Origin of the sequence: Rhodoferax sp. (assembly GCF_037143375.1) — a bacterium.
Lineage (GTDB): Bacteria > Pseudomonadota > Gammaproteobacteria > Burkholderiales > Burkholderiaceae_C > Rhodoferax.
This window is the reverse complement of sequence record NZ_JBAWYV010000011.1, coordinates 1-51,580: the sequence shown is the minus strand read 5'-3', so window position 1 is coordinate 51,580 and position 51,580 is coordinate 1. Positions and strand designations below refer to the sequence as shown.

General features: G+C 50.0%; 39 protein-coding genes. 19 read left to right on the top strand and 20 right to left on the bottom strand.

What is annotated here, in order from left to right:
- Positions 1-17: 17 nt before the first annotated feature.
- Positions 18-1,676, bottom strand: coding sequence for a hypothetical protein (locus tag WCG50_RS03485; protein WP_336898180.1), 1,659 nt, complete (start codon positions 1,674-1,676; stop codon positions 18-20).
- A gap of 347 nt (positions 1,677-2,023) precedes the next feature.
- Here WCG50_RS03485 and WCG50_RS03480 point away from each other — a divergent pair, with 347 nt between their 5' ends.
- The 6 genes from WCG50_RS03480 to WCG50_RS03455 all read left to right on the top strand — a co-directional run bounded on the left by WCG50_RS03480 (position 2,024) and on the right by WCG50_RS03455 (position 9,838).
- Entirely contained in the window at positions 2,024-3,508 is a 1,485-nt protein-coding gene (locus WCG50_RS03480) for an O-antigen ligase family protein (protein ID WP_336898179.1), read from the top strand.
- Positions 3,505-4,605: a glycosyltransferase family 4 protein gene (locus tag WCG50_RS03475; protein WP_336898178.1), complete on the top strand. Its 1,101-nt coding sequence runs from the start codon at positions 3,505-3,507 to the stop codon at positions 4,603-4,605. The genes WCG50_RS03480 and WCG50_RS03475 overlap by 4 nt, the downstream gene beginning before the upstream one ends.
- On the top strand, positions 4,606-5,751 hold the full coding sequence (locus tag WCG50_RS03470) for a glycosyltransferase (RefSeq protein ID WP_336898177.1): 1,146 nt from the start codon (positions 4,606-4,608) through the stop codon (positions 5,749-5,751).
- Positions 5,744-7,243 (top strand): oligosaccharide flippase family protein, encoded by a 1,500-nt coding sequence (locus WCG50_RS03465; protein ID WP_336898176.1) that lies wholly within the window; start codon positions 5,744-5,746, stop codon positions 7,241-7,243. The genes WCG50_RS03470 and WCG50_RS03465 overlap by 8 nt, the downstream gene beginning before the upstream one ends.
- Positions 7,244-7,266: 23 nt before the next feature.
- Complete coding sequence (locus WCG50_RS03460; RefSeq protein WP_336898175.1) at positions 7,267-8,430, top strand: acyltransferase; 1,164 nt, start codon at positions 7,267-7,269, stop codon at positions 8,428-8,430.
- Between the two features lie 178 nt (positions 8,431-8,608).
- Positions 8,609-9,838, top strand: a complete 1,230-nt coding sequence (locus WCG50_RS03455) for a glycosyltransferase family 4 protein (RefSeq protein ID WP_336898174.1) — start codon at positions 8,609-8,611, stop codon at positions 9,836-9,838.
- Between the two features lie 99 nt (positions 9,839-9,937).
- Here WCG50_RS03455 and WCG50_RS03450 read toward each other — a convergent pair whose 3' ends face one another.
- Positions 9,938-12,124 carry a discoidin domain-containing protein gene (locus tag WCG50_RS03450; RefSeq protein ID WP_336898173.1) on the bottom strand — a complete coding sequence of 729 codons (2,187 nt, stop codon included), beginning with the start codon at positions 12,122-12,124 and terminating at the stop codon, positions 9,938-9,940.
- Between the two features lie 549 nt (positions 12,125-12,673).
- Between WCG50_RS03450 and WCG50_RS03445 the strand changes: the two genes are divergently transcribed.
- The 3 genes from WCG50_RS03445 to WCG50_RS03435 are packed head-to-tail and all read left to right on the top strand — an operon-like array spanning position 12,674 to position 15,915.
- Positions 12,674-13,747: a hypothetical protein gene (locus WCG50_RS03445; RefSeq protein WP_336898172.1), complete on the top strand. Its 1,074-nt coding sequence runs from the start codon at positions 12,674-12,676 to the stop codon at positions 13,745-13,747.
- On the top strand, positions 13,707-15,554 hold the full coding sequence (locus WCG50_RS03440; RefSeq protein ID WP_336898171.1) for a carbamoyltransferase: 1,848 nt from the start codon (positions 13,707-13,709) through the stop codon (positions 15,552-15,554). Before WCG50_RS03445 ends, WCG50_RS03440 begins: the two co-directional genes overlap by 41 nt.
- Positions 15,541-15,915: a hypothetical protein gene (locus WCG50_RS03435; protein ID WP_336898170.1), complete on the top strand. Its 375-nt coding sequence runs from the start codon at positions 15,541-15,543 to the stop codon at positions 15,913-15,915. The genes WCG50_RS03440 and WCG50_RS03435 overlap by 14 nt, the downstream gene beginning before the upstream one ends.
- A 142-nt stretch (positions 15,916-16,057) precedes the next feature.
- On the opposite strand, the gene WCG50_RS03430 is transcribed toward WCG50_RS03435, so the two are convergent.
- Positions 16,058-17,479: an undecaprenyl-phosphate glucose phosphotransferase gene (locus tag WCG50_RS03430; protein WP_336898169.1), complete on the bottom strand. Its 1,422-nt coding sequence runs from the start codon at positions 17,477-17,479 to the stop codon at positions 16,058-16,060.
- A 689-nt stretch (positions 17,480-18,168) separates the two neighbouring features.
- Positions 18,169-19,143: a hypothetical protein gene (locus WCG50_RS03425; RefSeq protein ID WP_336898168.1), complete on the bottom strand. Its 975-nt coding sequence runs from the start codon at positions 19,141-19,143 to the stop codon at positions 18,169-18,171.
- A 271-nt stretch (positions 19,144-19,414) separates the two neighbouring features.
- On the opposite strand from WCG50_RS03425, the gene WCG50_RS03420 reads away from it, so the two are divergent.
- Positions 19,415-20,530 carry a glycosyltransferase family 4 protein gene (locus WCG50_RS03420; protein ID WP_336898167.1) on the top strand — a complete coding sequence of 372 codons (1,116 nt, stop codon included), beginning with the start codon at positions 19,415-19,417 and terminating at the stop codon, positions 20,528-20,530.
- Between the two features lie 9 nt (positions 20,531-20,539).
- A complete protein-coding gene (locus WCG50_RS03415) occupies positions 20,540-21,307 on the top strand; it encodes a WecB/TagA/CpsF family glycosyltransferase (protein WP_336898166.1) in 768 nt (255 codons plus the stop codon).
- A 55-nt stretch (positions 21,308-21,362) separates the two neighbouring features.
- On the opposite strand, the gene WCG50_RS03410 is transcribed toward WCG50_RS03415, so the two are convergent.
- From WCG50_RS03410 to WCG50_RS03390, 5 genes are all read right to left on the bottom strand, one after another.
- Positions 21,363-22,469, bottom strand: a complete 1,107-nt coding sequence (locus WCG50_RS03410) for a GNAT family N-acetyltransferase (RefSeq protein ID WP_336898165.1) — start codon at positions 22,467-22,469, stop codon at positions 21,363-21,365.
- A 36-nt stretch (positions 22,470-22,505) separates the two neighbouring features.
- Positions 22,506-23,687 carry a GNAT family N-acetyltransferase gene (locus WCG50_RS03405; RefSeq protein ID WP_336898164.1) on the bottom strand — a complete coding sequence of 394 codons (1,182 nt, stop codon included), beginning with the start codon at positions 23,685-23,687 and terminating at the stop codon, positions 22,506-22,508.
- 61 nt (positions 23,688-23,748) lie between these two features.
- Positions 23,749-26,040, bottom strand: a complete 2,292-nt coding sequence (locus WCG50_RS03400; RefSeq protein WP_336898163.1) for a polysaccharide biosynthesis tyrosine autokinase — start codon at positions 26,038-26,040, stop codon at positions 23,749-23,751.
- Positions 26,037-26,513, bottom strand: coding sequence for a low molecular weight protein-tyrosine-phosphatase (locus tag WCG50_RS03395; protein ID WP_336898162.1), 477 nt, complete (start codon positions 26,511-26,513; stop codon positions 26,037-26,039). Before WCG50_RS03395 ends, WCG50_RS03400 begins: the two co-directional genes overlap by 4 nt.
- Positions 26,510-27,628, bottom strand: a complete 1,119-nt coding sequence (locus tag WCG50_RS03390; protein ID WP_336898161.1) for a polysaccharide biosynthesis/export family protein — start codon at positions 27,626-27,628, stop codon at positions 26,510-26,512. Before WCG50_RS03390 ends, WCG50_RS03395 begins: the two co-directional genes overlap by 4 nt.
- A 270-nt stretch (positions 27,629-27,898) precedes the next feature.
- On the opposite strand from WCG50_RS03390, the gene WCG50_RS03385 reads away from it, so the two are divergent.
- A complete protein-coding gene (locus WCG50_RS03385; RefSeq protein WP_336898160.1) occupies positions 27,899-28,108 on the top strand; it encodes a hypothetical protein in 210 nt (69 codons plus the stop codon).
- Here WCG50_RS03385 and WCG50_RS03380 read toward each other — a convergent pair.
- The 7 genes from WCG50_RS03380 to WCG50_RS03350 all read right to left on the bottom strand — a co-directional run bounded on the left by WCG50_RS03380 (position 28,085) and on the right by WCG50_RS03350 (position 36,641).
- Positions 28,085-28,327, bottom strand: a complete 243-nt coding sequence (locus tag WCG50_RS03380; RefSeq protein ID WP_336898159.1) for a BON domain-containing protein — start codon at positions 28,325-28,327, stop codon at positions 28,085-28,087. The genes WCG50_RS03385 and WCG50_RS03380 overlap by 24 nt on opposite strands.
- A 98-nt stretch (positions 28,328-28,425) precedes the next feature.
- Complete coding sequence (locus WCG50_RS03375) at positions 28,426-30,276, bottom strand: diguanylate cyclase (protein WP_336898158.1); 1,851 nt, start codon at positions 30,274-30,276, stop codon at positions 28,426-28,428.
- The gene (locus WCG50_RS03370; RefSeq protein WP_336898181.1) at positions 30,263-32,881 is read right to left on the bottom strand and encodes a chemotaxis protein CheB; all 2,619 of its coding nucleotides are present in this window, start codon (positions 32,879-32,881) and stop codon (positions 30,263-30,265) included. Before WCG50_RS03370 ends, WCG50_RS03375 begins: the two co-directional genes overlap by 14 nt.
- A gap of 113 nt (positions 32,882-32,994) precedes the next feature.
- Positions 32,995-33,540, bottom strand: a complete 546-nt coding sequence (locus WCG50_RS03365; protein WP_336898157.1) for a universal stress protein — start codon at positions 33,538-33,540, stop codon at positions 32,995-32,997.
- 5 nt (positions 33,541-33,545) lie between these two features.
- Positions 33,546-34,301 (bottom strand): helix-turn-helix domain-containing protein, encoded by a 756-nt coding sequence (locus WCG50_RS03360; RefSeq protein ID WP_336898156.1) that lies wholly within the window; start codon positions 34,299-34,301, stop codon positions 33,546-33,548.
- 124 nt (positions 34,302-34,425) lie between these two features.
- Positions 34,426-35,115: a response regulator transcription factor gene (locus WCG50_RS03355; protein ID WP_336898155.1), complete on the bottom strand. Its 690-nt coding sequence runs from the start codon at positions 35,113-35,115 to the stop codon at positions 34,426-34,428.
- A gap of 23 nt (positions 35,116-35,138) precedes the next feature.
- On the bottom strand, positions 35,139-36,641 hold the full coding sequence (locus WCG50_RS03350; RefSeq protein ID WP_336898154.1) for a PAS domain-containing sensor histidine kinase: 1,503 nt from the start codon (positions 36,639-36,641) through the stop codon (positions 35,139-35,141).
- A gap of 216 nt (positions 36,642-36,857) precedes the next feature.
- On the opposite strand from WCG50_RS03350, the gene WCG50_RS03345 reads away from it, so the two are divergent.
- From WCG50_RS03345 to WCG50_RS03325, 5 genes are read left to right on the top strand one after another with little or no spacing between them, the layout of a single operon-like run.
- Positions 36,858-37,286, top strand: coding sequence for an Hsp20/alpha crystallin family protein (locus tag WCG50_RS03345; RefSeq protein ID WP_336898153.1), 429 nt, complete (start codon positions 36,858-36,860; stop codon positions 37,284-37,286).
- 36 nt (positions 37,287-37,322) lie between these two features.
- On the top strand, positions 37,323-38,558 hold the full coding sequence (locus tag WCG50_RS03340) for a multidrug effflux MFS transporter (protein ID WP_336898152.1): 1,236 nt from the start codon (positions 37,323-37,325) through the stop codon (positions 38,556-38,558).
- Positions 38,555-39,547, top strand: coding sequence for a tRNA (adenosine(37)-N6)-dimethylallyltransferase MiaA (gene miaA / locus WCG50_RS03335; RefSeq protein WP_336898151.1), 993 nt, complete (start codon positions 38,555-38,557; stop codon positions 39,545-39,547). The genes WCG50_RS03340 and miaA overlap by 4 nt, the downstream gene beginning before the upstream one ends.
- Positions 39,544-40,206, top strand: a complete 663-nt coding sequence (locus WCG50_RS03330) for an ABC transporter ATP-binding protein (RefSeq protein WP_336898150.1) — start codon at positions 39,544-39,546, stop codon at positions 40,204-40,206. The genes miaA and WCG50_RS03330 overlap by 4 nt, the downstream gene beginning before the upstream one ends.
- Positions 40,203-42,761: an FtsX-like permease family protein gene (locus WCG50_RS03325; RefSeq protein ID WP_336898149.1), complete on the top strand. Its 2,559-nt coding sequence runs from the start codon at positions 40,203-40,205 to the stop codon at positions 42,759-42,761. Before WCG50_RS03330 ends, WCG50_RS03325 begins: the two co-directional genes overlap by 4 nt.
- Here the strand turns inward: WCG50_RS03325 and WCG50_RS03320 are convergent.
- Positions 42,745-44,157 carry a PAS domain S-box protein gene (locus WCG50_RS03320; RefSeq protein ID WP_336898148.1) on the bottom strand — a complete coding sequence of 471 codons (1,413 nt, stop codon included), beginning with the start codon at positions 44,155-44,157 and terminating at the stop codon, positions 42,745-42,747. The genes WCG50_RS03325 and WCG50_RS03320 overlap by 17 nt on opposite strands.
- Before the next feature lie 165 nt (positions 44,158-44,322).
- Between WCG50_RS03320 and WCG50_RS03315 the strand changes: the two genes are divergently transcribed.
- Complete coding sequence (locus WCG50_RS03315; RefSeq protein ID WP_336898147.1) at positions 44,323-44,844, top strand: phasin family protein; 522 nt, start codon at positions 44,323-44,325, stop codon at positions 44,842-44,844.
- A gap of 51 nt (positions 44,845-44,895) precedes the next feature.
- On the opposite strand, the gene WCG50_RS03310 is transcribed toward WCG50_RS03315, so the two are convergent.
- The 3 genes from WCG50_RS03310 to WCG50_RS03300 all read right to left on the bottom strand — a co-directional run bounded on the left by WCG50_RS03310 (position 44,896) and on the right by WCG50_RS03300 (position 50,760).
- Positions 44,896-48,045: an EAL domain-containing protein gene (locus tag WCG50_RS03310; RefSeq protein WP_336898146.1), complete on the bottom strand. Its 3,150-nt coding sequence runs from the start codon at positions 48,043-48,045 to the stop codon at positions 44,896-44,898.
- Positions 48,046-48,047: 2 nt separating this feature from the next.
- A complete protein-coding gene (locus WCG50_RS03305) occupies positions 48,048-49,028 on the bottom strand; it encodes an ABC transporter substrate-binding protein (RefSeq protein ID WP_336898145.1) in 981 nt (326 codons plus the stop codon).
- Positions 49,029-49,170: 142 nt separating this feature from the next.
- Positions 49,171-50,760 carry a methyl-accepting chemotaxis protein gene (locus tag WCG50_RS03300; RefSeq protein WP_336898144.1) on the bottom strand — a complete coding sequence of 530 codons (1,590 nt, stop codon included), beginning with the start codon at positions 50,758-50,760 and terminating at the stop codon, positions 49,171-49,173.
- A 173-nt stretch (positions 50,761-50,933) separates the two neighbouring features.
- On the opposite strand from WCG50_RS03300, the gene WCG50_RS03295 reads away from it, so the two are divergent.
- Positions 50,934-51,580: pyridoxal-phosphate dependent enzyme (locus WCG50_RS03295; protein WP_336898143.1), on the top strand; the 647-nt coding region annotated here is incomplete at its 3' end.

Here is a 51,580-nt window from a genome sequence, read left to right as displayed (position 1 = left end):
AGTCCACGTCATCGTGTTTATGGAGAAAACACACGCGACACATGATCAAAGACCGTCACAGCGCCAGTCGTGGATAAATGATGAGTGCCGATCTGCCCTTTACTGAGCGAAGGGTTTAGTTGCGAAACCAGGCGCTGCGAATAGACTAATTTAGTCAATTCTGTCACCTCGAACATCAGCAAACCCGCACCATATTGATCATACCCTTGGCGTTGTGCAAGCCTGAATATCTTTCCATCTTCCTTGATGAGCCCAGCATTTCGCCCACCCTCAGAATCAATACAAATTGGATTTAATGGGTGTGGAGTCCAGTCGTTTGCGAGCGGTGAATCCGCATAGAAAAGATACAGCTCAGAAGTGTAATCATTCGATCCGGATGTATCGATGCTGGTGAGCATCCACCACAATCCCGCGTGTTCAAAAAGCATTGTGTCCGCAGCCGATACATCGTCCATGATGATGGCACTCGGCTCCCAATGCAGCGGAAACTCAACGCAACGATACAACTGAATTTGGCTAGAAGCGGATGCCTCTGGGCACATGTAAAGATCGCCTCGGTATTGAAACAAGAACGGAAATGAAAGATGAAATGGTTTCTTGATACAGTCACCCAGGTGAACCACTTCACCGTTGGACACCTCCAAAACAGCAATGTGGCCAAGGCGGGTCTTGTAGACGTAATCTTCAACAAAACAATAAGTTCTTCCGTTATGAGCGTAGATAAACGGATCAGCCCAAAAATGCCCCTTAGGTGCAATGGCTTCGTTGCGCAAGCTTGTATTTACATCATTCCAATTTGACTGAATAAATGACAACCCCCACTTCTTCTCAAAAGTGGTGAAGCGGTAGAGTATCTTCTTACTCAATCTGTAAATAACTTTGAATAGATAAACAAAGCTTTCGTGAACGTTTGGAGTTCGGTCAGTACTTGTAAAACTTCGAAGGTAAAGGTTTTCCCGGGGTAACTCACGGCTAGCAGCGATACGACTTAAAAGACTGTGAAAGTGCGGGCCTGACTTTCTATACATGTTTGCTTGATTGAGTGAAAAGCAAAAAAATGTTGGAAAAAATCCACTTAACAATATCTCACTTCTAGTAAGTTTATCGGTTAGCGTCTGAATTGAAAACCCAGTTTTAGGTGCCTTGTTATAGCACTCCCAGAAACAAGATTTATCTTCACGATGCAAGCTCTCAGAACCATTGCTATAGGAGATCACGCCTAGGCGTGCTGCACGCAAAATATCTCCCTCTATTCGACCTGATCCACACCGAATAATCAGATCGAGATCCAGTGCACTAACACGCCTCACATCAAATTCAGAATATTGACAGTTTGAAGCGTCATTGACGAACTCAGGACGAATCGTAATCTGTTTATCAATTAGCTTCGTCAAATCAAATTTATCAAAGTGATGACGATGTAATTTGCTAAATCTTATGAGAATTTTTTCAATAAATATGATAGAACTGAAAATTCTTTCAGATGCTTTTTGACGAAGAAATTTGAAATTTATTCGTTCAATCAGATTTCTAAAAACAGCCTTCTTTTGTGGCGAATTGAGAATGAGATGGGTAATCTCAAGGTTAGTTTGGTGCATAGCCCATTCCGCCAATTCATACACATACTTACTTGAAAACCTGTCATCAAGCAAAAGTCCGATTCGTAAGTTTTTCATTCTCTATGTTGCTCGGCGTTAGTGAAAATAATTGGTTGAAACGCGTATGGAAGACCGTTTTTACTGTCAGTTAGTGGTGGGGATGCTCCCACAGCAAAAACTTGTGCAAAGTTAACCCGGAATTTCTTGCACAAAATTGATAATTTGCAAGTCAGACATTCGACTAGCCCATCGAATGTTGAAGCGCTATTCGAAGAGAAATGATTGATTGAGAAATCTCAATTTGAATTTATTCAAAAATCTTACGCTGGCAACATTGCTGAAAAGTCACATTTGGTGTGGAAATACAGACGTCCGATTTTTAAAATCCTTTATGGCGCACCAACTCCTACGGTGAAGTCTTACATATGAATTCAATTAAAGGCGCAGTGTTTTCAAATTTTGTTGAATACATCTGCCAACGTCGGTTCCTGCACATTTTCAGTGGATCAATTGCTGTCGCGGTATTGGTCTTATTCATCTCCGTAACATTCAGCGAAGTCGCAGCCTTGCTGACATTAGCCATATTGCTATTCATGGCCGTGCCGAAAAAAATCTTTCAGCACACAATTTTTATACCGATCATTCTGCTACCACTAGGATCTACCACACTCATTCCGCACGAGATGTTAGGTTTGACAGGACTAAATCCACTAAATGCTAGCTTATTTTTAACGATAGGAACTCTAATGTTGATCTGGATGGTTCAACCTTGGAAGGTGTCATATCCGAGATGGCCTGGATATTTCTGGGCCTACGTTTTTATGATGACCCTAGGGGCACTCCATGGCGCGATGCATGTGGATGAAATACCAGAATACTTCAGGGCTCTGAAAGTGATAAATTTCAACACTGTAGGCGGATATCTTCAAGACACATTTTTTAAGCAGATGCTTATTCTGGTAACCGCCTATATTTTCTCATTTGTAGTCAGAAACGCACTTAATCCAACCTATTGCCTAGTTCCGTTGTTTGCATCAACTCTCGTTTTGCCAATCACAGTCATAGCGATCGTATCCTTGTCGGGGGAATCACTATCGTATCTTGCATCTAGTGATTCACGCGGTTTTTTATCCGTCATAGGCATGCATGCCAATGAGTTGGGCTTGATGTTCAACATGATGTTTGCATTGTCGATATTTTGCTTCTTCAATGTGCCTGGTGCATCAAAAAAATTTAACTTAGGTCTAATTAGTCTCACTCTGATGGTTGCGATTGCCTTAACGTTTTCTCGCGGCGCCTACTTGGGATTTATTGCAGTTGTCATGTACCTACTAATTTCTAAAGGTCAATTTCGAATAACTTTATTAGCGATAATAATTTGTATCGGTGCAGTAATATTGGTACCCGATGCGGTAATAGAACGTGCGTCATCTGGTATTGCACATGGCAGCGCTGACGACATAAGCGCGGGGCGAGTTTCAGGTATATGGATACCTTTGGTCGAGGATATATTGAGCAGTCCGCTCATCGGGCATGGGCGCAGCTCGATCCTATGGACAGATGCAGCTAAAAGTCAAAGCATCCTACCGGTCGGTCATCCTCATAGTGCCTATTTAGCTACAGTTCTTGACTATGGGTTGCTCGGGGTAATTATTTTCATTCTCTTTTATATACACATGTGGCGTGTATTTAAGACGATGGCAGATATTTCTATTGAACCTGTTTGGCGTGGTTTTTTCAGAGGTTCAATGGCTTGCATACTACTACTGCTTGTGCAAGGTCTGACAGACGACAGTTTTACACCAAGCAGTACTCAACCATATCTTTGGTTGGCATATGGTGCTGCGGTCGGACTTATTTCCAGAATAAATTCACAAACTAGAGGTGATTCCTCTGAGGAAAAAGAATGAAGATCTGCTTCGTGGGCTTAGACAATCTTCCAGTTTTAGCACCGGAATTTGGTGGTCAGTGCAATGGTGGTGAACAGGTTCAACAAACCCTGCTAGCAAAAGCATTTGCTCGAAAGCGCCATGACGTTAGCATGGTGGTCTATGACTATGGGCAAGCCGACCTCGCGACTTGGGATGGAATCACTACATATAAGACACATCGTGAAAACGATGGCATACCTGTTTTCCGCTTCATCCATCCGCGCTGGACAACGCTGTGGGCAGCACTACGCAGAACAAATGCTGATATTTACTATACAAGTTGTGCCGGCATGCACTTGGGGTTATTGGCAATGTTTTGCAAACGTTACGGTAAAGAGTTTGTGTTTCGTGTGGCACATGATTTTGACTGTGATCCTAAAAAGCTTCTGATCCAGTATTGGCGAGACAAGAAACTATATGAATACGGTCTGCGTCGTGTAAATGGGATTCTGGTCCAAAGCGTACAGCAGCAACGTGCAATGCTTAAGAACTATGGCTTGAAGAGCGAAATTGCAGAAATGCTCGTAGACACTCCGAAGCAGGAAGTAAGTCGCGATGCAGACGTGCTGTGGGTTAATAATCTTCGGCAGTTCAAGCGACCTGACCTTTTCTTGAACTTGGCAAAGAAGTTACCCCATATAAAGTTTCATATGGTGGGCGGTCCCCTGCCAGGATTCCGAGAACTGTTCGAGGCCGTTCGTAGCGAAGCTTCTCAGATACCCAATCTAACATTTCACGGAAGCGTTCCGTATCACGATATGGATGAAAAATACGCCTCGGCAAGCGTATTTGTTAATACATCAGATTCTGAAGGCTTTCCTAATTCCTATTTACAGGCATGGATTAGAGGTACTCCAGTAGTAGCGTTTTTTGATCCAGACAAAGTTATCCAAAAAAATGGAATTGGGTACGCAGTTTCAACTTTGGATGAAATGGCCGATGCTGTCTCTAAACTGGTGGAAGATAAAAACCAATGGAATGTTGTCAGTAGGCGGTCACAAGCGTATATGTCAGACGTCCATGCGGAAAACCGCATCATTCGTCCTTATCTTGACATGTTCGAAAGGTTGACATAAATGGAAGGTAATAAAGTGAATCTTCTGTTCATCGTTAATTCACTCGGGGTTGGCGGTGCTGAAAAGCATGTTGTAACCCTGGTGAATAATCTCGATGTTTCACGTTTTAAGCTGTCGCTTGCTTATCTTAAGGACGAATCCGAGTTGCTTCAGCAACTCGACAGGGATCGTATCGATGGTCGTGAATTTTGCTGCCATGTTTCAAAAAAAATTGATATGCAGGCCGTGCAAAAACTTGCTTCACATATCCGAGAAAACGTGATCGATGTGATAGTTTGCACTAATGCATTCTCACTTCTTTATGGCTGGATGGCCCGAATACTTTCAGGCCATCGACCTCGACTGGCAGTCGTTTTCCATACAACAGAACTGGGATCGATGAAGGACAGACTGCAAATGCTGTTCTATAGACCGATATTCTGGACTAGTGACATGCTGGTGTATGTCTGTGAAAATCAAAAAAAACATTGGCGCACCCGAGCATTATGGGCAAGGCATGCAACGGTCATTCACAACGGAATTGATGTTGATTTTTTTCATGACAAATATTCAAATGAAGCAAAGATATCGTTGCGAAAAATCTACGGATTTAGTGGGAATGACTATGTAATCGGCATCTGTGCCTTTTTACGTCCTGAAAAAGCGCATAGTGATTTATTGCAGGCCATCGCCATTTTGAGGAATAACGGGGAGAACGTTAAATGTCTAATCATTGGAGACGGTCCTCAACGTTCTGAAATCGAAGACAAAATCGGTCGTCTTGGACTGAAGCAGCATGTCAGCATCACCGGCTTACTCAATGATGTTCGCCCGGCCATTGCTGCGTGCAGCGTGATGGCATTGGTTTCACACAATGTTGAAACTTTTTCTATAGCTGCACTGGAATCGATGGCGCTTGGCAAGGCCATGGTCATGACTGAGATAGGAGGAGCTTCTGAGCAAATATCACACGAAATAAATGGATATTTGTACATGCGTGGTGACATCACTGCACTGGCAAAAGCGCTGCATCAACTGATGGAATTGGAACACCGAACCACGATAGGAACGCGCGCTCGGTCAAAAGTTGCCAACCATTTCTCTCTCAGTGGCATGGTTCAGTCTTATGACAGACTCTTCCTTCGGATGGCAAAAGACCATGCCTAGACTACCACCGCTAGCACGGCAACCTTCTGCCGTCGAAATAAAAATCCGTAGTAACGCACTTTCGCTGGCCGTTGCCGGTGGTGTCGATTACGGACTGCAGCTAGTTGTACCGTTCTTTCTAGTTCGTTTGCTCGATCCAACCGTGTTTGGCCAGTATCGGCTGTTGTGGCTTATGGCAGGAACTGTCATGGCGATTGCACCAGCCTTCATGCCGCAAGCGCTCTTTTACTTTCTGACAAGAGCAGAGCACGAAGAAAAGGGTCTGCAGATTGGCAACGTGATGGTCTATCTAGCAATTGCCGCATGTGTGGTGAGTGTTGTGACCAGTGGTTGGAACCCGTTATTACCAGTGATAGCAGAGCAACTTTTTTTTCAAACCCACGGTATATCCACCCTATTCATCTCACTTTGGGTGGTAGCGTCGCTGCTGGATGTGCTGCCTACTGCCGAGGGACGGGCACATTGGCAATCTAGCGCAATAATTTCTTTGGCAGTATTCCGGACACTTATTCTGGCAGGTGTGGCCTTTGCCTCCTGTGATATTGGGCTGTTGGTCAGCGCCATGCTGTCGGTCGCAATAATAAAACTCGCTTTATTGGCGTATTACTTGTACAGCCGACGTGAAGGAATACAGTGGCAACTGGCAGGTATTAAAAAACAGTTAACCTATTGCCTGCCTTTCGCCATTGGCAACGCTCTATTCCTCTTGAGAACTCAGGCAGATCAATGGGTCGTCGCCAGCATGCTTGTGCCAGCACAATATGCAATATTTTCCATAGCGTCAGCGGTTCTGCCAGTAGCATCTTTGATTCGCCAACCCATGATTAACGCAATGATGGCTGAACTGAACAGGGCTCAGTCATGCGGGAACTTCAAGGAAGTTAGTCAGTTGATTGCAAAGACCAACGGCGCTATCGCATTGTTCCTGCTGCCAATTTGCGGCATCTTGTATGTGACGACTCCCGAGTTGATTAACATCGTCTACACCAGTAGATACTGTGATGCCGTGCCTATCATGCGGGTATATCTAATAGGCATGATGATCGCCGTTTTCGCCGTTGGCCATGTGCTGCCCGCACTTGAGCGAGGTCGTTTTGCTGCCATTAACAGCGCATTTTGTTTAGTTCTTTCAATCACCTTGAGCGTCGCTGGCATCAATAGATTTGGAATGGTGGGTGCAGCACTCGGCAGTGTCCTTACTCTGGGCATCAGTGAGTTTTGGTCGGTACTGGTCGTATCTCGAACACTAGGTTCTGAAATGCGTCAACTACTAGCTTGGCGAATATTGAGATTACCATTTTTCGCAACAAGTTTAGCGACACTTGGCGCTTTGACACTGGGCGAGTTCGTCAGTGGAAAGTCCTTTCAAATGCTGATGATCAAAGGCTTGGCCTATGTCACTTTGTACGGGACATATTTTCTACTATTCGGTGGATGGAAGACTCTTAGGTCAATTGCTTTACGACGTCATACAGCACCTATTGATATTTGATTCATCAAAAGGAGTGGATTGTTATGAACTCAAATACTTCAGTATTTCTTAATATATCGAGATGGTTATCTGCATTTTTTGTTGTATTCGAACACGCTCGTCATCTCGTTCTCGTGGATCTTAAGAACGTGGAAGATAACAGTATTTTTATTAAGATAATATATTTTCTATCCGGACTTGGTCATGAATCAGTAGTGATTTTTTTTGTTATAAGCGGATATTTGGTTGGCGGCCTTACTTTAGAGAAATGGCTGAAACATGGACCCAATCTCCTCACCTATTCAATAGCACGTGTTAGCCGAATTTATACAGTACTGATACCTGCACTTATTGCAGGAATCAGCATAGATTCACTTGGCTTATATTTCTTTAATTTATCTGAGATATACACGAACTCAAATCATTATCAAATTGGATCACTTAGCTATCTAATTAGTTCCTCAATGGATGCCACAACTTTTGCAGGAAATCTGCTTTTACTCCAAGGAATTTCAACTGGGTTTTTAGGTAGTAATGGTCCACTTTGGAGTCTTTCCTTCGAATGGTGGTATTACTGCATCTTTGGTCTAGTAGGAGCATCAGTTACAAGTAGTTGGAGGTTTCGATTTCTTTACGCATTTGCAGCATTAGCATTAGCCTATTGGTTGCCCGAAAAACTTGTTACATGGGGGCTAATTTGGTTGCTGGGAGTTTTTGCGTACTTTTGGATAAATAGCGAATGGCCCTGTCCTAATCCAGTAATAGGAATTTTCATCTTTGCTATAGCTTTGTCAATTTCGAGAATAAGTCATAACGTAGACAATGTTGGTAGTCCAGAGTCAATATATCGTGATTTCGGACTAGGTCTTGCCTATGTGTTTTTTTTAGCCAGCGCAAGTCGAATAAAAATAAAAATTCCATTCCAAAGATTGCACAATTCTCTTGCAAACTTCTCGTACTCTACATATATTTTTCATTTTCCAGCGTTGATATTCTGCATTGCATTTTGCTACCAAGTTTTGGGATTGAAATTCAGGCAACAGCCTGATGCTCTCGGTCTCATTTATATGTTAAGCGTGATAATTTTCATTTATTCCTATTGCTACTTATGGTTTGCAATTGCTGAGCGACACACTAATGATGTACGAGGTTACCTTAAGTCAATAATTTCAAGTAAAAATGAATCGAAAATCAAAACAGCAACTTGAAATCATCAGGATCATGAAAGCATGCATAAGATTTTTTACTTGAGCTATGCTAGTTTTAGGATTCCTGGGAAAAGTTCGAAAATGACAACCGCTGATGTTGTGATGCTAGCGATACGAAAGAAATTATTTTTTCTGTCCTTGTTCCGTAGCTAGGTTTAAAAAGCTTAGGAGAACAACATTGACTACCCTTGTCATCACCAACAGAAAATTGTTATCTACGTCTAATGGCTACGATTTACGAGTGTGGAATCTTTGTCGCGCATTGTCAGTGAATGAAAAACTAGTACTTTTAACTGTTCAAATTTCATCAGATAATTTTTTAGAGGATGGGACTTTGAATACGGAAGAAATTTTTTCCAACGTCTTCATGTCTGAATCCTCTGATGATTTAATGCCACTCATCTGGCGACATTTTCGTTTAAGTGAGGAACTATTTTTCAGATGGGGATATCCGTCATTCCAAGCTGCGGTAAGCAATCAAATTAGTCAAATATGTAATGATTTCAGCATCGATAAAATCATTGTTTTTGGTTCAAACTTAGTTGGCCTTACACGACAATTCAGCAGGAATAAACGACTTTTGTTGGATGTATGCGATAGCGTCGCGTTGACGATTGAGCGCGAAATTTCGATTGATAGTGAAAAATTTTTTACATTAGCAGGGTTGCAAAAGAGACTATGCCTCAAACGCTGGAGAATGTTAGAGAGTAAAACACCGCACTGGTTTGACCATGTTGTAACTATTAATCAGCGTGATACAGAAACTATTCAGACTCTATCAGGCGGTTGCACAAATTTATCGACAATCCCTAATGGTGTAGATCCGATGCTTGAGGATGCATACCAAGAAGGGTTCTGTAAGCGAAGAGGTGTTGCCTTTTGGGGTAACTTGTTGTTTGCCCCAAATTTAGCAGCAGTTAAATATTTCTATAACCAAGTATATTTACCTTACCTGAAACCTGCTTCCATTGAATGGTGTGTCATAGGAAGAGATCCCCCACAGTTTTTGGTGGATGCTTCTGTACAGGATGGAAATATTCGGTTGCTTGGTTTTGTAAAAAACTTGAACGCAATTTTGGTGGAATACCCGATCATGGTTAATCCCATGCTTAGTGGAAGTGGCATGAAGAACAAGGTTCTGGAAGCCACGGCCATGGGACTTGCAGTCGTGTCAACTTCGCTGGGGATGGAATCCATCAATGGCGCAATTGATGGCGAAACATATATGATGGCGGATCATCCGTACGAATTTTATAAATCAGTACTGGCTTTGCTTCAAGATGAAAAACGACGTATTGATATTCTTCGAGCCGCCCGAAAAATACTACTGCAAAAATACACGTGGAAAAATGTCGATCAAAATTGGGTGACTCTGGTGGGCAGTGTATTTCTAGAAAAAGCTGTTTAATCGCACCTAATAAAAATGGGGCGCAGTGATTACTAAGATCGCTGCGCCCCAGAATTACCAGCAAACTTATCTACATAGCTGGAATGTGGATCTAGAGAATCAAGGGATAGCCGGCGCCAAGGGCAGACGAGGCGTGCCGCCGCCACCGATACTGCTTGCACTGTTGTTATTCACAACATACAAGGCAACGATCAAACGTTGCACATCACGCGACCATGCAGTAGACCCAGCCGACCATATCTCCAAAGGTGTACCGTAGTCGGATTGAAACTGGGCTCTCACCGATCCATCAGGACCATTTTCTGCATTGAAAACAAAGTGCGAACCCCACGAGTCGTCAACAATGTACGCACCATAGTTTTGTAATGTCCATGCGAGTTGCTTTCCTGGCTCAGTCTCCATGCCCATACTGCTGATGTTGACCGATGGCGGAATGGCTAGTAGTGCACCCATCTTCATTGCAGTATTGCTGTTATTACTGACGGTTCCATAATGTCCGACGGCATAGCCATCAGCATTGGTTGCCGGCCAGCGATAGCAACTAGAAGCGGTTGTACACTTGTAGAGAGCCTGTGCTGCATACACGTTTACTTTAATCGCATGTCCTGGTCCTTTCTGACCGGGTCGCAGCTCACCTAACCTGATGGAACCACCAACTGCTGACATGCCCGAGCCACCGTGTGATCCCGTTATGCCATCTCCATAGATATCGACAGTTGGGAATGTCACCAGGCTAGTTGCGGGACCGCCAGCTGTGCACCGCGTCAAGGGCTGAGTTTGAACAATGGACCGACCATCAGGCATCAGGAAAGCGGCTGAACTATTGGATAGATCGTTTGAAATAATGTAATTGGTCGGCATAGGTACGCTGACCAGTTGACCGCCAGTTGCGGAGCAACGATTTCCACCTGACCAGCCTACACTGCTGTAATTCACAGCCGTCAATGGTGCGGTTGGTTTAAAAACAATGCGCTCGTCATCAATCTGAGGCATGCCGCCTGATTGAGCTGAGGACAAGTTTGCTGGCACATACACTGCACCGCTACCGATAGGCATATTCCAGATACTGCTACTTGCAAACGGTTGTTTTAATGGATCCCGTGTTCCAGTTGTTGGTGCGGGGACAGGTGCAGGTGCAGGTGCCGGTACTGGCGCTGGCGCTGGCGCTGGCGCTGGCGCTGGTGCTGGTGCTGGTGCTGGTGCTGTCTGTGCGCTGTTGTTGAAAACCAAGAATTCAAACAATGAATACCCCCACGGAGTTGCTCGTTTTATGCCATTCATTTTTACGTACCGAGCACTGACAGTGTTGAACTTAACCTCCTCAATACCGCCTACACCTGTAGTAGTACTGTATATGGTGTTCCACGTTAGACCGTCGCTCGACACTTGCAATTGATAGGAACTAGCATATGCGGTTTCCCACTTTAAAACAACCTGATTAATTGCTATTAAAGACCCCAAATCTACGCTGATCCATTGCGCATCACTATACTGAGATCCCCATCGACTTGTCAAGCTTCCGTCAACTGCCATGGCTGATGCCATACCAGCACTTTCGTCCGACGAAGATTTTGTACGCAAATTTAGTGCAAGATTACTTGAAACAGTCGTGTCGTTGTACACCTTGAACTCGAACAATGAGTAACCCCAGCTTGTTGCACGCTTGATGCCATTCATCCTTACGTATCGCGTGCTGACGGTGTTGAATTTGATGTCCTCAGTGCCACCAACACCAGCGCTTGTGCTGTAAACGGTATTCCATGTTGTGCTATCACTCGATGTTTGAATCTCGTAAGATTTACCATATGCGGCTTCCCAATTAAGTACTACATGGTTCACGCTGGTAACGGCTCCAAGATCGACTTTAATCCATTGCGCGTCGCTATAAAACGAGCTCCAACGGGTTAACAAATCACCATCCGCTGCATACGAGGCAGCTAGTCCAGATTCTGACGAGGACGAAGTCATCGTTTTGTTTGATGCCAGATTGCCTGAAGTGGATGGGGCAGTGACAACGGGTACCGTACTAGTTGATCGTAATGCTGATATTTGCACTGTCGCATCTGGTGTAGTGGCATTGGTATCGCCACCACCAGTTCCACCACCACCGCACGCTGCCAGCGCAGAAGCGCTGGCAATTAGTAGTAGGTTTCGAAACTGAAGTGAGGTGAATGGGTCTCTTTTGATGGTGGAGTGGGATTTGCTTATTACCGAGTTATCGATAACTTGGAACGGCAGAGCCGCTTGTAACTGAATTGATGCTTTCAAATTGATAGATGTGTTCATGATGTCTGTCCAAAAGTGATTAAATCGTAGGGTTTTCCTTCCAAGCGAAATGGTAAATACCCTACAAAAAAAATCGATAAATCTTTCAAACAGAGATGTTTGTCACATAGAAATTGAGAATAATCAACAACACGGCCAACTCATTTTGTGATATTGAGCATGAAGGCAACAACGTCTAGGCCTACATTACCTGTGCGCCTCCATTAACTAGGCAGAACACCCAGCCCGCTCGCTTACGCTTGACAAGAAAATTCCTCAGTTCAAAGTTCACAGATCACAGATCAGTACCGGCCTATCCGGATGGCTTTCATACAGAATTTCAACCGCCAAATTCAACTCGTGGCTCAATCGGAGCTCGCTTTTGCAATAACGCCTTCATCGAGAAAATATTTCGATAACCTAAAAAAAATGAAATTTAATAAACTAAGTTTCGGGCAAAAGGGATGCGTTGGCCACGAATAAGCCATGTCTACTAATTGATATTTAGCAATCAATAATTTGACTCAAAATTAATAATGAACACGGTGAACAATGCTCTGCCTGTGTCATATGCATTTGCTCTATCCCGAACAGACGAAGGTGAAGATGCGACAAATTTTTGAATACCATCCTGTGCTAGGTTACCGATACGTACCGAACATCAAGGTGCGTGTTATGCATGAAGGAGGTGGATATTTGCTTCAGGTTAATGAGTCAGGATTTCGTTCTGATCGCCCGTTTGTAAAAGAGAGTACTTCTGGCACTCCACGTGTGCTTTTTTTTGGCGACTCGTTCACTGCAGGCGACGCAGTAGCAAATCACGAGCGCTTCAGTGACTTGCTTGAAAAGAAAATCCCAGTTGAAACCTACAATTTCGGACTTTCCTCGTCCGGTACGGACCAACAGTACCTGGTATGGCGCGAGTATGCGCAAGACATTCAGCACGATTTAGTTGTAATAGCGGTATATGTGGAGAACCTAAGACGCATCGTTTCACGATATCGCCCGCACTATGATGAAGTTGGAATCAAACGGATATACGCCAAGCCGTACTACACACTGGAGCAAGGAATCTTGCATTTGCATCATGTTCCACCTCGTCGTGAACCGTTTGAGGCGCACGAACTTGGCACTGAAGAAGATAGCGTCGACAACGGTGGTAATTTTCCATTGCTTAGAAAAGCAGTAAATCTTCTGGGCATCAAGGATGCAATGCAACACATTACAAGATATCAACCTGTGCCCGCGTATAACTCGCCCGAAACGCCCGATTGGCAATTGATGCGTGCCATTCTGCTCAAGTGGGTGAGAGAAATCCCCAGTCCCGTGGTGATTATGCCAATCCCGTTACACCAACACATTGACCAAACTTGTGACGCATCAGGATATCAAATGCGGTTTAGCGAAGTGGCAGCCGAATTGGGATGCACGCTTCACGACCCATTGCAGGCGCTGCTTCAATACGACCACGTAAAGCGTGGGCGTTTGCGTTTCAAAACAGACCCGCACTTTACGCCTGTGGGAAACGAAGTGATTGCTAATTCATTGCAGCCCGTGTTGTCGAGACTGCTTCAACATCGCAATAACTCATCAGGGAGCAGGCATGGGAAAGACAATTCTCGGAATTTCGGCGTTCTATCATGACTCAGCTGCGGCAATTGTTCGAGATGGAGAGATCGTCGCTGCGGCGCAGGAAGAGCGGTTTACGCGAAAAAAGCACGATCCACGCTTTCCTGAAAATGCCATCAACTATTGTCTGGAGGAGGCATTTACCGAAGCTAGCGCTCTTGACGCGGTCATTTTTTACGACAACCCTCTAACCACGTTCGACAGGATCGTGCAGAGCGCCATCGCCACCGGCGTAGAAGGTCGTACACAATTTATCAAAGCCGCAGGCTCTCTGCTTGGCGAAAAACTTTGGGTCAACCAATTCGTTGAACGCACGATCGGGACGGTTGGCCGTGAGGGTCGTGTCCTCTTTTCCGACCATCACATGGCGCATGCTGCTAGCGCCTTTTACCCATCGCCCTTCGAAAGTGCGGCAATTCTCACAATGGATGGTGTCGGCGAGTGGGCTACCACCAGTTTAGGCGTCGGACGTGGGAACTCCATAGAACTATTTTCAGAAATTAATTACCCGCATTCGCTTGGCTTGTTGTACAGCGCAATGACTTACTTCTGTGGCTTCAAGGTCAATTCTGGCGAGTACAAGCTTATGGGTCTAGCACCATATGGTGAGCCAAAATTCAGTGACGTGATCCGTCGAAACCTGATCGATGTGCGAGACGATGGATCATACCGATTGGACATGTCCTACTTTGGCTATTTGGACGGCACGATAATGACTAATGAGCGATTTGACACGTTGTTCAATGGGACGGCACGTCAGCCTGAATCGCCCATTACGCGTCGTGAAATGGACCTCGCTGCCAGTATTCAGAAAATAACTGAAGAAATCGTCTTGAAGACGTCAATTTACTTACGACGAACCACAGGAGAGAAGAATATTGTGATGGCTGGTGGTGTAGCCCTCAACTGCGTTGCCAACGGCAAGATGCTGGCACAGAAAATATTTGATAAGGTGTGGATTCAACCTGCTGCAGGTGATGCAGGCGGTGCTCTAGGTGCCGCGCTCATAGGCAACCACGTATATTTTGACGAGCCGCGTCATGTTGATCAAAATGGGTACGATTCACAAAAAGGAAGTTTTCTGGGTCCACGCTACTCTAGTGACGAAGTATCAGCATTTATAGACCGAAAGAGTCTTCCGCACCAACGCATAACAGACAACACTTCACGCGCTAAAACTGTTGCACGAGCACTGGCCGATGGAAAAATTGTCGGTTGGTTTTCCGGACGGATGGAGTTTGGGCCTCGCTCACTCGGAGCACGATCAATCTTGGGCGATCCTCGAAATAAGGAAACACAGGCCGTAATGAACATGAAAATTAAATTCCGTGAATCGTTTCGACCGTTTGCGCCGAGCGTATTGCAAGAAAGATGCGCGGAGTATTTTGATCTGGACGTAGACAGTCCTTACATGCTGCTGATTGCACCTGTGCTGGAGTCGAGGAGACTGCAGATGGACCTGACGAATTTTAATGACGGCAACGACGACATGATGAATATCATCAATCAACCCCGTAGCGACGTACCAGCAGTAACACACGTTGATTACTCGGCACGCATCCAAACAGTCGATATGCATACTAATCCGAACTACCATGCAGTGATCAAGGCATTTGAAGACTTAACCGGTTTCGCAATGCTGGTCAATACATCCTTCAATGTGCGTGGCGAACCTATTGTTTGCAGTCCGCAAGATGCATACCGATGTTTCATGAGGACTGAAATTGACCTACTTGTGCTTGAGGACTGTCTACTTTGGCGAAAAGATCAACCCCCGTTTAAAGACCATGAAAACTGGAAGGAAACCTATGCTCTCGACTAATGAAGATAGTTCAAATGAGATGATCGGTGCTCTGTTCGATGACGTTATTCTTCCTCTCGCGTTGAAAGCACAAACTAGCGGAGACCTGTCATTTCCGTTGATACCTGACAGTAATCCTCAAAGTTACTATGTACGACCCGCCCGTGCCACTATGACGCAAGAGGATTTCACGGCGGCTTCTTGCCTCGATTGTGATGACTTTGCTCAACGACTAGCGGCATATTGGAAAACGAGCAAACGCGATGACTTACTGATCTCAGTACCGCGTTTTGTAGCCGTTGCACGTGAAGTACAAGCGAATTTCGATATTACGGAACATCAGGAAGCTGAAATCTCTGAACTTATCTACGTAATGTTTTAATCTACAACAGTTGATTGGCGATAACAACCTGTTGTTTTCTATGTGTATTTACTTTGACGTCACAATTGTTCAGCGTACCGCAAGCTAGAAACACATCCCAATGTCAGGGATGGAAGTTGAATTTGCCTTGCATCATGATCAATCAGTAAGCATTTTGGTCCTTTAGAACTAAATGAATTGTTTTGAAGATAATGTAAGCATCCAGACGTAGAGACCAATTGCGAAGGTAGTCCAAGTCATAATCTATGCGCCCCTGCATCTTGTCCAATGTTTTTGTTTCTCCTCGGTAGCCGTTGACCTGAGCCCAACCAGTAATGCCTGGCTTCACTTTGTGTCGAACCATGTAGCCTTTGATCAGTTTACGATAGAGTTCGTTGTGAGCAATAGCATGAGGACGAGGGCCCACAACACTCATATGACCCTGCAAAACGTTTATAAATTGGGGAAGTTCATCAAGTGAAGACTTGCGTAAAAATGCCCCAAGTCGAGTGATTCGCGCATCATTAAGCTGAGCTTGCTGAATGTTTGAACCGTCCTCAGTGACGGTCATGGAACGAAATTTGTAAACCAATATTTCTTCACCATCGAGGCCATAGCGGCGTTGCTTGAAAATGATGGGGCCAGGAGATTCGAATCTGACTGCTGCCGCAATTACGAGCATCAGCGGGAAGATCATACTCAGGATAAAAAGTGAAAAAACAATATCACTGATCCGCTTTACGACACCATTGACAGACTTGAAAGGTGTTTCGCAGACAGAAATAACGGGCATACCGCATACTGTTCCGGCGTGACCCTGAATCAGGTCGGTGACGAACATATCCGGCACAAAATAGATAGATGCGGTAGTGTCTTTTAGTTCGTCCAGAAGCTGAAGAATTCGAGGTTGCGAAACCATGGGCAGCGACAGGTAAATGATCTGGATATGATGCGTCTGGATGAGGCTAGTTAATTGGCTAAGTGTGCCTAGAACATTGTTTTGACTATTGTTGTCGACTCGCTGGGCACTTCGGTTATCCACAAAACCAGTGAGTGAAATTCTGGCATAGGGCGTCTGCCTAATACGGGTTGCAAGCGCCAAACCTTGTTTGTTCAAACCCACAATAAGTGCGCGCTGCGGTGGGCCTTGCATTTTGAGTAATGCAGGAGCAACTCGGCGCAGCCAAAAGCTTGCGCCCACCTCTGTGAGCGGGGCTACCCACAACCAGGTCGTAAGCGCAGGTATTGAGAATTCTCGAATGTAACTGGTGGCGAAACCTGTGAACAGCAATAAGCAAGCCACCCAAATCCAGTTAAGAGTGATATCAAATAGCATGGTTAAACCGGACGACTGCAACCTAACTTTACTAGGAAAGACAAGGGCAAAAACAATGAGAGAAAGTATCAGATAAATCGGCAGGACTTGACCTTCAAAGTAGTAGATAAGTCCTAAAAGAGAAATAACATGTGCTGCGGGACCTATAGATGACTCAATCAATGTCAGCAGATTGTCATTTCCTAATGGAACGTGCTTTGAACTCTTGTTCAGTGGTGCTGCTGTGAGGATGCCTTGAGTTTTAAACATGGTTGGTTATTACCATGAATGGTTTACTGAATAATTTATATCGTTCTATAAAATTCTTTCTCTCGCGATGCAAAAAATTATTGTCGCTTAGTGAACCCGTCAACAGAAATTCATAGCGTTCATTATCATTGCATGCCTGATTTGAGATTACTTTCATCAACCCTATGACAATGACTCGATGAGGGAATAACTTGCTTACAAAAAAATTGTCGATTATCTTGTAGAACTTATGATTGCTTAATGTGAAATTCAGGCCGTCACTTTTAGCTATATTTTCGAATATGCAACGTTCACTGTCTACCATATAGAAGTTAACGTAGACGATGACAAAGCCTGTACTCAGCTGAGTGCAGCACTGAATAGAGTTTTTAGATTGAAGAATAAAAAACAACATATGAATTCAAATTGATGAAAATTTTTTCAAAAATATGACTTATTCAGCTCAGACTTCTTCTTAGAACATCATGCTGTTCATTACAACTTTAGGATGAAAATTTTTAAATGACAAATATCAAAGTTGTCATGTTGTTGTTCCTACAATTTGCGTGTTGAAATTTTTTTGAATGACCTACTTTCACGGTCAAAAAAAATTGTATGGCTGCATTTGCTGCATATGCAATTCAACCTGCACTATGACATGATCAAGGTTTTTAGAATGCGTCTTACGGTGCTAGATTGAACCGAAAAATTTAATGCGAGACGCGTCGACAAACAATTGATGGGTTATCAGTATTAGCGTCTACGCGCTGAAGCCAAGCTTCACGCCAATACAGACTACTATTGCGAGGACAGTTTTTAACACACAAGCCTTGGCATGTGACCCCCTTCAAAGCAACTGTGTTTTTGAGGCGAACCATTGCCCCTGTCTGCTCAAGAATGATCTTTTGAACTGGGTGAGAAACCTGATATCGCCCTCCAATATATTCGGACATGGCCGGTACAAACTCAAGCCCTAGATTTCTGCGACCAACATCCAGCGTTGATCTGATAATTTCGGCTTGCTTAACGTCAACCCACTCTCCATGCTTGAGTCCCAATTCGACAGGAATGCCTTTTTTTAAAGTCCCAACTAATGATCCGACCTCTTCAAACCCAAATAATTTATGAAGAACTGTTCGATACACAATGCGCAAGAAATCAGCTATCAGCAATTCACCATTGCGTATTTCATCCAAAAATTGACCAATGTTCCAACGAGATAGATTAGAGGTTGCTGTATACAACTCGGTAGATTGACAATAGTAACGATCCGAAACTCGAGTTTGCAGCCAGTCAAGCTTACATTTATCAACACTGATGGCACCTACGAAAGACTCAGAAGTGGGAGTTCCGTCCTCAACGGGCTGGAGCCATGCCTCTTTCCAAAAAAATGGGCAGTTGCGTTGACAACCGTCATGACTTCCACCATCGCACCGTAGTTCCTCCAAAGTAACAGTTCCTTTCATGCTACGTATGCCATGACCTTCAACACAAGTCTTATTGACTCGACGAAATACACGCGCATTCGAACCACAGTACTTAACCATCTCAGGCATAAATGGCACGCCATCATATTTTCCATCTACATCCAGTGTGGCAGCTATTTCACTTACGCTGCGAACCTTTACCATTTGTCCACGGAGAAACCTATGTCCAAAAATTTTAGTGTTGAGTTTCATGTTCATATGCATATCCAGGCAATGTAAATTTGTAGTGTCAGTACTGATACAAAATTCACAGTCAATATTTAAAGTAGAAAATCTTAAAAGCAAGATAAAAAAAGTGATTGATGATTGTCAAAATTTGTGTCGAGGTATGCCTACATTAGCAACTGACATATCAGAAACAAGTAGATCTAAGTAAAAACTTAGACACAAGTTACGCCAGCACGACAAACATCAATTTATACGTACTTTCACACGATATTCTTCATCACTTCTTATAAGGAGTGAAAAAGTGAAAACTGTCATGTTGCTTGGGCCTTCCTTGGAAGCTGTTAGTGGTGTCAGCACTCATTTGAATCAGTTGATGCATAGTCACCTTGTAAACGAATTCAATTTCGTTCATTTTCAAGTTGGAAGCCAAGGGCGTAATGAAACTGCGATTAAAAAAACTTTCCGGTTAGTTTTTAGTCCACTACAGTTTTTTTGGCGAATGCTTCAACAGAGTCCACATATCATTCATGTGAACACAACTATGGATCCAAAGGGGTATTGGCGCGACATGGTTTATCTGCTCATTGCACGTTCATTGGGCAAAAAAATTGTTTACCAAGTTCATGGCGGTGCTCTACCCCAATTCTTCTTTAGAAATAGCCAAGTACTATCCTATCTACTTAAGTGGATCCTACGAACTGCTGACCTGGTTGTTGTACTTGGTCAAGAATCACTTACAGCCTATCGGTCATTCATCCCGGGATTGAATGTAGAAGCGATCCCCAATGCAATAACACCCGGAGAGGACCCCTATTGGAAGCGTACACCCATCCGGAAAGATAAGCCTTTGTGCTTGGTTTACGTAGGTCGCTTAGCTGAAAGCAAAGGTGTACTCGAAATCATAGATGCCTTGGCGATATTGCATCGTGATAAAAGATCTATCTATTTGACTGTTGCGGGACTTGGACCCGCTGAAGTAGAAATGAGAAAAAAGGTAACTGATCATGATCTACATGAGTATGTCAAATTTGTAGGTATTGTCCATGGCGCAGAGAAAGAACGCATATGGGTTGAGTCTGATCTTTTTGTGTTTCCAACTTACCACGAAGCACTACCTTACGCGCTATTGGAAAGCATGGCTGCACGTACGCCTCCACTTATTAGTCCAGTTGGAGAAATTCCAGATGTAGTTGAGGATGGCGTACATGGACTCTTTGTTCCGCAACGAAACCCGCAAGCGTTGGCGACTGCGATATCTCGACTAGATAATGACCGTGATTTGATTAATCGCATGGGTGAATCAGGCCGTCAGCGTATCGTAAATTACTACACCAATGACCGATTAGCAAATGATTTCGGTAGCGCTTACCTAGATGTTTTAAGTCGGAATATTAAGCAAGTCACTATGCATGCTTGAGGAGCAAAAATGTTACGTAGAGGAACACCTGTACTGGGAGCATTTATTGATACTTTATCGTGGGACGAAACCACGGCAAAAATTGTGTCATGGGGATCCGCCCATGAATCACGGTATGTTTGTGCTTGCAATGTACACTCGGTTGTGACTACCACAACAGACCCTGAATTTAAGGCGGCTGTAAATTTCTCGGACATGTCTCTACCAGATGGTGCCCCAATTGCATGGGCCTGTAGGCGTTTAGGCTTTCCCACACAAGAGCGAATCAATGGTCCGGACCTTATGTGGCGATATCTTCGTGAGGCTGAGCGTCTTGGACAGTCGGTCTACTTTTACGGCAGTACGGAATACATTCTTAACAAGTTGCGTAGTTCCCTAAAGGTCAGCTTTCCTGACTTGGTCGTGGTGGGCATGAGGTCACCGAAGTTTGGCGTTTTATCCTTGTCTGAGGATGAAGCGGACATATGCAGCATCAATGACTCCGGTGCAAATGTTCTGTTTGTCGGATTGGGCTGCCCTAAGCAGGAAAAGTGGATGGCCGCACATCGAGGACGCGTGCAGGCTGTCATGATTGGAGTTGGTGCTGCATTCGATTTTCATTCAGGATCGATCCACCGAGCACCACGATGGATGCAACAGAATGGACTTGAGTGGATTCATCGGTTGTACAGTGAGCCAAGGAGGTTGTTTAAGCGCTATCTTTCTACCAACACGAAATTTATGATTGGAATTTCAAGACAATTAATTTCAATGAGACTTAATGCCCATGAGAAATAATCAAGCATACGACCACCAAACACTTGATAGTTACTAGATTTCTGATCAATTTTCTTCAAAAAAAAGCGCGTACTTTTTTTTCAAAATTGATTGCAATCCTTGAAATTATCCAGCCTCTTCGGCCTGGTTCCATAAGGTGGTTTTTTACAATTCGACCAACACCCTTGTACGCTGTACGTATAGCGTACGCGCCATTAAGAATACTTTCTAAGTATGAGCGATATACAACAACACGCTGCAAGTCGAACTGAACTCCAAGAAGTCGATATTTGTAGTCCAACCTACCCCATAGAAAATGAAACGTCTTTCCACCACTGATAATTGATTCACGAATGGTTAGATAACAACACAGTATTCCTAGGCTAAAGCGGTCGTATTTCGGGTCGTGAGCAAGCACATGCAGAAAATAGTTTGCCCCTAACTTGCTACATATTGCTCCAGCGCACACATTCCCTTCGATGGTTGCCACACCAACAAAACCATGTTTTCGTACAAGATTTATCAATTTTCTTGTATTTTCCTCGTTATGCAAAGAAACCTGTTTTTTGCCAATAATTCTTGCACAACTAAGTTGAATGATTTCATGAATTAGGACATCAGTCAGGTCCTGAGCTGCACAAATCTTAAATTCAAATGATGGAAATTTGCGCTGAACCAACTTACTGTAATGACTAATATTTTGGCGCGTTGACTTGCCTAGACTGCTGAGATAAATTTCTGGCGAATCGGGTAACTTGAGCACAATGTCTTCAAGACATGTGAAGCATTGATAGGGAAACGGTAACTTTTTAATAGTAGTTTTTATTGCATTAAATTTTATAACTGATACTGTTCTATATTTAGAGAAAACTGCTTTCGAAAAAAGTTCAATATCATTTCCATCTAACGATATACATTCGTTAATAACCTCTACCTTGTTTTCATTTTGTTGAAATACCAATACAGTCACTACTATTCCCACCTTGCGACGCACATATGTATTTGCGTTTAAAGTACGTCCATCAATATGGAATTTTGATGCAGAAGAAAAAATGTTCTCATAAAGTCTGTTTAACTCTAAAGCAAGATAATCAGGAATTTCATCTTCATAAAAATCGACATTATTTTCCTCAGACACAGTAAATACACTATCGCTATTTCCACGAAGAAGGGATTGAAGCATTGGGCGCTACGTCAGACTTTGTTGTCCGTATTCTGTTCAAAGCGCATAACCGGATCGCTTGAATTCGCGTACCCGGCTGATGATGCGTGCTGCAACTCGCGAAAATATGTCTTCCCGTCGATCAGACAGTAGCAACCATAGCTTAGATCGACGCACATAGGCTTCTAAAGACATTGGGAGTGCGCTTGCAGTATGCAAAATATAGTGGCCGATATTTTTGTACACAACTAAATAATCCAGGTACAGCAAAATACCCAGAAAATCAAATTTATATCTATGTGTTGATCCACCAAAGCGTACTTCGCTGCCGCCTCTCGTAATGCATTCAGATATCATCAGGTAGCAACACACCATTCCGAGTTTGTAGTCATCAAACTTTGGATCATGCGCCAATACATGGGCAAAGTATGTCGAACCTACGCGGTAGCAGACAGCACCAGCACAAACACGATCGTTGATCTTCAGGGTAAGAACTAACCCATAAACATTCGCCAAACGAATCAAACGTTGCGTTTCCTCATCACTGTTGTATGTCACCTTTTCCTTAACCGCCATTCTTTCATTATTAAGGTTAACGATATCGAAGATATCTTGAGCGTTAATATCACCTTTTAAGCTGGCTTCAGCACGAAATGATGGAAATGTAGTTGTTATCTTTTTTAGATTACTACGAACGTGTCGACGGGTGCTTTTTCCAAGACTTGTGAGATATGCATCAGTCTTTTCCGGCAACGTCACAACTATTTCTGGCAAACAGTAATTTCGGCGAAAAAGATAAGGAATCTTGCCTTGTGTTGGCATTAATCCCCAGTATGAAATATACGTTACAGATTTGTATCGCAAGAAAACCGCTTTGGAAAATCTTGAAATTTCAACAACATTTATATATGTTTGCTCGTTTAGAACAATGGCCTTATTATTTTCAATTCTAAATATTATTGCTGAAATTATATTTTGGCCTTTTAACGCCACATAAGAAGATATATTTTTTGAATTCTCGTATATTCTTAAACGCGCTACCGTCGAGTAGATACTTTGGTACAAACGTTCCAGTTCTAGTTCTATAAATTCTGGAACCTCGCCTTCATAAAATGAGATTGTTATCTCATCTGAAGTTACGACCACATTAGCATCACTCATCCCAACTAGCGGGTAAATGTTACTTTCAACAGGAATTACTTGCGCTTGATTTTTAACTTCGTTGAAAATTTCGGCCATTTATCGCTCCATTTTTACTAGCCTTGAAAGCCTGCTTGTACTGTCGCATCTCAGCTTGGAACTACCGTACTCGCGCAGAAACACCAATCAACTTCAACTCCTCTACTTGACTATCCTCCTCTTTCACCATTCCATAGGTATAGCCATAACCATACCGGCTCGGCCTCTGCTCCATATCATTGAGCAGTACACCTTTAGCCGAAAGCCCAGACTGCCGAAGCCGATTTAGCGATTCCCTCACCTCTTCTTCAGTTGTGACCCCTGCCCTCGTCATGATGTAAATTGCACCGGCATGAGCGCCTATGGTCAAGGCATCTGAAACCGCCAGAATAGGTGTTGAATCCACCAGAATGAGGTCGTAATTTTCAGACAAGGATTTAATCATTTCGCCAAAACGTGGACGCAACAACAAGTCAGATGGATTTGATGGAAGACTGCCCGTTGAAATGAAATCCAGTGTGGGCATGACACCTCGGTGAATGATCTTCTCTACTGGAATATTTTCAGCAATGTACTCAGACAAACCACCCTGCCTTGCCACACCGAGGTACTTGTGCAGTTGACCATTGCGCAAATCTGCATCTACCAGTAAGACTCTTTTCCCGGATGTCGCCGTGATTGCGGCTAAGTTGATAGAAACGAATGATTTGCCTACGCCTGGAGTTGCACCAGTCATCATGACCACATTATTTTTTGCATGTGTCATGGAATAATGCAATGCATTACAGAAACTCCGCAAGCTCTCTATTGCCATGTCAGCTGAAGAAACATTTGCAAGTAGTGGCAGTTTTGTAAACTTGTTACCGTCGCTAGCGTGCAGTTTTTTCAGTAATTTGCTATGCGGAATGGTGGCATAAACTGGCACACCAAACATCTTCTCTATCTGATCCGGATCATCAATCGTGCCGTTTAGCCTTCTTCTAATAAATGCACTCATCATTCCTAGAAACAACCCCAGAAACAGTGAAAGCGTGATGATCACAGACGCCGATTTGACTGGTTTTTCAGGCTTCATCGGCGCATCGACCATCCGAACGTTACTAACCTTTCCTGCTGTAATCAAACGCAGTTGTTGTGCCGTGTTAAGCAACGCTGTGTATAGTTCAGTATTTACCTTGATGTCTCGGTTCAAACCCAATAGCTCTTGCTCCATCATCGGCAATTTTTTGATATATCCAGAGATTGATGAAATTTCATAATCCATCTCCTTGATCTGAGAGTTTATGCCGGCAACGATTGGATGCTCCTCGGTGAATCTCGTTTGCAACTCCATTTTCTTTTGGAGAAGTTCCATTCGTTTGCTTTTCGCGGAAGAAATTTGTTGCAAGCTTATTTTGCCCTCTTCACTCAAGTCAATTGTTCCATGACTAGCTCTAAACAGGTTGTATTTGGCCTCGGACTGCTCAAGCTGCCGCTTTAGATCTGGCATCTGTGTTTCAAGGAAGTTGAGTGATTTTTCTGCTTCTTCTGTTTTTCTCGCCTGATTCTGAAGCAGATATTCCTTACCAATTTCACTTAACGTGTCGCTTAATTGTTTGGGATTTACACCTTTGAGTGTCACACTGACAACGCCGGATTGCTTGCCTTGTTCTGCTATGGTCAAAGTCTTTTGTATTTCTTCAGCTGTACTTAAACGCGGCGCGCGTTGCAAAGTGAATTGCGCACCTGGATTGGCATAAAGTTGATCAACTTGCAGCTCAATATTTCCGGTAGAGGTACTAGCAAGAAGTGTTTTACCTACCTGACCTTTCCATTCTTTCTCCCCGCCAGGTGCCATTATTCGGTATTGGTTATTGCCATCCGCTGTGAGTACGAACCTATGGTTTAAATAGACTTCTGGTACATTGAAAACTGGAACAATTATTTTTTCCACACCCCATACATACCCTTCCATGCCGAATAATCCTGGCGTTGACAGTACATCTCGGTACTGTGCGATCTTGCTACCGATTAATGGAAAATATTTTGGGCGTGCGTCAATGTACAAACGCAGCTTATCAACCGCTCGTAAAACCACTAATCGAGAGCGTAGAAGCTCCATTTCAGAAGTCGCAGATGACTTCACATCGAATGTCGAGGCCATTTCACCGAGAATATTTTTTGATCCGTTCGGGCGCCCATCTTCTTCAACATGGATCAACATATTCGCCACGTAAACCGGATTTGATAGAAACGCAAATCCACAACCCAACAGTGTGACCATCAAAGTAATACTCACAATTAGCCAACGATTGTCATAAAGGATTCCAAAATAGGGTTTTAACCCTGTCTCATATCCATCCTCTTGCATCCTCGCTGGCAATGGCCCCGTTAGCAAAACAGGATTCGATTTAACACTTGAATTATTCATCATGGTGCAGTCGCGAGTTGGAACTCTCCAGTGTTATTACTATTGAATGAACGCAGGTACGCACTCCAATCGTCAATGCCCTGACTTATCAACGATAGAGCATCCAGAAACGCCTGGCATTCCTTTTGATAAGGGTCGGGAACATCGAAGTTGCTGTACTCACCCAGGCGCCACACCTTGTTTTTGAAGCCAGGATATCTAACTTCAATCTCGTGTTTTTGTGCTCGGTCCATTGTCAAAACAAGATCAGCCTCTTCGATCATCCATACTCCTATTTTTCGAGCTCGATGTCCGCGAATGTCAATGCCTCTGCTCCATACTGAATCTACTGCCATGCGATCAACCGACGCGCCGTTGAGCGCATGCAGGCCGGCAGAATAGACCATCATTTCAGGTAATTTCTGGCGCATCAATCCCTCTGCCATCGGACTTCGGCATATGTTGCCCGTGCAGATGAATAAAATATTCCTAATCATCGCACCGGACCTGTGAGTGAGGTTAACGAGCTCGGAAAGAGTAGGCTAATTCCACGATGCCAGTTTGTCAGCGCATTAGGCGCAACATAGACAACATCTTTGGGCTCTAGTTCAAACTCTTCAGCTGTCGCCATTGCACTAGGATTCGTAGCATCTAGCTGATACACCACAGGAGATTTGTTTGTTTTACGAACTACATAGACTTGTCGTCCATCCGCAGTAATGACGTTGACACCACCAGATTCTCCCAACGCTTCATTCAACGTCAAGTGTCCGTTGTGCATGATGAGCGCCCTTGGAGCCGTTACCTCACCTGACACAAAAACCTTGCTCTCATCTCGTGAAAGTACGCGGACAACGTCGCCGTTTACCAACATAATATTTGTCGGATTTATTCCTTTTTGAAGCAATCGCAACAAATTTAGCCGGTAAATAGTACCTGCACGATTCAGAATAATCTGGCTTTGGTCTCCAGTAGGCAAGAACCCACCTGCGCGATTGATTGCATCAATCAATGTCATCGGAATATCGTTGATGGCCTGAAGACCGGGCGACTTGACTTCACCATCAATATAAACACGTTTGCTGCGGTGAGACTGCACACGCAGCGATATCTTTGGTTGGTTAATGTAGCGCGCCAGTTGAGTCGTCAGCAGTATGCGCGCCTGCTCCTCAGTTAGCCCAGCCATCTTGAGGACGCCAGTATGTGGAAATTGCACTGTTCCGTCATAGTCAACAATGAACCCTGTTGCTGGTATAGAAGACCCATCAGGATCAGAGCCCGATATACCTGCTGACTGTGGTGCCCTGGTCGCGCTGGCAAGCTCTGGATGATCCCAAACAACAATGGACAGAACATCTCCAGCATCAATGACATATTGGGTCGGGGTAACACTCAACTGGCTGATGTCTTGCCCAATTTGACGCTCACTGAGTTCACGCTGTTCCTTGATGAGCTCTGATGTAATCAGTGTGGTAGCAGGCATGTCTCCAGCAGAACCTGGAATACCTGTAGGAATTCTGTTGGCCGCAGCATATGAAGACTGGCTGGCGCATCCATATAGTGCAGTCACTAGTAATAGAGCAACTAGAAATAACGTTAAGTTCAATTTCATGATCGAAAAATTATGCATAGTGTCCATCTCAAGTGGGTTTTTTCTCAGCGCGATTTAGGACCGCCGCTTTTGTGTGTCAAGAATAATATTTCAGCTCTTTACAGTTTTGTTAAATGTCAATGTTTCATATGGTGTTTAAAAATCACACGTGTAGTTGAAAACACAACATCTGAAATACTTTTGTTTACACCCATTTCGATTTCGAAACATCAACAGACTTTATTACTGCTCGTAATAAAATTTTTTTTATGTCACACATCAAAGGGTTGTATGGAGAACTTTGAACCTATCAATACCAATGCCATGGCCTTCAATGAATTAGTTTGTTCATTGTTTGCTTTGCGCGATTCATTTTTAACTTTATCCCTAGCTTTAAAAGATTGGCAATTTGAGACAGACAGTGTTCAACGCCTAAAAGCAGAGGCTTTAGTCCAGCAGTTGCTAGACAAGATGAGCCTACCCCGTCGTTCTTCTTTTTAAGATGCTTTGAGTCGGCTTAATCTGAATTTCAAGACCGCGCATTCCGGGAACACTTCTGGCTGTTCTTTCAACTTGAAATCTAGTCTGGTGCGTATCCACTTTACCGCTAAGCACCACCATTCCACGATCTACATTGACTTCAATGTCTGACGCATCAATGGCTGGGTTAGCATCAAGCCGCTCCATCAAATCGGCCTTCAAATCTTCATCTGTTCGCATGACTTTTCTCCTACTAACAACGCTACATTGACTTTAGGCGAAGCACAATGACCTATTTTGAGAATTCTCAAAAAGCAACAATACACCGATAATTATGTTCATGTAGCGATTACCTCCAATCGATTGCGTCCGCCTTTCTTGGCCCGGTAAAGCGCCGCATCTGCCAATCCCAGCATGGCTGAAATTGTGGTCTCGTTCGTCATACATCCTGCGCCGATGCTTACTGTGTACGGAATGTAATCACTGCCAATTTCAACCGGATGAGCACGTACACTTTCAATAATTCTCTGGGCTAAAGCACACCCCCCTTCATGCATCGTGTTGGGCAGCAAGACGGCAAATTCCTCACCACCGATGCGCCCAATCAAGTCCGACTCACGCAAAACACCTTTGACGGTTTTCACAAACTCCTGCAACACCGCATCACCCACCGCATGTCCATACTGATCGTTGATCAGTTTGAAATGATCCAGATCCAGCATCAGCAACATGAGAGGTAACTCATAGCGTTTTGCACGCGCCAATTCCTGCTCTGCCAAGTTAATGAAATTTCGACGGCTCAAGGCGCCTGTCAGGGCATCGGTATTCGCCAGCGTCATACTGGCCAATTCGGCTGCTTTCAAAATAGTCACATCTTCATGACTTATCACCACCCTGCCCTCCACATCGTGCACAGCTGTTACTTTCATGCTGAACCAATGCTTGTCCCCTGGGGTATAAAACGGGTGTTGCAATTGAAAATTTAATGCTTCGCTTGAGATCACAGAACCAATACCAGCCGTTGCAGCCAACACTGTTTCCTCATTCTTTCCAGTCAGACAATTCAGGATATCTAGGTAGCCGACATCTATAAGTTTCTCGACTTCAACACAACCGCTACTTTGCAAATATTTTCGCCAGGCAACATTGGCTTGAATGATTTTTCCGGTTCGGTCTAGTACGGCAATGTGGGCTGACAAGGAGTCAAATACGGCCTGTTGAAAGCGGGCTGCCACCATCAACGCCTCCTCTGTCATTTTGATATGGGTAATATCGGTGTTGGTACCAATCATGCGCATAGGAGTTCCTTCAACCATACCGCTCACGATAGCGCCTCGGCTAAGCACCCATTTCCAGTGACCATCCTTGCATTTCCCGCGATGTTCATTGAAAAATTTATCGGACTTACCCATCAAATGCGCTTGAATGTCGGTCATCACACGTGATCTGTCATCAGGGTGAATGCGGGTGCGCCAGTCCTCAATATTATTTCCGAATTCATCTTCAGAAAAGCCATATAACTGTTTGTATCTTTTGGAATAAACAACACTGCCCGTCAGAATATCCCAATCCCATACACCGTCACCGGCAGCTTCCAGAGCCAGCTTCCAACGCTCCTCGTTTAATCGCAAACGCTCATCCATCTGCCGTCGCTCAGTGATGTCAACCAGAATTAACTGCCAGCCAAAATCCTGCGGCAGTGCAGATATTTTTATCTCTACATAGCGCTCAGTTGACCCTGTTTTGCTCAACGCGATTTCTCCACCCTGCACATCACCTGTAGTTTTAGCACTCTCCAACCAGGTGTTGAATGAAGGAAGATCCGCTTGCGCCACATACAACCCAAACCGACTGCCCAGCAAGCGGGCACGCTCACCACCAAGGAGCGTAGCACTGGCCAAATTAAGCTTGGTAATGGTCCCGATGGCGTCCAGCAAGACACTACCAACAGGAGAAAAGTCATACAACTCACTGCTTTGGTTCAGCGCCCGCTCCATCTGCCCGCGGGTGGCGTTCAGGTGTTCGTTTTGCAACTCCAGTTCAATCTGATGAATTTCCAGTTCTTCAAACAGGCGCTGTGCTTCTTGCAAGCTCAAGGCTGATGCGGCGTTCGACAAGTGGCCGGACAAACGCTCTTTGGCCAAGCGCCTCAACTCATCAGAATTAACCGGATTTTTACGATAGCCCATGGATGGTTACCTCGCGCTTCGAATCACCCATCAACGCTTGCAAATGTGACTGCGTGGCTCGCAATTCAGCTTCTAGTTTTTTGCTCACCGAAATATCCGAGAAGGTGATGACCAAACCATCAATCCGGTTTTCCTGGGTACGGTAGGGCATGGTGCGCACTTTGTACCAGCGACCATCCTTGGTGGGGACATCTTTCTCTCTAAATACCAAGGTGCGAAGAACCTCCTGTGCATCCGTCACCATGTCTGGGTAAACCAGATCGGTCACGATATCGGTGATGGGTCTCCCTGCATCGCCAACAATTAACTTGATGATGCGCGTAGCTTGTGAAGTGAATCGACGTACATTGAGGGTTTCATCAAGGAAAAGTGTGGCGATCTCGGTGCTGTCAAGCAGGTTCTTCATGTCATTGCTGGCCCGTGACAACTCTGCCACCTTGGCCTGCAACTCGTGGTTGACCGTCTGCAATTCCTCGTTCATGGACTGCATCTCTTCCTTGGAGGTCGTCAGTTCCTCGTTGCTGGACTGCAACTCTTCGTTGGCCGACTGCAATTCCTCGTTGGACGATTTCAGTTCTTCCTGTGAGGTTTGCATTTCCTCACGGGTTGACTTGGCTTCTTCACGCGACTGCTGCAACTCTTGCACCAGCGTCTCAACACGATACCGCTCGTCCAATGCTTCATTTCCTGCATGACGCAGTTTTTTCCGCTTGGGCACAGCCACGTCGTTAAACACAATAAGCGCCCGTCCGCGTAAATCGGCGGGGTCATCCAGTGGCTGTACCACCACATCGACATACTGAGTCGTGCCGTTGTCGCTTATTTTTACTTTCTTGAGTGCAACTTCTGTCTTGCTGCGAACCGCCCTGTAAAAGGCTTCACTCAAAGCTTGATTGACGCCTTCGCGGGCCATGGCAAAGAGATTGAGACTGGGCTTACCAGGAGCGGGTTCCAGGTATTTCCCGGTTTTACCGCTGAAATACAGCAGGTCTCCCTGGTCGTTAACCAACACAGCGGCCGGAGCGTAGCGCTGCAAGATCAGCTTGTCTACGGCCGCCTGGTAGTTCAGCGTGCCGTGCAATTGATCCAAAGCTGTTGCTGCAGTAGCCCCAAAACGGGAGCGCGTTTGAACAAACGAAGCCGGAAATCCCAGCGGCAGCGCTCGCGCTACGGCATCCAGCCGCCTGAAAATTCGCGCTTTCACGTTCAGGGGTGAGAAAAGATGAGTCGCCGAACCAATGGACTCTGCACTGCCTAGCACCAGCACCCCCCCGGGGTTCAGACTGTAGTGAAACAGCTGGATCAGCTTGGTCTGCAGTTCGGACTCAAGGTAGATCAGCAAGTTGCGACAACTCAACAGATCCAACTTGGTAAAGGGCGGATCAACAATCAAGTTTTGCTCGGCAAAAATCACCATCTCGCGGATTTCATTGCAAACCCGGTACCCAGCGGCATCTTCCACAAAAAAACGGCTCAACCGTTTTTCAGTGACATCAGTCGCCGAACTTCGGGGGTAGATTCCGTTGCGGCCTGTGGCCACAGCGTCTTTATCCAAGTCTGATGCGAAAATCTGGAGTGAAAAGCGCTGACTGGGTTTTATCGCTTCCAGCGTTTCCTTGAAAACCATGGCGAGTGAGTAGGCTTCCTCGCCGGTAGAACAACCGGGTATCCAGGCGCGCAGCACAGCACCGTTCGGGTAGCTTGCCAACAAGCCCGGGATGACTTCGGCCTTCAGTTGATCCCAAACGGGTGCATCCCGAAAGAAGCTGGTGACGCCAATCAGCAACTCGTTGAAGAGCAGTTCAGACTCTTTCGGGTTTTCACGCAAATAGCGCAGGTAGTCTTCAATCCGGGTCAACTGATGCAAGCCCATGCGCCGCTCAATTCGCCGCGAGAGCGTGCTTTTTTTGTAGAGCGAGAAATCGTGCCCGACCTGACTGCGCAGCAGCACGATGACTTTTTCCAGAAACCCGACATCGGCTACTTTTTGTTCATCCGTGTTTTGTGCATCCGCCAATGATGCAATCTGGACCCGACCCACATACGCCACTATTTTTTGGGGCAACTCTTCAGCGGGGGCCACCACATCGGCCACGCCTGCATCAATGGCGCTGCGTGGCATGCTGTCAAACTGGGCCGCCGCCGGCGTCTGCACAAAACAGGCGCCGGCGGCTTGGCGGATGGCACGCAAACCGACGGTGCCGTCAGAGCCCATGCCAGAAAGGATGACTCCAATGCTGTTTTGCTGGCGGTCATCGGCCAGCGACTTAAAAAAGACATCAATGGGCAGATGCAGACCCCGCGGCTCGGGCGGCACCAATAAATGCAACACGCCGTTGAGCACCGTGAGGTCAAAGCCAGGGGGGATCACATACACATGATCGGGCGTCACCTGGATCAGATCTTTGGCCTGCATCACGGGCATTGAAGTGGTGCGCTGCAATATCTCTACCAACATGCCTTCATGGTGGGGGTCAAGATGCTGAACGATTACATAAGCCATGCCCCCGTTCACAGGCACGTGTGACAGAAATTGTTCCAGAGCTACAAGGCCCCCCGCCGAGGCCCCGATTCCTACAATGGGAAAAAACGCGTTAGCGCTCACCTTGTTTTGATTCTTCAACCAGCCTCCACCTGTTCTATCTTGAACAATATTTAATGGTTATAGAAATTTAAATTATTCTTAAAACAAACAAAATCCCTCTGCTCGGCAATGCGTCAAGGATCAATGGCGCATTGGCTCATAAATTCCTCGGCGTCGGCAATCTCTTGTGGCGTAGGTCGGTCCACCATGACGGGGATGTGGGCCAGTGTCAGCGTCTTGAGGGCCACGCTGCCCAGGAATGCCCGCGACACCCCACTGCGGCCATGCGACCCCATAAAAATCATGCTGCAATTTTCTCGTTTGGCAACATCCACAATGGCTTGTGCCGGCACCGAGTTAAATTCAGTTCGCTTGCTCACTTCAACCCCCTGAGACGTGGCCACATTGGCTATCAGTTCAAGGTATCGGTTGGCGATATCACGGCACTGCTTCTCATAATCGGCTTCTGAAGGGTACTCAAACGGAATGCCACCCAAATATACGGGGTAGCGGTAAACCGGTATGGACTGAAACGCAAGCACCTTGACGTGCAAGCGCTTGGCAAATTCAACAGCCTTTAGTGCTGCCGCAATTGACAAGGCCGACCCATCCGTGGGCACCAGCATGGTCTCAAACGGTGGCGAGTTGCGCTGCAGCGCCACCACAGTGGCCGAAGACATTTAACTCAGCTTTCGAATTTGCGCAACGCTTCCATCGAAAGTATTTTTATTTCTCGACGTTCCGCCGAGATGATGCCCAGACTGTCCAATGCCGAGAAGGCCCGGCTCACAGTCTCCAGAGTCACATTCAAGTGGTTGCCAATGTCGCGGCGGGTCATGGGCAAGGTAAATCGGGTGGGGGAATAACCCATGGCGGCAAACCGCTCCGACTGAACCCGCAAAAACCGGGCCACGCGCGCTTCAGACTTGGCAGAGTGCGTCAGGGCGTAGGTCGTTTGCTCCTGAACAATCTCGCGGCTGATGGCCCAATACGCCATGCGCTCCATGTCGTTGCAACCGCGCCCAGGCGAGAACAAATCGGTGGAGGGTATCTTGATCAGGTCACACTCTGTCAGGGCCACCACTTCGCTCAGGTACTTGTTTTTGCAAATTCCGTCAAAGCCCAGCAGATCACCCTTCATGGGAAACGACAGCACATGCTCAGCCCCATCCACATGCGTCATGGACGATTTGAGGGCCCCCAGTCGCACCACATACAAACCATCAAAAGGCTGGCCCATCACCATGGCGGACTGGCCAGCTTTCAGACGGCGGCGGCGAAAAAGGGTGCTGTTGTTCAATTGATGCAAATGCCCATCAAACTTCAACAAATTCAAAACTTCCTGGAAATCGGACCAGCGCTCATCGCTCTCCAACTTCAGTGCAGGTTGACCAGGCGTGGGCTGCCAGCCAGCAGCACTCGGCATTGTTTGAACGTTCATCATGTTGTTGGCTTCCTCAGTGGATGCAGCGTCCGGTGGGCGCTTTAGCAAATCTCTGAGGCCAACTTTATTTGCGCTGAGTCAACTCGTCTGTAGGGAGTTCTCAACAACTTGCGAAGGCTGGTTAAGACACTTGACGAGAAACATCCGTAACACGACGTCCACGAGCCGCATCCATGTCGTCCGCATCAATTAATTTGAGACGAACCGCGAGCCGCACCAGCGCAGGTACATCGCTGACACCCAGTTTGGACATTAAACGGCTGCGGTAAGTGGCCACGGTCTTGGCCGACAAATGCAGCTCCACGCCAATATCGGCGCTGGACTGGCCGTTGACCACCATGGAAATGATTTGCCGCTCACGCGGCGATAGCGTGCTCAAGGGATCTTCCTGGTCTTGCTTGGTAAAAACCTGCAAGGCGAGATCGGCCACATCGGGCCCCAGGTGTTTTTTACCCAGCAGGGCCGCTTCGATGGCGCTCATGAGATCACTGCCGGCCGAGCCCTTGAGGACATAGGAACTCGCCCCCATGCGCAGCGCCTCGGCCACATGGCGCGGCTGCGCCGACATGGTGAGCACAATGCAGCGGGTAGGCAGGTGCCGCCGCTGCAACTCTGAAAGCAACTCAAACCCCGAGCGCCCGTTGAGATTGAGGTCCAGCAGCAACACATCAGGTCGCAAGCTCAGAATATCAGCCAGTGCCTCGGTGGGGTCGGCTGACTCACCGATCACGTTATAGTTTTTGGTCTCCAGCAAGGCGCGCAAACCTTCGCGCATGAGTAGATGGTCGTCGACGAGATAGATGCTTGTCATGTTGTCTCCCTGAAATTTGCCAGCTAGAAAGGCTGCCAGCTAAAAATAATACGCGTGCCGTGCTCTTCATCGGAGTTCACCGTGACTGTCGCAGAGATCGAGTGGGCCCGCTCCTGCATGCCCAGCATGCCCAGGTGTCCCATTTTTTGGGGTGCGCCGTCCACCAGACCATACCCGTTGTCAGTCACCTCCAGCCGCAGTTCACCGGGTGAACCCGTGAGTTCAACATCCACCGATGACGCCCCGGAGTGACGCAAGGCGTTTTCGACCGCCTCCCGGGCCACCATGAAGGCGGCGTATTCCACCTCGGTCGGCCAGCGCAGCAAGGCGACTTCAGGCGACACATGAATGGCGATATCCATCTTGGGCTGGGTCAGGGAGCGGTTGCGGAGCTCGTTGTCCAGCGCGGCGGCCAGACCCTGCTCTTCCAGCAAGGGCGGGCGCAAGTCCACCAGCACTTGCCTGACCTGGCGAATTGCCTGAGCAATGAGTGAACCCATTTGCGTCTGCAACCGGTCAACGGAAGGCGAAATAGCATTGCCTTGCAAGGCAATGATGGTTTCATGGGCCATCCGAACCGCTGCCATGGTTTGACCCAACTGGTCGTGCAGCGACTGAGCCAAACGCTTGACCAGCGATTTTTCCTGAGTCATGAGCTTTTGCGTCAACTCCGAGAGTTGCGCCCGTGATTGCTCAAAGATGGCGGTGGCACGCAACCGGTCAGTCACATCTCTTAAAACTGCAATCTGCACCTGATGCCCCTTGACCGTCACCTGGGCAATGGTGACCTCCAGGCTTAACTCTGCACCATCCGAGCGCAGCCCCTTCACCACCCCCATACCCATCATGCGGCTCGTCTCTCTTTCGGCAGCAAACTGGTTGCGATGCGCCGGATGCGCCTCTCGAAACCGCTCGGGCATCAGCAGTTCCAGGGTTTGCCCCTTCATCTGGTCACGGGGGTAGCCAAAGATATGCTGAGCGGCCGGATTGAAGACATCAATGCACCCGTAGGCATCAATCGAGATCACGGCATTGCTGGTCGAATTGACCACGGCAGCCAGCGTTTCCTGCTCCTCCTGTAAACGGTAGACGAGGTCAAAGTGCTCCTGCTCTGCGCGGCGCTGTTCGGTCACATCCTTGACCAGCACCAGCCGCGCAGGACCCCCCTCAAACGTCATTTCCTCAGTTTCGGTCTCGACCTCCATCGAAGCCCCACTGCGATGGCGGTGCACCCACGGCGCCACTTGATTCAAATCACTGGACGGACCCTCAAATTGAGTCTGCACTTGCACGGCATCTTCTTTGTGATGGACGTCAAGCACATTCAAGCCAAGAAATTCGGGGCGACTGTAGCCGTATTTTTTAAGCGCCGCATCATTGACGGCCAGCATGCACAAGCTTTTGACGTCATAGACCCACATGGGCGTCGGATTGTGCTCAAACAGCAGCCGATACACAGGCTCACTCGCGACCGTATCCGATGGCAGTGAGGGGCTTGAGTCGGCGTTTTGAGTTCGGAGGTGCATGGAGAGTTAAAAATTTCTGGATGAAATTTAACAGAAGACACCTCTACGCGTACAGGTGACAAAGAGTAACCCAGCCCGTTAACGACCCCGTTTTTGCGAGTTATCAATCGGAGGGGTTCCAAATTAAATAATCTTGCTTCTTGGCAGCCGTCCTTGAATGTTGAGCGGGTGGCTGTCAAAGTATTTCATCCATCTGTTTAACGTGAAGGATTCATCATGGCCAGCTTACGTTTGTTTGACCCCACCCTGAACGACCCTCTTGACACCATGTTCCGGCGCTTTATGGCGCCCATACGCATGGACAGAAATCTGGAGGAACTCGACATTCGGGTCGATGTTGTGGAAAAAAATGGCGCTTTCAAAGTGCGCGCCGACCTCCCCGGCGTCAAGAAAGAGGACATCAACGTGCGCATCGACGGCAACATCGTGCAGATTGACGCTGAAACCAAACGGGAAAAAGACATCAAGGAAGACGACGGCAAGGTATTGCGCAGCGAGCGCTACTACGGGGCGGTGTCGCGCAGTTTCAGCCTGGCGCAGGACGTCGACGAGTCCAAGGCCATTGCCAAGTACGAAAACGGTGTGCTGACGCTTGAGCTGCCCAAAAAAACCACCTCGGTCTCCAAGCGCTTGGAGATCAGCTAAATTCTAAAAGGGGGTTCATCTGATACGCTCACGCGGATGTCTGTCCGCACCGCTTCGAACCCCCTTCTGATTACGCCCTCCACCGTCATGCCCCCGGGCTTGACGGTCTTGATTTTGTCGCTGCTGCTGGGTCTGCAGCCCATCACCACCGACCTGTACTTGCCTACCCTGCCCGCGCTCACCGAGGGTTTTGGTGCGGCGATGTCGCAGGCCCAACTCACCTTGACCGCGCTGCTGCTGGCCTTTGGCCTGTCGCAGCTGATCTGGGGTCCGCTGTCAGACCGCTTTGGTCGCCGCCCCATTTTGCTGATCGGCTTGGCCGCCTATGTGCTGGCCTCTATTGCCAGCACCTTGTCACCCACCATGGGCCTGTTGATTTTCTGGCGCACCGTGCAAGGCGCTGCCATGGGCGCGGGGGTGATGTGCGCCCGTGCCATCGTGCGCGACCTCTATACCCCCGTGCAAGGGGCGCGGGTGATGTCCAAGGGTTTGAGCGGACTAGGCGTGATTGCCTGCCTGAGCGCACCGCTGGGCGGCTTGTTGTCTGACCTGTTCAGTTGGCGCATCGCCTTGCTGGCACTGGCTATTTTTGGGGCACTTTGCCTGGCGGTGGTGGCGTTGCGATTTATTGAAACCGTGCCCCCTGAAAATCGGCGGGCACTGCACCCGGCTGACCTGGCACGAAGCTGGTTGAATATTCTGAGCCACCCCACTTTTTGGGCCTTTTCGGCCTTGTCGACCGCCTCCTATGGCGGCTTGTTCACGTTTCTGGCGAGTTCCTCGTTCGTCTTCATCAAGGTGCTGGGAGTGGGTAAAACACCGTATGGGCTGTTGATGTGTTCAACGGCCTTGGCCTATATTTCGGGCACCTTTTTGTGCCGCCGACTGTTGACTCGCTATGGCGTGAAGCGCACGGTGGCCATTGCGGGCGGGTTGTCGCTGACCGCGGGCACCCTGATGGGCGCGCTGGCCCTGGCCGGATATCACCAACCCTGGGCCATCATGCTGCCCATCTACCTGTTCATGCTCGGCCACGGCATTCACCAGCCATGCGGCCAGAGTGGCGCCGTTGGCCCCTTTCCGCAAGCCGCCGGTGCCGCCTCGGCGTTGAATGGATTTCTGATGATGGCAGCGGCCTTCGCCATGGGCGGCTGGTTGGGCACCCACATGGACGGCACGGTCTACCCACTCACCTTCGGCATCTGGTTCTGGAGCGTGCTAATTGCCCTGGCCGCTTGGACGCTGGTGCAAAAAACCGGAGAAAACCGATGAGCACCCGCGCTGACAACTTGCGCTACCTGGCGCTGGCGGGGCCCACGGCTTCCGGCAAAACAGCGGCGGCGCTGGCTATTGCCCAAGTGCATGACGTAGAAATCATCAGCGTTGACTCGGCGCTGGTTTACCGGGGCATGGACATTGGCACCGCCAAACCCAGCCCCGAAGAACTGGCGCAAGTGCCGCACCACCTGATCAACATCCGCGACCCGCTACAAGCCTACAGTGCCGCCGAGTTTGTGAACGATGCCCAGACGCTGATTGCCGACATCACTGCGCGCGGCAAACTGCCGCTGCTGGTGGGCGGCACCATGCTGTACTTCAAAGCCCTGAGCCAGGGGCTTGATGACATGCCCAAAGCCGACCCGGCGATTCGCGCGGTACTGGAAAACGAGGCAAGCGCCCAAGGCTGGCCCGCGATGCACGCGGCACTGGCCTTGGTCGACCCGGTCACCGCTGCCCGGCTCAACCCGGCAGACTCGCAGCGCATCCAGCGGGCGCTCGAGGTGTATCGCATTTCCGGACAGCCGCTTTCCTCCTTTCACACTACTAAATCAATAGCTGCTAGCGCAGAATATACGGGGGCTAGAGGCCTAAATGGTATAAATTTGGAGGGCCCGTTGTTGATTTCCCTGGAGCCCACAGACCGCGCCTGGTTGCACCAGCGCATTGCCCAGCGTTTTGACGCCATGCTGGCGGCTGATTTTCTGGACGAAGTCAAAGCTTTAAGAGCGCGTGGTGACCTGAACCCCGACCTGCCCTCGATGCGCTGTGTCGGCTACCGGCAAGCCTGGGAAGCGCTGGACGGTTGTTGGCCGATGGCCGAGTTGCGCGACAAAGGCATTTTTGCCACCCGCCAGTTGGCCAAACGCCAGATCACCTGGCTGCGCTCCATGCCCCAGCGCCACGTGGTGGCCTGCGATGCGCCGGATGCTTTGACACAGGTGTTGGCCTTGTCCAAGGCGTTTGCCGAAGGCCGGCCATGAGCCTGGTCATCACCGATTTAAGCAAGTGCTATGACAGCGCCGTGCCGGTCTTCAGCCAGGTCTCGTTGACCGTGGCACCGGGCGAGTTCGTGGCGATTGTGGGTGAATCAGGCGTCGGCAAATCGACGCTGCTGAACTGCATGGCCGGGCTCGACACCTGGGACACCGGCAGCGTCACGCTTGACGGCGTCGACCTGAGCCGCTTGAGCGACGACGGTCTGGCCCGCCTGCGGCGCGAGAAAACCGGTTTTGTGTTCCAGGCTTTTCATGTGCTGCCGCACCTCGATGTGGCGCAAAACGTGGCGCTGCCGCTGATGCTGCTGGGCCAGCATGACGACGCCCGCGTGCAAACCATGCTGGAGGCGGTCGGTCTGGGCGGGCTGGGCCATCGCCTGCCACAGCAACTCAGCGGTGGGCAGTTGCAGCGCGTGGCGATTGCCCGGGCGCTGATCCACCGCCCCACGCTGCTGCTGGCCGACGAGCCCACTGGCAACCTCGACCCAAGCACCGCCGCCATGGTGATGGACGCCCTGATTGCCCAGACCCGCGAACACCACGCCTCGCTGGTGCTGGTGACGCACTCGCAAGCCGCTGCGGCCCGGGCCGACCGGGTGCTGCGCTTGGCGGCGGACGGGCTGTCGCCCCTGCTCGTGCCGTGATCGACCTGCTCAAAACCTTCTCGTGGCAAGAGCTGCGCCACCATCCGTGGCGCAATGCCGCTGCGGTGGTGGCGGTGATGCTGGGCGTGGCGCTGGCGTTTTCGGTGCACTTGATCAACGCCTCGGCGCTCGACGAGTTCTCGCAGGCGGTGCGCTCGGTCAGCGGCGAGCCTGACCTGGAATTGCGTGGTGTGCAGGGCAGCTTTAACGAGGCGCTCTACGCCCGGTTGGCGAACAACCCCCAGGTGGTCGTGGCGTCGCCCGTGCTGGAGCTCAGCACCTACGCCCTGCCGCCCAACGCCCAACGGGTGGCCTTGCGCGTGGTCGGCGTTGATGCGCTGGTGGTGGCATCCCTGGCCCCGGCGTTGATGCCGTTGCCCGCCGAAGACGCCGACCGGCTCGCCCTCTTTGCCCCCAACACCGTATTTTTGAATGCCGCTGCCGCCCAACGGCTCGACGGCCCTTCACTTTCACTGCAAAGCGCTTTGCAGGTCAAAGTAGTGACGGTCGCGGGTCGGGTCAGTGCCGGGGGCGCACCCTTGGCGGTGATGGACCTTGGCGCTGCGCAAGACTTGTTTGGACGACAAGGCCAGCTCACGCGGCTGGACCTGCGCCTGCAGGCGGGTGTCGACCGTGCCGCCTTCGTGCGCAGCCTGAAAAGCGCGCCAAACTGGCCGGCCAACGTGACCGTGGCCGAGCCGGGCGAGGCGGCTTCGCAGATCAACAACTTGTCCAAGGCCTACCGCGTCAACCTCACCGTGCTGGCTTTGATCGCCTTGTTTACCGGGGCGTTTCTGGTGTTTTCGGTGCTGTCTTTGAGCGTGGCCAAAAGGGCTCAACAATTTGCCTTGCTGGGGGTGCTGGGCCTGAGCGGGCGCGACCGTCTGAAGCTGGTGCTGTGGGAGTCACTGGCGCTGGGGCTGGTCGGCAGCGCCGCGGGTATTGCACTGGGCACGGCACTGGCAGCACTGGCGTTGAAGGTTTTGGGCGGCGACCTCGGTGGTGGTTACTTTTCCGGCGTGGCACCCACGCTGCAATGGAGCAGCACAGCCGCACTGGTCTACGGTGGTTTGGGTGTGGCGGCGGCGCTGGTGGGCGGCTGGTGGCCGGCACGGCAAGCGCAAAGTTTGCCTCCGGCGCAAACGCTTAAAGGCCTGGGTGCCGTCGGGGTAGCCCAGCGCAGCCACTGGGTCAGTCTCATTTTGATAGCTACTGGCGCCCTGTTGACGGCCGTTCCACCCCTATTTGGCATCCCTTTGGCAGCTTATGTGGCAATTGCGTTGATGCTGGTGGGCGGCATCACCGCCCTGCCTTGGGCCGTGGCGCTGCTGCTGGACCGCGTCGCCCCGCTGCTGGCGCGCCACACTTTGGCGCTGCTGGCGGTGGAGCGGGCGCGCCGGGTGCGTGAGACTGCTGCTGTGGCGGTCAGCGGCGTAGTGGCGTCGCTCAGTCTCGCGGTGGCATTGACGGTGATGGTGGCGAGTTTTCGGGACTCGGTCACCCAGTGGCTGGACCGTGTGCTGCCGGCCGATTTGTATGTGCGCAGCGCTGGCAACCTGGGCGCCAGCGAGACGGTTTACTTCACGCCCGAGTTTGTGCAGGCCAGCGCCCAACTGGCCGGCGTGCAGCGGGTGCAGGCCCAACGCCAACTGGCGCTGCAACTCGACCCGACCCGGGCGGCAGTCGCGCTGATTGCCCGAGACTTGACGGACCCGGCGCGCAGCCTGCCTCTGTTGGCCGACCCGCTGCCGGTGCCACCAGGGCACATTGGCATCTACGTGAGCGAAGCCATGCTGGACCTGCACGGGGCCAGCTTGGGCGCGGTTTTCACCCCACTTTCTGCATCATTTAGGGCTCTAGCCCCCGTCGCACCTGCGCAAGCAGCTACGTTTTATGTAGCAGGTGTGTGGCGCGACTACGCCCGCCAGTCGGGTGCGATTGCCCTTGACAAACCCGTGTTCGAGCGCCTCACTGGCGACCTGCGTGCCAATGACCTGGCGCTTTGGCTCGGTGAAGGGGTTGCGCCCGAGACCGTGGAACAAGCGCTACGCAACCTGGCTGACCGCGCCAACCCGGGCGCCGGCCCGCTGCTTGAATTTGGCACCGCCAGCCAGATACGGGCCACCTCGCTCAAGATCTTTGACCGCAGTTTTGCCGTCACTTACTGGCTGCAGGCGGTGGCGATTGCGATCGGCCTGTTTGGTGTGGCGGCCAGTTTCAGTGCGCAGGTGCTGTCCCGGCGCAAGGAGTTTGGCTTGCTGGCGCACTTGGGGCTGACGCGTCGACAAATTTTGACCGTGGTGGCGCTGGAGGGCGCGGCTTGGACCACACTGGGTTCAATGGCCGGGCTGGCACTGGGCCTGGCAGTCTCGGTGGTGCTGGTGCATGTGGTGAATCCGCAAAGTTTTCACTGGACCATGGAATTGATGCTGCCCTGGGCGCGATTGCTTGGCTTGTGTCTGGCAGTGGTGGTCGCGGGCACCGTGACCGCCTGGGGTGCCGGTCGCGCGGCGGCCGGGCGCGATGCCGTGCTGGCGGTCAAGGAAGACTGGTAGCCGAGCCCGCATCTGCCGCATGAAACCGCACCTGGTTGCGGCCTGCCGCTTTCGCCAGGTACATGGCCGTATCAGCCCATTTGAAAATATCGGCCAAGCGGTCTTCGTGGTCGACAAACAAGGCAACGCCAATACTGGCGGAGCAGTGGTGCTGCACGGTACGGGTGGCTCGACCGGGCGCTGTCAGGGCCAACAGATAAGGCTCGGCCAGGGCAAGGCGAATTTTTTCGGCAACCTGGCCGGCCTGCAGCGTGGACTCGGCTTCGCCAGCAGCGAGTTCATCGAGGATCACCACAAACTCATCGCCGCCAAAGCGCGCCACGGTGTCGATCCCGCGCACGCAATGTTTGAGTCGATCCGCCACCTCAATCAGCAGCAAATCGCCCACGTCGTGTCCATGCAGGTCGTTCAGCGGTTTGAAGTTATCCAGGTCCAGAAACATCAGCGCACCATAAAGATGGCTGCGCTTGCTGGACGCCATGGATTGGCGCAAACGGTCATTGAGCAGGTGGCGGTTGGGCAACTGCGTCAGTGCATCGTGAAATGCCAGTTGATGAACTTTTTCTTGCAGCTCTTTGCGCTCTGTGATGTCGGTTTTAACGGCGACGTAGTGGGTCATGACACCAGCCGGATTCATGACCGGTGCGACGTTGATTTCTTCCCAATACAGATCCCCGTTTTTGCGCTTGTTGTGGAGTTCGCCTTGCCAGAGCTTGCCACTGGTGATCCTGTTCCACATGTCCACATAGGTGGCGTGTGCGGTCTGCATGGAACTCAAAATGCGCGGATTCTGCCCCAAGGCTTCGGCTGAGCTGTAGCCGGTGATCTGGGTGAAACGCGGGTTGACGTACTGAATGGTGCCTTTCAGATCGGTAATCACCACCGAGGCCGGGCTTTGCTCCACCGCAATAGAGAACTTGCTCAGCATGTCCTGTGTCTGCTTGCGCTCGGTGATGTCGTGAACAATGGCCAGCAAGGTGGGTGGAACATCGTTCTCCAGCGGTGTGGCGTAGACCTCAACCTCACGCATTTCACCGCAGGCCAGCCGGTAGGTGAACTCAAAATAATTGCGTTTCTTTTGAAAGGCGTTGGTGGGGGCCGTCATGTTTTGCTCGGGCAACTGGGTGTTAATGCGGCCCATCGACATGCCCACCAATTCGGCCCGGGTGTAACCCAAATAACGGGCCGCTTCCTCGTTGGCATCAAGAATATGGCCGGTCAGGGCATCCATGAACAGCATCACGCTGGAGTTTTGCTCAAAGAGGTTGCGAAATCGCTTTTCGCTGCGGTGCAGCGCCCGCTGGCTGCGCAGCACCCACCAACCCAGCCCCCCCGCCAGCAGCATCAAAACGAGCGTGGCCAGCGCGGGCCAGAGATACAAATTTGGTAATGGCAATACTTTCCCCTGAAGATGACCTTGCCTTGCGGGCAACAACAGCGCTTCAGTTTTTCCTCGCGGAGCGAGGGTGAAGTCTCATGGTGGAGGGCAGAAAACCGCCTTCTGTCTCATTCATTTTTAGCACTACTAACGAGCCATTGACTTGATGTGGCTCAAAGTAATTTGACGGTCAAACCCGACTTCATATTGAGAATTCGCAAACGCCAAAATAGTCCGACTGGGTCCAATGGCGTTCCTCTTCCAGAGGCTCTTGACGATCAACTTAGGAATGTAAAAATGAAACACACCGCTGATCAACTTATTTCCAGCAACCAAGCCTACGTCGCGCTCATGAAACGGCTCACGCTGCATAGTTTTTCCAATCTGGCAAAACTGACCGAACTCAATATGGAGACCTCTAAAGACCTGCTCGGTGGCTCTTTTCACCATGTTCAAAACCTGATTAGCGCCAAAGATTTGCAGCAACTGCTGGACTTGCAAATGAGTGCGATTTCACCCCTTTCAGAGAAAACAATGACTTATGGCCAGCATGTTTTTTCACTGGCAACGGACACCAGCGCCGAACTCGCCAAATTCATGGAAAACAGGCTTGGCGACGCCCAATTAAACTGGTCCGAGACCCTGCTGCGCCTGATGCCCAGCGCCTCTGCTCTACAAGAAGGAACTCAACTTGCTATTAAATAAATAGCTTATTACGCAAGCAATACGGGGGCTGCAGACTTATTTCATCAAAGTCTACCCGATGGCAACCCAAGCCGGATCTGGCCGCCAAGTGGCAACCCAGCCCGGCAAATCAGAGGACGGCATGGGCCGCGCAATGCCATAGCCCTGGGCCAACTCACAGCCCAATTGGAGCAGCAAGGTGCCATGCGGCACGGTCTCTACACCCTCGGCAATGACCTCTCGGTGAAAAGCTTTGGCAAGACCCATCACGCCCTCCAAAATAGCCAGGTCGTCGGGATCGTCCAGCATGTCGCGCACAAAGCTCTGGTCGATCTTGAGCAGGGTGACCGGCAGGCGTTTCAGGTAGGTCAGCGACGAGTAACCGGTGCCAAAATCGTCAAGCGCAAACGTCACGCCCATGCGTCGGCATTCCTCAATGATCTGAGAGACCAGCGCCAGGTCCTCCAACGCGCTGGTTTCCAGCACTTCGAGCGACAGGCTGGCAGGATTCACGCCGGAATGGGCCGCCAAAATATCGCGCAGACGCAAGACAAAGCTGGACTGCTGTAACTGGCGGGCGCTCACATTGACACTTACCGGCACGTTCAGACCCTGAGCCTCCCAAAGCATCATCTGGGTCAACGCGGTGTTGATCACCCACTCGCCAATATCGATGGCCAGCGGATGGTCCTCGATCACCGGCAAAAATGCCGCTGGCGGCAGTAAACCCTGCTCCGGGTGCTGCCAACGGATCAGCGCTTCAACCCCGATGACCGCGCCAGTTCGCATGTTGACCTTGGGCTGGTAATACAGCACGAACTCGTCCGCCACCAGCGCCTGGCGAATGCGCAAAACACTCTCGTGGTGGCCGCGCAGGTTGCGGTCTAGCTCGGCATCAAAGACGTGGTAGCGGTTCTTGCCCGCCATCTTGGCCTGGTACATGGCCTGGTCGGACTGGCGCAGCAGCAGGTCGGCATCCACGTCGTCGGCCTGCGGGTAGAAGGTGACGCCCAGGCTGGCCGACACCTGCAGCACGAGGTCACCCACCTGCACCGGCTGGGCGGCGGCGGCGAGCAAGCGGCTCAGCATCGGCACACTGGCGGCGACATCATCCAGGTCGATCAACACGGCTACAAATTCGTCGCCGCCCAAGCGCGCCAGGGTATCGCCCTCGCGCAGCGCCAGTTTCATGCGAGAGGCCACGGCCATCAACAACTGGTCTCCGGCGGCATGGCCATGCTGATCGTTGATGGCCTTGAAGCCATCAAGATCAAGGTAGGCCACCGCCAATCGCTGGTTCCGGCGCAAGGCCTGCGTCATGCCCTGGCGCAGCCGATCGGCCAGCAGCACGCGGTTAGGCAGGTTGGTCAGCGCATCAAAATGGGCAATGTGTTCGAGTTGTTCCTCGTGCGCCTTGAGGGCGGTGATGTCGGAGAACAGCGCAACGTAGTGCTCGGCGTTGCCTTGCTGGTCGCAGACCGCGCTGATAGTGAGCATTTCGGGGTAGATTTGGCCATTTTTACGCTTGTTCCAGATCTCGCCGTACCAGTGACCTTTGGTCTTCAGGTCGTCCCACATGGCGATGTAGAACTCTTTGCTCTGCAGTCCGGAACTCAACAGGCGCGGGTTTTTGCCCATGACCTCTTCACGCGGGTAACCTGTGATGCGCGTGAAGGCGTCGTTGACATCGATGATCATTCCGCTGGCGTTGGTGATCGTGATGCCTTCGCGCGCATGGGTGAAGACGCTGGCGGCAAACTTGAGTTTTTCCACAGCCTGCTTGCGCTCGGTGATGTCGCGCACCGAGACATGAATGGCCGACTCGCCGTCATACACAATGGCAGTGCCCTGCACTTCGACATCAATGGGGGCACCATCCAACTTGAGAAACCGGGACTCGACAAAGGGCACGATGTCCACCTTGTCGATAATATTTTTCATCCTTTGCGCCTGCGCTTCGCGCGAGTCCGGGTGGATCAGCTCGTGCGTTGATTTTTGCATCAGCGCTAACGCGGAGGGAGCACCAAACAGCTTGACCGCAGCCGCATTGACATAGAGGATGGTCCCTTGTCGGTGTACCAAAATCGGCTCCGGCGTCCACTCTATCAGCGTGCGGTAACGCGTTTCACTGTCTTGTAATTGCTGGGTCTGTAGCAGCACCAGACGATGCTGCGAGGCCAGGTTGCGCCGGGCCAGCAGCAAACGCAGCGCCAGCATCAAAATCAAACCCAGCGCCACCAATCCGACAAAAAGCGGCCAGCGGTAGCGCGAGCCCACATCCCGCAAGGTAAAGGAAGGAGCCACCTCAAAAGGCGGCGCCCGTAATTCCCGAAGCAAATCAGCCACCGGGCTGTAGTCGGCCGAAACCGCAAAGCCCCGTATCCCCATGGCCAGGATGGTTTCCGGGTTTTCGTGAAGTAAGAACAGCGCCGCTGCCACATGTCGGGCCAAGTCTTCATCGGTGTGAGGCAGGTAGGCAAACGGCCATTCAGGGTACAAGGGCGTCGATGTCACGACCGGAAAATCTGGCAAATTCTGCCGATTAAGAACCTTGACCAGTTTCATGTCCAGCTTGCCTTCGCGGGTCAGGGCTTCGAGCACACCGGTGCGCACAAACCCGACATCGGCACGCCCCGTCAGCACGTCCTCAACCACCTTGTCGTGGGGCATTCCGGTTTCAAGCAGCTTGACATCATGGGGCAATTCGACCCCTGACTGCTTGAGCTCCAATGCTTGCATCTGGTAGCCGCCCAAGGAATCATTGCCAACGACAGAAATGGTTTTCCCTTTGATATCGTTCAGGGTGTTGAGCGAGACCCGATCAGTCCGACTAAAAATAACGCCGCCAAAGACAGCCGTACTTAGTCCGGACTCTTCGACCAGCAAGGTGGCCAGAGGTGCGGCCAGACCACCGCGCCGGGACAGCTTGACGTAATGCCCGGGGTTGGTCAGGGCAAAGTCCAGTTGTCGGCTAGCGACAGCGTCCTCCAACTCCGGGTAGGTCAGGGCTTCAATTAAAAAATCACGGTTCGGAATCGCCTTTTTGAGCGCGACGGCGAGCGGCTGCCATTGCGCCTGGGTTTGGAGTTTGGGCCGAACGGCCAGCACGCCAATGCGCACAGGCTCCGCCGCCTGCACGGTAACGCACACCAGCAGCGCCCCGGCCAGACCGGAAAAACTTCTGAGGCGCATAAGAATCGAAAAAACAAACCGGTGCAGCATGCTTAGTTTCCCAGGGCATCAGGCGGCAAAAAATCTGCCCGAATCAGATTGCCCAAGGTATCTTCTTTGGGAAGCAATTTACTTTGAACCATGGTGTTTGAGAGTTTGGCAACGCTGGCCAGAATTTCTGGTTTTACCCCGGACAGCAAACGGTAGTTGCTGGCGGCATCCGGCAACATCAGGCCCTTGAAAGCCTGCAACACATCGGCCACCGGCAATTTCAGGTGTCGTGTCATACGGTAGGCGGCATCCTGCGGGTTGTGCTTGATGTGATCAAGCGCCCGGAAGTGGCTTTGAAGCAAATGATTGACCGCGCTGGTGTGGCGGAAGTCAAGGACATCGCTGCGCAGGGCCAGCACATCAATGATGGTGTTGGGGATTTGCCGACTGTCAAACAAACGAACCGCTCCTTTGGCCAGCAATTGACTGGCCACGGGCTCATAAGTGATCAGGGCATCTACCTGGTGGCGATCCCAGGCATCGCTGTGCTGGCTCACACTCAAATGCTGGCGCTTGACGTCCTCCGGGGTCAGATGGGCTTCCCTCAAAATTTCAGCCAGCATCAATTGACCCACCGAGCTACTCTCATAACCAATACGTTGGCCCTTCAGGTCAGCAAGGGTCTTGATGCCGGGCCTTGCCACCAGCATGTCGGCCCCGGCAGAAATATCAAAAATCAGCACCATCGCCAGCGGCACACCGTCAGCCCGGGCGCACAGCATTTCATCCAGCGTGAGCGCTGCGCCTTGAACTTTTCCTTCTTTCAGTGCTCTTAAGGATTCGATAGCAGAGGATGTTTCATGCAGTAGCACTTTTTGGGAGTTAAGCCAGCCCTTGTCACGTGCCAGAAACATGGGCTCATAGCCAACCCAGACATGCGACGCCACGGAGATGGGCAAGTCAATAAAGCCATCACAACCCGGCAATACCGGCGCGCACGCTGCCGCACCTGTCCATGACAGAAACGTACGCCGGGAGGTCATTGGAAATTTTTGAGTAGTCAGTAAACCCATGAATTGCACTTATTCAGGACGAAACCAAAAGCCCTGAACAATTATGCGCGACACCGCGTCCTTCCGCCCTCGCAGGCCCGATAAATCAAGCCTCAGAGCGGATTAATGCATCTCAACGCAGTGCCAGCGCCAGACCCGGCAGCCTGAAACGCCCGGCGACATCGCGCAAATCGCTGGCCTGGTCTTGCAGGCTTTGGGCGGCGGCAGCGGATTCTTCGATCACAGCGGCATTTTGCTGGGTCATCTGATCCAACTGGCTGATGGCGGCATTGATGGCGGACATGCTGCTGCTTTGCTCCCGGCTGCCTGCGGTGATTTGACCAATCACTTGCGACACATTGCCCACCGATTCAACAATGTGACTCATCGTGTCGCGGGCCAGGTTGACCTTGGCAGTGCCGAGCTTGACCTGGTCCACCGAGGCACCGATGAGGGATTTGATCTGGCGCGCAGCGGTGGCCGAGCGGTTGGCCAACGTGCGCACTTCCGCGGCCACCACGGCAAAACCGCGCCCCTGCTCACCGGCCCGAGCGGCTTCCACGGCGGCATTGAGCGCCAGGATGTTGGTTTGAAAGGCAATGCTGTCGATGACGGAAGTGATATCAACAATTTGACGCGAAGCATCGCTGATGTCATTCATGGTCTGCATCAGTTCGGTCATAACTGCGCTGCCCCCGGCAGCCTCTTGTGCTGCCGACTTGGCCATGGCCTCGCCGCGAAATGCCGCTTCCAAAGAGTGATGCAGCGTGGCGGAAATCTCCTCAATGGAGGCTGCCGTTTGCTGCAAAAAGGAAGCCGAGAGTTCGGTACGGTTGGAAAAGTCAAGATTGCCAACGGCAATCTCGGTGGCGCCTTCGGCCACACTGTGGCTGGAGCCTTGAACTTCGACGACCAAGGTGTGCAACGAGTTTTGCATGCGGCTCAAGGCGTTCAGCAAGCGGCCCGCTTCGTCACGGTCGTGTCCTTCTATGTGGGCCGTCAGGTCCAATGCGGCCACCCGGTTGGCGGTATCAACCGCTTGCTGAATGGGCCGCGTGATGCCGCGCACCAGCCACATCGACAAAACGGCTCCCATCAGCAGGGCACAAATACTGAACAGCACCAAACCCCAACGCGCTGTCAGGCTGGCGTTGTTGATGCTCGCCACAGATTGATCAATCCGGGTGCGTTGGGAATCACTTAATTGGGTCACGGCCTGCATCAAGGTTTGGGCTGAGGGCGTAAATCGGCTGCTGTAAACCTGTTCAATGTTGGCAGTCATGCCACTGTCGCGGGCCGTCGTCAGCTCCTGGCGAGCCTTCAAAAATTGAAGATTAGCCTCCCTCATCGTCTTGAAAATTGCCAAGTCTTCAGGGGTGCTCAGCTTGGCGCTCAATTTTTGCAACAGGTTGTCGATCAAAACTGTTGTCTGGATGATCTCGGGCATCAGCGCATCACCCACTTGAGGCTCGGAGCTCAATGCGAAGGCTTTGGACCGCGCCAGATTGACTGTGATGTGACGTTGTAAATCGCCCGCGAGGCGCTCAGTGGCCATGGCGTCATCGACCATCAGCCCGGTTTCGCTGGAGACCCGGTGCAAAGACCAGAATCCAATGGTAGAGCCCAATAAAGACACGAGCAGAACCAGTGACAACACACCCAGAATGCGCCTTGAAAACGAGCCGGCCATCCGAGACAGACGGGATGAATTTGCGATGGACATGGAATACTTCACTTTCTGAAAGACGGTAGCCCGAGCGTTGCAAGAAAGAGGAACCTAGGGATAACCCTGACTATTTTGGGTGTGCGGTGTGACGTCGGCGTGACAAATCAGCGGCCTTTTCCTGACAAACCCCGCCCGCGACGCCCAGCCGCCAACGCAGCGACAATTCGCGCATGACTGACACGCCCACTCCGACCTGGCTGCATACGGCCGTTGCCTTGATCGAGGCCGACTACCAGCGCAGCGCCGACACCCACCTTATTCCCTTGGCCTTGCCGGTTTTTGCCCGGCACGGGATTGACTTGTATTTAAAAGACGAGTCCACGCACCCCACCGGCAGCCTCAAGCACCGGTTGGCGCGCTCGCTGTTTTTGTATGCGCTGTGCAACGGCTGGCTGCATGAAGGCTCGACGGTGGTGGAGTCGTCGAGCGGCTCCACGGCGGTGAGCGAGGCTTACTTTGCACGCCTGCTGGGCTTGCCCTTTATTGCCGTGATGCCGCGCAGCACCTCGGTTGAGAAAATTGCCCAGATCACGTTTTATGGCGGCCAGTGCCATTTGGTAGACAACCCGCTCACGGTGTACGAAGAAGCCAGCGCCCTCGCCTTGAAAACCGGCGGCCACTACATGGACCAGTTCACCTACGCTGAACGTGCCACCGACTGGCGTGGCAACAACAACATTGCCGAGAGCATGTTCAACCAGATGGCGCGGGAACGCCATCCGATACCGCGCTGGATCGTGGTCGGTGCAGGCACCGGCGGCACCAGTGCCACCATCGGGCGCCATGTGCGCTACCTGCGCCACGCCACGCAACTGTG

Excerpts from the sequence above, each read along its gene's own strand:
- WCG50_RS03485 (WP_336898180.1), bottom strand. The coding sequence starts at position 1,676 with ATGAAAAACTTACGAATCGGACTTTTGCTTGATGACAGGTTTTCAAGT.
- WCG50_RS03480 (WP_336898179.1), top strand. The coding sequence starts at position 2,024 with ATGAATTCAATTAAAGGCGCAGTGTTTTCAAATTTTGTTGAATACATC.
- WCG50_RS03475 (WP_336898178.1), top strand. The coding sequence starts at position 3,505 with ATGAAGATCTGCTTCGTGGGCTTAGACAATCTTCCAGTTTTAGCACCG.
- WCG50_RS03470 (WP_336898177.1), top strand. The coding sequence starts at position 4,606 with ATGGAAGGTAATAAAGTGAATCTTCTGTTCATCGTTAATTCACTCGGG.
- WCG50_RS03465 (WP_336898176.1), top strand. The coding sequence starts at position 5,744 with ATGCCTAGACTACCACCGCTAGCACGGCAACCTTCTGCCGTCGAAATA.
- WCG50_RS03460 (WP_336898175.1), top strand. The coding sequence starts at position 7,267 with ATGAACTCAAATACTTCAGTATTTCTTAATATATCGAGATGGTTATCT.
- WCG50_RS03450 (WP_336898173.1), bottom strand. The coding sequence starts at position 12,124 with ATGAACACATCTATCAATTTGAAAGCATCAATTCAGTTACAAGCGGCT.
- WCG50_RS03445 (WP_336898172.1), top strand. The coding sequence starts at position 12,674 with ATGCATTTGCTCTATCCCGAACAGACGAAGGTGAAGATGCGACAAATT.
- WCG50_RS03440 (WP_336898171.1), top strand. The coding sequence starts at position 13,707 with ATGGGAAAGACAATTCTCGGAATTTCGGCGTTCTATCATGACTCAGCT.
- WCG50_RS03435 (WP_336898170.1), top strand. The coding sequence starts at position 15,541 with ATGCTCTCGACTAATGAAGATAGTTCAAATGAGATGATCGGTGCTCTG.
- WCG50_RS03430 (WP_336898169.1), bottom strand. The coding sequence starts at position 17,479 with ATGTTTAAAACTCAAGGCATCCTCACAGCAGCACCACTGAACAAGAGT.
- WCG50_RS03425 (WP_336898168.1), bottom strand. The coding sequence starts at position 19,143 with ATGAACATGAAACTCAACACTAAAATTTTTGGACATAGGTTTCTCCGT.
- WCG50_RS03415 (WP_336898166.1), top strand. The coding sequence starts at position 20,540 with ATGTTACGTAGAGGAACACCTGTACTGGGAGCATTTATTGATACTTTA.
- WCG50_RS03410 (WP_336898165.1), bottom strand. The coding sequence starts at position 22,469 with ATGCTTCAATCCCTTCTTCGTGGAAATAGCGATAGTGTATTTACTGTG.
- WCG50_RS03405 (WP_336898164.1), bottom strand. The coding sequence starts at position 23,687 with ATGGCCGAAATTTTCAACGAAGTTAAAAATCAAGCGCAAGTAATTCCT.
- WCG50_RS03400 (WP_336898163.1), bottom strand. The coding sequence starts at position 26,040 with ATGATGAATAATTCAAGTGTTAAATCGAATCCTGTTTTGCTAACGGGG.
- WCG50_RS03395 (WP_336898162.1), bottom strand. The coding sequence starts at position 26,513 with ATGATTAGGAATATTTTATTCATCTGCACGGGCAACATATGCCGAAGT.
- WCG50_RS03390 (WP_336898161.1), bottom strand. The coding sequence starts at position 27,628 with ATGAAATTGAACTTAACGTTATTTCTAGTTGCTCTATTACTAGTGACT.
- WCG50_RS03385 (WP_336898160.1), top strand. The coding sequence starts at position 27,899 with ATGGAGAACTTTGAACCTATCAATACCAATGCCATGGCCTTCAATGAA.
- WCG50_RS03380 (WP_336898159.1), bottom strand. The coding sequence starts at position 28,327 with ATGCGAACAGATGAAGATTTGAAGGCCGATTTGATGGAGCGGCTTGAT.
- WCG50_RS03375 (WP_336898158.1), bottom strand. The coding sequence starts at position 30,276 with ATGGGCTATCGTAAAAATCCGGTTAATTCTGATGAGTTGAGGCGCTTG.
- WCG50_RS03365 (WP_336898157.1), bottom strand. The coding sequence starts at position 33,540 with ATGTCTTCGGCCACTGTGGTGGCGCTGCAGCGCAACTCGCCACCGTTT.
- WCG50_RS03360 (WP_336898156.1), bottom strand. The coding sequence starts at position 34,301 with ATGAACGTTCAAACAATGCCGAGTGCTGCTGGCTGGCAGCCCACGCCT.
- WCG50_RS03355 (WP_336898155.1), bottom strand. The coding sequence starts at position 35,115 with ATGACAAGCATCTATCTCGTCGACGACCATCTACTCATGCGCGAAGGT.
- WCG50_RS03350 (WP_336898154.1), bottom strand. The coding sequence starts at position 36,641 with ATGCACCTCCGAACTCAAAACGCCGACTCAAGCCCCTCACTGCCATCG.
- WCG50_RS03345 (WP_336898153.1), top strand. The coding sequence starts at position 36,858 with ATGGCCAGCTTACGTTTGTTTGACCCCACCCTGAACGACCCTCTTGAC.
- WCG50_RS03340 (WP_336898152.1), top strand. The coding sequence starts at position 37,323 with ATGTCTGTCCGCACCGCTTCGAACCCCCTTCTGATTACGCCCTCCACC.
- miaA (WP_336898151.1), top strand. The coding sequence starts at position 38,555 with ATGAGCACCCGCGCTGACAACTTGCGCTACCTGGCGCTGGCGGGGCCC.
- WCG50_RS03330 (WP_336898150.1), top strand. The coding sequence starts at position 39,544 with ATGAGCCTGGTCATCACCGATTTAAGCAAGTGCTATGACAGCGCCGTG.
- WCG50_RS03310 (WP_336898146.1), bottom strand. The coding sequence starts at position 48,045 with ATGCTGCACCGGTTTGTTTTTTCGATTCTTATGCGCCTCAGAAGTTTT.
- WCG50_RS03305 (WP_336898145.1), bottom strand. The coding sequence starts at position 49,028 with ATGACCTCCCGGCGTACGTTTCTGTCATGGACAGGTGCGGCAGCGTGC.
- WCG50_RS03300 (WP_336898144.1), bottom strand. The coding sequence starts at position 50,760 with ATGTCCATCGCAAATTCATCCCGTCTGTCTCGGATGGCCGGCTCGTTT.